The following is a 54,492-nucleotide window of genomic DNA, read 5'->3' on the forward strand; positions in this document are numbered from 1 at the left end:
AGGCAACTGCGCGGCACCTCCACCGCGCAGGTCCCCGACGCCGCCACCTGCCTGGTCACCGCGGGTGAGGCCGTGCCCACGTCCGCCCTGCTGCTGAGGAGGTGACACCCGTGGCCGAGGAGCCGTTGCTGCCGTGGGAGGACGCCGACGGCGCCCCGTTCTGGGAGTACGCCAGGCGGGGCGAGCTGCGGGTGCAGGCGTGCGACGGCTGCGGCAGGCGCCGCTTCCCGCCCCGGCCGTGCTGCCCGCACTGCCAGTCGTTCGCGAGCCACTGGCAGCGGATGAGCGGACGCGGCCGGATCTGGTCGTTCGTGATCGCCCACCCGCCGCTGCTGCCCGCCTACGCCGCGCAGGCCCCCTACCCCGTCGCCCTGGTGGAGCTCGCCGACGACCCCGGCATCCGGCTGGTCGGCAACCCGGTGCCCCACCCCGGCGCGGCCCTGGGCGCCCTCCCCGCGGAGCGGCTGCGCGTGGGCGCCCCGGTCCGGGTGTGCTTCCACGAGATCGCGGACGGCGTCACCGTGCCGCGCTGGCTGCTGGAGCGGTGAGGTGGAGACCCTGCGCTACGAGGCCGCCGACGGCGTCGCCACCGTCACCCTGCACCGGCCCGAGCGGCTCAACGCCTTCGACCTCACCATGATCGACGAGGTGCACGCCCTGTGGCGGGCGCTGCGCCACGACGACACGGTGCGCGCGGTGGTGCTCACCGGCGCCGGGGACCGGGCCTTCTGCACCGGCATCGACCGGTCCGTGCGGGTGCCGCAGCCCGCCTCCCCCTACATGCTCGACGACCCCGCCGTCCGGCTCGGCCCCAAGACCGCCGACCTGTGGAAGCCGGTCGTCGCCGCGGTCAACGGCATGGCCTGCGGCGGCGCGTTCTACCTGCTCGGCGAGTGCGAGTTCTGGCTCGCGGCCGAGCACGCCACCTTCTTCGACCCGCACACCGGCTACGGCATGGTCAGCGCCTACGAGGCCGTGCACCTGGCGCACCGCATGCCGCTCGGCGAGGTGATGCGGCTGGCGCTGCTGGGCGCGGCCGAGCGGATGAGCGCCCGGCGGGCCCACGAGATCGGCCTGGTCTCCGAGGTCGTCCCCGCCGCGGACCTGCTGCCCGCCGCCCGCGCCACCGCCGCCGTCCTCGCCTCGTACCCGCCCGAGGCGGTACAGGGCACGGTCCGCGCCGTCTGGGCAGCGAAGGAGCTGTCCCGCGCCCAGGCGCTGGCCGTCGCCCCCTACCTCGTCCGCCTCGGCAACCTGCCCGCGGAGCGGCAGGAGGAGCTGTTCACGGGGCGGGGGCGGGGGCACCGGGTGCGCTGAGTCGGCGCGCACGCCGCGCCCCGGCTCATCCCGCGGGGCGCTCGCCTCACCCCGGAGGGACCGGCTCGGCCCCGTGTGCCTCGGCGATCGCGTCGATCCTTCTCGCCAGGTCGAAGTCCGCATCGGTCAGCCTGTGCCCGGCGTCGTGCGTCGTGATCCCGAACCGCACTCGGCCCCAGCGCAGGTCGATGTCCGCGTGATGGCCGATCAGCCGCTCGACGTCCGCCACGTGCACGATCATCGCCACCGCGCCGTGATAGCGGATCCCGAACGTCCGGGTGATCTCGTCCCCGACGCGCTCCCACCCGGGAACGCCCGCCATCCGGTCCGTGATCTCCTCTTCCGAGAGCGGCACCGGTGCCTCGGCCACGTCATCCCCTCCCCATCACGGGCGCCAGGACCTCGGCGACGTCCCGGCCGACGGGCGCATCCTGCCACAGCCGCATGACCTCGCCTCGCTGTCTGGGCATCCTTTCCGCACAGCGGCGGCAAGAGCTGTTCACGGGGCGCTCCTCGCCGTCGGAGCGGCTGTCTCATGGCGCGTCACCGCGCAGCCGCTGCACGGCGTCGAGCACGAGGTGCCACGGATACGCCTCCGGCTTCCCCTGGCCGGGCTGGTTCGGCACGAACCCGCCCTCGCCGTGGAGGACGGTGACGCCCGCACGCCGGAGAGTGGCCACGCTCTGCTCGAACTGGGGATGCTGTGCGTAGGCGGCGTTGACGCACGGCATCGTCACGGTGGGGATGCGCTTGCCGATGCCCTCGGCGACGACACCGACGACGAACCGGTCCGTCAGCCCGAGCGCCCAGGCGTTGATGCTGTTGAACGTGGTCGGCGCGAAGGCGATGACGTCCGCCTTCGGCCACGCGTCCGGCTCGCCCGGCCGCTTGTACACCGACCGCACCGGGTGCCCGGTCAGAGCCTCCATCTCGGCCAGACGGCCCCCCAGCCAGTCGGCAGCGGCCGGGGTCAACCCGACGCACACCTCCCACCCGGCCGCTTGGGCACGGCGTACGACGCCGGGGAACCCGTGGACGGGCGGCGCGGCTGATCCGAACAGGTAGAGCACACGCGTGGCCATGGGCGCATCACACCATACGCAGTCACCCCCGGGCCGGGTGACCTCGGAGGCGAGACCTGTCTCGCACCACCGGGGGCGAGTACCGTTCCAAGTGGCTGCGACCACCCGCCCGCCTGTACGTCGGCCACGTCCTGCGCCGCTTCCGAAGCCGCGCGGGCTCGATGCAGCGGGAAGTCGGCGGGCTGCTGCACGTCACCGGCGCGCTGGTGCAGATGGCCGAGACGGCCGCCGCGCCATGTCCTCCCGCGAACCGGCCCGCGCCGACCGGATGCTGTGCGCGGCCGTACCGCTGCTGGAGGCCGACCGGCAGGACCGCCGCGGCTTCGGGCCCGCGCTGTGGGCCCTGGCGCCCCGGGAGTCGTCCGCCGGGCGGCGGTAGAGCCGCCGCGCAAGGGTTTTCGCGTTCGGCAGAGTGTGTGCGCCCATGGAGAAACTCCCTGTCGCTGTGCGAGGCCCGCACTGCAAGCTGCGGTTATGAAGCTTCTCGTACTGGGTGGTTCAGTTTTCCTCGGACGGCACACCGTGCAGGCCGCGCTGGCGCGCGGCTGGGAGATCACCACGTTCAACCGCGGCCGGACCGGCGCCGACGTGCCCGGCGCGCAGGCGGTGCGGGGCGACCGCACCGACGCGGAGGACCTGGCGCGGCTGGCGGCGCTGGGGCCGTGGGACGCCGTCGTGGACGTCTGCGGCTTCACCCCGCGCGACGTCGCCGCGTCGGCGCGCGCGCTGTCCCCGCGGGCCGGCGCCTATGTGTTCGTGTCCAGCATCAGCGCCATCGCCGACTGGCCCGCCAAGGCCGTGGACGAGGACGCGCCCATCCACGAGTGCGAGCCCGACGCGGGCGAGGACGCCGGGGACTACGGCGTGCTGAAGGCCGGCTGCGAGCGGGCCGCGGAGCGGTACTTCACCGGGGGCCGCACCCTCGTTCTCTCCCCAGGGCTGATCATGGGCCCGTACGACAACGTGGGGCGGGTCGAGTACTGGCTGCGGCGCGTCGCCGAGGGCGGGCGGTTCCTCGCCCCCGGCCACCCCGACCGCGCGCTCCAGCTCATCGACGCCCGCGACATCGCCGCGTTCACCCTGGACGCCGTCGAGAAGGGCCTGAGCGGCCGCTACCTGGCCAGCGGTGTGCTGGGCGTGCCCACCTGGGGGGAGTTCCTCCAGATGTGCGCCCGGGTCACCGGCTCCAGGGCCGAGCCGGTGTGGGTGGACGACAGCTTCCTGGTCCAGCAGGAGGTGAAGCTGTGGACGGAGCTGCCGCTGTGGGCGCCGCACGGCCCGGACTGGGCCGGGCTGTGGCAGCCGTCCTCGCAGAAGGCGCTGGCCGACGGCCTGGTCTGCCGCCCGGTGGAGGACTCGCTGCACGACACCTGGCAGTGGCTGAGCACCGAGGCGCCCGAGGTGCTGCCGCGCTACGCCCGGCACTCGGGCCCGAGGCCCGGCATGGACCCGGAGCGGGAGCGGGCGGTGCTGACCGCCTGGGAGTCCCGCTAGCCGCCGCGGCCGCCCCGGCCCTCGTGGGGCGGGGCGGCCGCGGGGCTGCGGCTGTGTCAGCTCGTCCGGTACTTCTTCGCGGAGTCCACCTTGCACTGGAAGTTGACGGACTCGTAGGAGAGGTACGGCCAGTCCGCGGTCAGGTTCTGGGACTGGCCCGGCCCCACCGTTGCGGTGAGGAAGTCGGTGCCCATGCTCTCCCCGGTGGCGCTGTTCTCCCACTTGAAGACCACGGAGTAGCTGAAGGTGTCCGAGGTGGACGGGTTGGTGATCACCAGGTCCGAGGTGAGCTGCTTGCTCGTCTCGTCGTAGTCGCAGCCGGTGATGCGGATGTCGTTGGCGCCGTTGGTGTCGTACATGCCCGGCGAGCTGGTGGTGCTTGAGCCGGTGGTGGTGGTGCTGGTGCCGCTGCTCGTGCCCGAGCTCGAACTGGAGCTGCTGCCGAACGTGGTGCTGGAGTCGCCTCCCGTGGTGCCGGAGTCGCCCCCGACGCTGCTGGAGTCGCCTCCGGTGGTGAAGCCGCCCGAGCTGCTGGAACTGCTGCTCGAGCCGCCGTCGTCGTCGCAGCCGCCGCCGTCGGAACGACGTGCGCCCGTCAGGGTGACGAGCACGATCGCGAACACGGCGATGGCGCGGACATGGCGACGCGTCATGGAATGGATCCCCCGAGTGAGAACTAACGTCATCGCGCGGTGCACATACCGCACTTGTGGTTGCAAGCCCGCCCGAAGCCGGAAGTATGCGGACTGATGGGTGCACGACAGGCTAGCAGCCCGCCCCCTACGACGCGCCGATCACTTGTGCGGTTCCCGTGTGGCCTGTGTGAGGGGACGGACAGGCTAGCGGACGGCGCGCGACCCCGGCGAAGCGGCCGGGCGGCTGACGCGGGCGCGACCGCGGGTGGACGGTGAGCCCGGCGCCGCTCCCCGGTCCGGCCCGGCTGTTAACGTCCCGTCGGGGCGCCCCGCGCGGCGCCCCCCGCCTTCCGCCAGCCCGACCGGAGCAGGTGTCACCGTGCCCCTCCCCGCCCTGCGCCCCGCGGCGGCCGCGGCCGCCCTGCTCTGCCTCGCCACGCCCGCCCCCGCGGCGGCGGCGGACACCCCCGCCCCGGCCCCGGTCGCCCCGGCCCCCGCCGCGCCGGACCTGGCCGCGCCCGACCTCCGGGGCGTGCGCACCGCCCTGCGGGACGCCATGGCCAAGGGCGCCCCGGGCGCCATGGCCCGCCTCGACGACTCGGGCACCGTCCACCGCCTCACCGAGGGCGTCCGCGACCGGTCCACCGGCGCCGCCATGACCACCGCCGCCCGGTTCCGCGTCGGCAGCGTCACCAAGACCTTCTCCGCGGTGGTGCTGCTCCAGTTGGTGGAGGAGGGCAGGGTGGGGCTCGACACCCCGGTGAACGTCCATCTGCCCGGGCTGCTGCCCGACGACCGGATCACCGTCCGCCACCTGCTCACCCACCGCAGCGGGCTGCACGACTACACCGACGACATGTTCGCCGCGACCGTCCCCGGCTTCGAGGCCGTGCGCGAGGCGGTGTTCACCAAGCGGGAGCTGGTCGCCCTGTCCCTGAGGAAGCCGCGGACCGGGGCGCCCGGCGCCGCCTACCGGTACTCCAACACCAACTTCGTCATCGTCGGCGCGCTCGTCGAGGAGATCACCGGCAGGCCCGTCGCCGACGCCTACCAGTCCCGGATCATCCGGCCGCTGGCCCTGACCGACACCTTCTACCTGCACCCGGGGACGGTGATCCCCGGCACCCACGTCCGCGGCTACCTCAGGCCCGACGAGGCCGGGGCCCCGCTGGTGGACGCGACCGAGCAGACCCTCTCCTGGGCGCAGGCCGCGGGCGCGATGATCTCCAGCCCGCGGGACCTCAACCGCTTCACCTCTGCCCTGCTGAAGGGCCGCCTGCTGCGGCCCGCGACGCTGGCCGCGATGCTGACGACGACGCCGACCGACGGCACCGGCACCCGCTCCTACGGCCTTGGCCTGCGCCGCTACGAGCTGTCCTGCGGCACCGAGGTCTACGGCCACACCGGCACCGTGCAGGGCTACTACACGTACGCGTTCACCACCCGGGACGGCGGGCGCAGCCTCGCCTCGACGGCGAACACCTCCAACACCGGCCCGGCCAACACCGCCCTCGGCGGCACCCTGGAGGCCGCGTTCTGCGGCAAGGCGCTGTCGGCGAGGTCCCTGAAGGCGGCGATGCGCGCCTTCACCGCGGACGACGAGGGCTGACGCGGGGCGGGCCGCCCGCCCGCCCCGCCGCCGCCTCAGCCCTCCCACTCCTCCGTCTGCTCCCGGCCCGCGGCCGCCTGCTCCACCCACCCGGACACCGTCTCCTTGCGCACCCCGAGCCCGGACAGCAGCCCCGAGCCGCCCTCCAGCTCCAGCAGCGCCAGCAGCACGTGCTCGGTGCCGACGTGCTCGTGGCCGAGCCGCAGCGCCTCCCGGAAGGCCAGCTCCAGCGCCTTGCGCGCCTCGGCGTCGAACGGCACCAGCTCGGGCGCATCGGCCGCCCGCGGCGGCAGCGCCGCGCGCGCGGCCTCCCGCGCCGCCTCCGGCCGCACCCCCTGCGCGACCAGCGCCCGCGCCCCGGCGCCCGCGGGCTGCGCGAGGAGCCCCAGCACCAGGTGGGCCGGGCCGATCAGCGCGCTCCCGGCCTCCCGGGCCTCGTTCTGCGCGGCCACCACGGCGTTGCGGGCCCGCTCGGTGAACCGCGAGAACCCCTGCCGCGGGTCCAGCGGGGGCGTCTCCCCCTTGGCGGTGAACCGCTTCTGCGCGGCCTGCTTGGTCACCCCCATGCTGCGGCCGATCTCGGTCCAGGACGCCCCCGAGCGCCGCGCCCGGTCCACGAAGTGCCCGATGAGGTGGTCGGCCACCTCCCCGAGGTGCTCGGCGGCGACGACGGCGCCGGAGAGCTGCCTGAGGGGGTCGGGGTCGGTTCTGACGACGGCCTCGATCAGCTCGTCGAGGCGGACGGCCGGGGTGACGCGGAGAGGTTCGGTCATGCGTCAACCTTAGGTTGACGATCAGAGGGCGTCAACCCTTGGTTGACGGTGGTTGTCCGCCTCCCACCGGCCCGCCCCCGTACCGCGCCGCCAGCGCCCGCGCCGTCTCCGCGAGCCGGGCCCGCAGCTCCGGCGGGGCCAGCACCTCCACGTCCGTGCCCAGGGCCAGGAACGCGCCGTGGGCGTGGTCCAGGGACTCGATGGGGACGGCCGCCCTGGTCCAGCCGTCCGGTTCGGCCACCCCCGTGCCGGCGCAGGCGCGGGCGAGCGGGCCGGGCAGGCGGGAGACGGCGCCCGGGGCGACCCGCACCACCGCCTCGCCCACGGTCAGCCGGGCGGGGAACCCGGCCTCGTACCGCCGCCAGTACCCGGGCAGGTCGAAGTCGCCGGGCGGGCCGCACTCCTCCTCGCCGACGGACACCTCCAGGATCCGGTCGACCCGGTAGGTGCGCGGCCCCGGCCCGGCCACCAGGTACCAGCGGCCCGCCTTCAGCACCAGCCCGTACGGCTCCAGGCGCCGCTCGACGTCGGTGGGCTCCCGCCACCGCCGGTAGCGCACGTCCAGCACCCGGCCCCGCCACACCGCGTCGGCGACCCGCGGCAGGTGCGGCACCTCCTCGTCGTCCGCGTACCAGCCGGGCGCCACCAGGTGGAAGCGGGCCCTGATCCGGTCCGCCTGCTCCCGCAGCGCGGGCGGCAGCGCCGCCCTCAGCTTCAGCTCGGCCGCCGCGAGCGCCGGACCAAGGCCCAGCTCCGCGGCCGGCCCCGGCACCCCGGCGAGGAACAGCGCCTCGGCCTCGGCCGCGCTGAGCCCGGTCAGCCGGGTGCGGTACCCGTCGAGCAGTCGGTAGCCGCCGCGGTGCCCGGCGTCCCCGTACAGGGGCACGCCCGCCGTGTGCAGCGCCTCCACGTCCCGGTACACCGTCCGCACCGACACCTCCAGCTCCCGGGCGAGCTCGGCGGCGGTCATCCGGCCCCGGGTCTGGAGCAGCAGCAGGATCGTCAGCAGACGGCTGGACTTCACTGACACACGATGTCAGTGGAGCGGCCGTACGGTCCAGGCATCATCGCTTCCTGCCACTCGGGAGACCCTCCGTGCACGACTTCGACTTCTTCACCGGCACCTGGAACGTCGTCAACCGCCGCCGCCTGGACTTCCTCGACCCGGACGGCGCCTGGGAGGAGTTCCCGGCCATCACCCACGCGTCCGTGCACTTCCGCGGGGGCGCGAGCTTCGACGAGATCGACTTCCCGACGCTGGGCACGACCGGGCTGACCCTGCGCCTGTTCGACCCCGAGCGCGAGGAGTGGTCCCTGTACTGGGCGAGCTCCCGCACCGGCCGGCTGTTCCCCCCGGTGACCGGCCGCTTCACCGGCGGCCGGGGCGAGTTCCACGGCGACGACACCCACGACGGCAAGGACGTCCGGGTGCGCTTCGTCTGGTCCGACATGACCGCGGACTCCGCCCGCTGGGAGCAGGCGTTCTCCCTGGACGACGGGGAGACCTGGCTGGTCAACTGGGTGATGGAGCTCAGCCGGGCGGCATGAGCCGCGGCCGCGCGGCTCAGCCCAGCACCCGCACGGGCTCCCCCGCGAGGAACGCCCGGATGTCCTCCACCGCCTGGGTGTAGTAGGTCCGGTAGTTCCCCTCGGTGACATAGCCCAGGTGCGGGGTGGCCAGCAGCCTGGGCGCCGAGCGCACGGGGTGGTCGGCGGGCAGCGGCTCGACGTCGAACACGTCCACCCCGGCGCCGGCGATCGTGCCCTCCCGCAGGGCGGCCAGCAGCGCGTCCTGGTCCACGATGGCGGCCCTGGAGGTGTTGACCAGGTAGGCGGTCGGCTTCATCAGGGCCAGCTCCCGCGCGCCGACCAGGCCGCGGGTGCGGTCGCCGAGCACCAGGTGGACGGAGACGAAGTCGCTGCCCGCGAGCAGCTCCTCCAGCGACGCGGCCCGCCTGACGCCCACCTCCGCGGCACGCTCGTCGGTCAGGTTGCGGCTCCAGGCCACCACGTCCATCCCGAACGCGAGCCCCACCTGGGCCACCCGGCCGCCGATCCGGCCCAGCCCGAGCAGCCCCAGCCGCCGACCGTGCAGGTCCGCCCCGACCGTGGACTGCCAGGGCCCGCCCTCCCGCAGCGCGGTGTTCTCGCCGACGACGCCGCGGGCGAGCCCCAGCAGCAGCGCCCAGGTCAGCTCCACCGGCGGGGTGGAGGAGCTGGCCGTGCCGCACACCGTCACCCCGTGCTCGGCCGCGGCGGCGAGGTCGATCACGGAGTTGCGCATCCCGGTGGTCACCAGCAGCCTCAGCCGGGGCAGGCGGGCCAGCAGCGAGGCGGTGAAGGGCACCCGCTCGCGCATGGTCACCACGATGTCGAAGTCCCGCAGCGCCGCGGCGAGCGCGTCCTCGTCGGCGAAGTGCCCGGTGAAGCCGGTGACCTCCACCCGGTCCAGCACCGGGCTCCAGTCGGCGAGGGAGCGGGCCACGTCCTGGTAGTCGTTGAGGACGGCGCAGCGCAGCGTCATGGGGGCGTTCTCCTTGCTCGGGTGGGCTGCCGAACAGTCTCGCAAAGGGGTCCGCCCGCGGCGCCGCGGCCCTCACCCCGCGGCGGCCCGCAGCAGGCCGAGGCCGGTGAACGTCTCCCGGCACCACGCCAGCGCGGTGTCCGCGCCCGCCCACTGCGGGTCCTCCGGCGACAGGTGCGGCAGGACGTAGGGGACGGTGATGCCCTCGGGGAGGTCCTCCGGGCGGCAGCCGTTCGGCTCCCACCCGTAGTTCGCGTCGCGCATCCGGCGGGCCACCGGCCGCGGCGCGCTGTCCCACACCGCGAACCACAGCCGCCGCAGCATCGCCGGATGCGCCATCACGAACATCAGCCGCCCCATGTCCAGCGGCTCCGCCGCCGAGACCACCCGCGCCACCGAGGCGAACCGCTCCCCCTCGCCCACATAGGTGCAGAACCCCGACCAGATCTCCACGCTGTGCCCGGCCGAGACGATCGACGAGCACAGCGCGGCCAGCGCCACCCCCCGGTGGTGCACGGCCGAGTGCGGGGTGGTGTTGACGAACCCGGCCGGGACCAGGAACGTCACCACCCGGCCCCGCGCCGAGATCCGCTGCGGCACCGCCTCCACCATGCACTCCGGCTCCCCGCTCAGGTAGACGCCGATGTCCACCTCGCTGCCGGTCACGTCCCAGGCCGGCACCAGGGCCGTGGTCAGCACCTCGTCCCCGACCCGCTCGCGCAGCTCGGCCACCTCGGCGTCCACCTGGGGCAGCACGGTGGTCCACCCGTCCTCGGCCAGCCGCAGCGCCTCCTCCCAGGTGGCGCCGCACCACTGGTCGCGGCCGTGGCGCCCGGAGCCGTCGGCGATGCTGTCGGGGGCGCGGGCCCGGTCCACGAACTCCTGCCAGGACCAGATCGGGGGCAGCGCGTGGACGGTGTCCTCCGCCCACCGGTGCTCCTGGCTCACCCCCGCTCCTCCCCGCCGTCCTCGGCGAGCCCGAGCGCCGAGCGGTGCGCCGCCGACAGCCCTCGCACCACCCGCCACCGGACGGCCTGCTCCACGCTCGCCCCCGCCTGGAGCAGCTTGGCCGCGTCGATGCCGGCCCGGGGGGAGAACATCACCGGCAGCCGCTTCTCGGCCGCGGTGGCGCGCAGCCGCCGCACCTGGGCGAGCACCCGCCGCGCGTCCGCCTGCCGCGACGGCGCGTGGGCGAGCGCCAAGCGCTCCTCCAGGTCCTCGTCCACGGGCACGTCGATGACGGTGAAGCGGTCCAGCGTCGCCGCGTCCAGCGCCTGGCGGCCCACGTACTGCCGGTCGCCGCCGGTGCCGTAGGTGTTCGCGGTGGCGATCAGGCGGAAGTCCGGGTGGGCGTCGACCATGCCGTCGGCGAAGGCGCAGGACCGGATGGACAGGGCCTGGTTCAGCTCCGCCAGCAGCCCGGGGTGGCCCGCGTCCAGCTCGTCGAGCAGCATCAGGCCGCCGTCGGCGAAGGCGCGGCGGAACGGCGTCGCGTGGTAGTGGCCGTGCGCGTCGTAGTAGCCGAAGATCTTGCTCATCGGTGTCGTCGGCCCCAGCGACAGGGCGTGGAACTCCTGCCCGAACGCCTGGGCCGCCTGCCGCGCCATCATCGACTTCCCCGTCCCGGCCGGGCCCACCAGCAGCACGTGGCAGCCCGCGCCCAGCGCGAGCAGCACATCCGGCAGCACGGCGTGGGTGTGCCCGCCGACGCGGACCGGGTCGGCGGCCTCCCCCACCCTGACCTCCACCACGGGCGGCACCGTCTCGGCGGCGACCGCGGCGACGGCGCGGGCCGCCTCCTCCCGGGCGAACCCGCCCACGGCCCGCACCACTTCCTCGCGGGCGCCCACCAGCTCCTCCCTGGCCCTGGCCCACACCTCCGCCAGCTCCGCCCGCGCCTTGTCCAGCACCTCCTCCGCCGCCCCGCGCGCCTCCCGCACCGCCTCGGCCGCGGCCTGTTCGGCCACCTCCCCGGCGACCCGCCGCGCGGTCCGGACGGCGGAGTCCCCGATCACCGCCTCGGCGGCCTTGACCACCTGCTCGGCCTCCGCGACCCGCTCCCCGGCCACCTCCCCGGCCACCTCCGCGGCCGCCTGCCGCGCCGCGGCCTCCGTGGCCTGCCGGGCGTAGGGGGATCTGGCGAGCGCGTCGGCATACCGCATGACGGTCTCACTCGCCACGTCCCCCGCGATCCGCCGCACTTCCACCCTGGTGCTCTCACGCATACCGGCGATTGTCCGCACCCCCCTCGGGACCCCTCCCGAGCGGCGGGCGGACCCGCGCCCTACCGGGGTGCCGTCGGGTCGAACTCCCCGCCGCGGGCGCCGTCCAGGAAGCAGCGCCAGACGTGGTCGGTGACGACGAAGGGTGGGTTGGCGGGGTCCTCGTTGTCGCGGAGGGCTACCCAGCCGGGGAAGAAGGCTATTTCGAGGCAGCCGCCGTTGGCGCTCGACGCCGAGGACTTGAACCACTCGGCCGCGGCCAGATCTTCGGGGGACGGTCGTCGGTGTGGGTTGGTCATGTCATCTCCGCTGCGGCTCGGGCGATCAGGGCCACTGACTCGTCGGGGTCGAGAGCAGAGGCTCGGAGCAGGTCAAAGGTGTTGGTCAGGCGTCGTACGTCGCGCGGTTTCTCGAGGTAGAGGTTCCCCGCCTGGCTGTCCACGTAGACCACGGGCGGGTCGTTCTCGAACTCCAACACCGAAAGGGCGCCGCCCAGTCCGGGGTGGCTTGCCTTCCCGAACGGGAACACCTGGATGGTGACGTTCGGCAGCTCAGCGGTCCTGAGCAATTGCTCAAGTTGCGCACGCATCACCTCCGCTCCGCCGACGGGACGGCGGATGGCAGCTTCGTCCAGCACCACCCAGAGTTCGAGGGGATCGTCCTCCCTCACCAGGAGCCGCTGCCGTTCGATGCGGAGCCGCACCAGATCCTCGATGTCCGTGGGCCGGTGGATCCGCGCGGCCTGCAACACGGCGCGTGCGTAGTCGGGAGTCTGCAACAGGCCGTGGATCAGCAGCGGCTCCCACGCGTGCTCCGCGCGGGCGTCGGTTTCAAGACCGACGTAGATCGCGAGGCCGGACGGCAGGACATCCTCGTACGCCTCCCACCAACCGCGCTTCTGCGCGCTGCTGACCATGCCCAGCAGTGTGTTGATCAGTCGCTGGTCCGTGACGCCGTAAAGCGCGCACATCTGCTGCACGTCCGTCGGTTTGGTGACAGCCGTGCCGCGGCCGGTCTCGATCCGGCTGACTCTGGCCTGCGAGCAGCCGAGTTCCCTGGCGACCTGCTCGATCTTCAGACCCGCACTCTCACGCAGCCGCCGCAGTTCGGCGCCGAGCTGTCGTCGGTTGACGGTCGGGCCACCAGGTGGCATGTGTGGCTCCCCTCCACGGCCCGCGCGGCGTCGGGTGGTTCGCCGCGCACTTGCTTGGGCCCAGTCTGGCGTACTGAACGGACTGTCAGCGGCCATCCACCCATCTCCCTCCTTCTGTCCCACGTACGAGGGAACCCTTTACTCAGCACTTGCTCATACAGTGCTGCAAGCGCACTCTGGCGAGCAACTCGCGACCGTGCGTGATGGCCCGGTGTCCCTCGGTCGGGACCGGGCCGGTGGGAGGTGTGCGATGACCGACGCCGTTGTCTGGCTCGCCGGAGCCTGTCGGAATCCGGTCAGGGTGTTGCGGGAGTGGGAGTCGGACCCGCGGGTGGTGCCGCTCGCCCGGGTGGGGGTGCGGTTCGACGTGGTGGAGGTGGGGCAGGGGCTGGGGCTCGCCGCGTTCCGGGCGCTCGGCGGGCGGGGGCCCGTCCTGCACTGCCCGGGGCGGGGCGTGGTCTGGTTCCTGGTGCCCGTCGGGGCCGCCGCGGGGTGGCGGGCCGCCGGGGTGCGGGGGCTCGCGGGCGGTGAGTGGATCCCGGTGCCGCACCCGGAGTGGGGCGGGGGCAGGGTGGCCACGTGGCTGCGGCCCCCGGGCGCGGGTGCGCCTCTGGTGCGGCCGGAGGCTCTGCGGGCGGCCGTGGGCGAGGCCGGGGATGGGGCCGAGGGGTGGCGCGAGGCGGTGTTCGAGGAGAGCGCACGGCGGTTGCTGGGGGCCGCACGGGAGCGGGCGCTGGCGGCGTGGCTGCCGGGGCGGTCGGAGCGGTCGCCCGGGGAGGCCCGGCGGTTGGTGCGGGTGGGCATGGAGGGGTGGGGGGTGGCGGACGCCTCCGCCGACGCGGTGCAGTTGGTGGTGTCGGAGCTCGTCACGAACTCCGTGCGGCACACCCGGAGCCCGTGCGTGGGGTTGTCGGTCGTGATGGTGCCCCGGTGGGTCAGGGTGGCGGTCCGCGACACCGGCCCCGGGTTCCGCGCGCGCGTGGCGAAGGCGGGGAACGCGGAGGAGGGCGGGCGCGGGCTGGAGCTGGTGGAGGGCGTGGCCGCGCGGTGGGGGTGCCGGCGGCTGGCCTCGGGGGCGGGGGCGGTGACCTGGGCGCGGGTCGCGGTGGGGAAAGAAGCGGGGCGGGGGTGATCCCGGCGGCGGGCCGCCGCCGGGGGCGGGGTCACGCCTGGTCGTTGTCCTTCAGGGTGCCCCAGCCGTGCCAGCGGTCGATCTCGACGCGGGCGCTGACGCGGCGCCGGGCGCGGTTCGGGTAGGGCTTGCCGATGTAGTGGCGGGCGAGGCGGTCGATGTCGGTCATGTCCTCGTCGTCGCGGACCTCGGTGACCCGGCCGATCAGACTGATGTGGGTGTACCAGTCGTCCGCGGCGAGGACGGTGAGGGTCACCCGCGGGTCGTCGCGCACGTGCGCGAGGCGGCGGCGGCCCTCGTCCATGTTGACCAGCACCCGGCCGTCGTCCTCCCACAGGTACCAGGTGGCGGTGGACACGGGCGTGCCGTCGGAGCGCAGCGTGGCGATCACGCACGGGTTGGGGCGGCGCAGCATGGCGACGGCCTCGGGCGGCAGCGGCGGCTTGGACACGCGGACTCCTCACGGGTGAACGGCGCGCCGGGCCGGCACGCGCGTGCTCCGGACGGTACGGCGCCCACGATACGCGGGCGGGACGCGGCGGCCCGTCAGCCGCGCGCCGCCCCGGCGCGGCCCGGGGTGCCGGTGCCCTCGGCCACGTCGAGGGCGTACACGCAGCGGTCCTTGCTGCACGCGAAGACCACGCCGTCCACGACCACGGGGGAGCCGGTGATCTCGCCGCCGGTCTCCAGCTTCCAGCGCAACTGCCCGCCGGCCGCGTCGACGGTGTACAGGCAGGAGTCCTTGGAGCCGAAGTGGACCCGGCCGTTCGCCACCACGGGCGAGCCGACCAGCTCGTCCTGGGCGGCGAAGCGCCAGCGGGCGGTGCCGGTGACCGCGTCCAGGGTGTACAGGGCCTTGCCGCTGCCGAGGTGGACGGTGCCGTCGGCGACGACGACGGGGTCCGCGCCCTGGCGGCTCTCGGTGGCGATGCGCCAGCGGTCCCGGCCGGTGGCGGCGTCGATGGCGTAGACGGTGCCGAGGTAGTCCACGACGTACACGCCGCCGCCGGAGACCGCGGGCCCCGGCACATGGGTGGGGCGGGTGAACATCACCGCGGGGGCGTCGAAGCGCCAGCGCTCGCGGCCGTCGGCGGCGGACAGGGCGAGCACGCGGGTGCCCGCGGTGACGTACACCGCGCCGTCGGCCTCGATCGGGCGGGCCGGGCAGTTCTCGCCGAGGTTGTGCGTCCACTTCTCCCGGCCGGTGCGCACGTCCACGGCGTGCAGCAGGCCCCCGCCGTAGTAGTAGACGGTGCCGCCGATGATCACGGGCCCGGAGTCCGGGGACTCGTACTCGGTCTGGGCGCCCGTCCTGCGCCAGCGCAGCTCGCCGCTCGCCGCGTCGCGCACCTGGACGCCGCCGCCGCGGACGCCCGTGCACACGGCGCCGCCGGCCACCTGGAGGGAGTACACCCAGCCGTCGGGGGTGGCGCGCCAGCGGTCGCCGCCGTCGGCGGCGTCCAGGGCGTAGAGGCTGGGGCCGTCGGACGCGAACAGGCGGCCGTCGGCGACCGCCATGGACCAGGCGACGTCGCGGGTCTTGAACTCGCGGCGGCCCGTGGCCACGTCCAGCGCGTGGACCTCGAACGACGACACGTACACCCGGCCGTCCGCGACCACCGGCGTGCCCCACAGGTCGTTGGACATGCGGAAGCGCCACGGGCGCCACGGCGCGGGCCCGGCGGCGGGGCGGGGCGCGGGCGCCGGGGGGCGGGCGGGGGCGCCGGAGTGGGACGGGGTGCCGCGCCGGACCCAGTTCATGCCGACGGCGGGGGTGGCGCCGTCGGCGGCGTCCTTGGCGCGCAGGCCGGGGCCTATCTCCACCTCGGAGCCGCGCAGCCGGACCGGGCCGTGCTCGTGGGTGAGGTCAGGGTCGGGGTCGGCGGGCGGCGGCTCCGGGGGCGGCGGCGGGACGGCGGGGCGGGCGGGCGCGCCGGGGACGCGGCGGCCCCGGCGGGACTCGATGAGGGCGATGGCGTCCTCGGGGAGCCAGGCGGACGCCTCGCTGCCGTCGTCGTCGGAGGAGAACAGGTGGGGGGCGAGCTGGGCCTGGATCTCCTGGGGGCTGGGCCGGTTCTCCGGCTGCATCTTCAGGCAGGACTCGATCAGCGGGCGCAGCTCGTCGGGCAGGCCGGTCAGGTCGGGGCCGTCGCGCAGCAGCATGAAGACCGTCTCGACCGGGTTGGCGCCGTGGTAGGGGGCGTGGCCGGTGGCGGCGAAGCAGAGGGTGGAGCCGAGGGAGAACACGTCGCTGGCGCCGGTGACGCTGCGGCTGTCGCGGGCCTGCTCGGGCGACATGTAGGCGGGGGTGCCGACGGCGACGTTGGTCATGGTCAGGCGGGTGTTGGACACGCCGCTCGCGATGCCGAAGTCGATGACGCGGGGGCCGTCCTCCACGACCAGCACGTTGGACGGCTTCATGTCGCGGTGGACCAGGCCGGCGCCGTGGATGGACTGGAGGGCCTCGGCGATGCCCGCGGCGAGCCAGCGCACGGCCTGCACCGGCAGCGGGCCGCACTTGTCGACTATCTCCTCCAGGGACGGGGCGGGCACGTACGCGGTGGCCAGCCACGGCACGGCGGCGCGCGGGTCGGCGTCGACCACGGCCGCGGTGTAGAAGCCGCTGACCGCGCGGGCCGCCTCCACCTCGCGGGTGAAGCGCACCCGGAAGAGCTGGTCCTCGGCCAGCTCGGCGCGGACCGTCTTGATGGCCACGCGCCGGCCGGACGCCGAGCGCGCGAGATAGACCAGCCCCATGCCGCCGGCGCCAAGACGCCCGAGCACCTCGAAAGGACCGATGCGTCTCGGGTCGTGCTGCGTCAGCTGCTCCACTTCTCCTGCCCACCTCCCCGTCGGGTCCCCCGGGCAGCGGCTCACCGCCCACCGGCCAGGGGTACGGCATTGATTCTTCCTGCCCGACGGGCCGGTGGCGAACCCGGGGGCGTTTCGCCGTGTCGGGCGCGTTCCGGGCGAAACGCTCCTGCGGAGGGCGGGGGCGGGGAGGGCGGCCCTCGGGTGGGTGGAGGGAGGGTGCCTCCGGCGGCCGGAGGCACCCCCGGCCCCCACCCCGCCTCAGCGTTCCGGGGCCGGTGGGGCCGGGGAGGGGCCGAGGAGGTCGGCGGCGATCGCGGCGCGGTGGTGGGCGGTGTCGCCCCAGGCCGCGGTCAGCGCCCACGCCCGGCGCAGCCACAGGTGCAGGTCGCACTCCTCGGTGTGCCCGATCGCGCCGTGCACCTGGAGGCTCGCGCGGGCCGCCGACTCGGCGGCCTCGCAGGCCAGGACCTTGGCCATGGACACGTCGCGGGGGTGGGAGGCCAGGCGGTGGTCGAGGGACCAGGCGGCGCGGAACACGGGCGGGCGGGCGAACTCGATGGCGCGCAGCACGTCCGCCAAGCGGTGCTTGACCGCCTGGAAGGAGCCGATGGGCCGCCCGAACTGGTGGCGGAGGCGGGCGTGCGCGACGGCGAGGTCGAGCATGCGCCGGGCGGCGCCCAGGGCGTGGGCGGCGGTGCCGAGCGCTCCCAGGTGGAAGGCGCGGCGCAGCGCGGAGGCGGGGGCGGTGGCCGGCGGGGCGCCGCGGCGGGGGGTGGGCAGCGGGCGGGCGGCGAGGGTGGGATCGACGGTGGCCGCGGGGCCGGGGAGGCCGCCGCGCAGGGCGTGGAGCGCGCAGGCGGCGGTGGCGTCGGAGCGGGCGGCGTCGGGGCGGGCGGCGTCGGAGAGGGTGTCGTCGGTGAACAGGACGAGGTCGGCGAACGCGGCGCCCTGGGGGTAGGGGTCGGGCGGGACGGCGAGGGTGAGGACGGCCTCGCCCGCCACCAGGCGGGGCAGCCACCGCTCCGCCGCGGCGGGGTCGGCCCCGGCCAGCGCCTCGGCGGCGGCCGCGGCGGCGGTCAGCGGCTCGGGCAGGCAGGCGTACCCGGCCTCCTCCAGGACCGGGACGAGCTCGCGGGCGCCCAGGCCCAGGCCGCCGTACCGCTCGGGCACGGTCAGCCCGGTCGCCCCGATCCGGGCCAGGGCGCGCCAGCGCCCCCGGTCGGGGCCGCGGCGCACGGCGTCCGGGGGGCACTCGGCGGCGAGCAGGTCGCGCACGGTGCGCCGGAAGTGGACCTGGTCCGGGGTGAGGGCCAGTCTCATCGCTCGCTGCTCCCCTTCCGTCCGCGGCCGTCCCTGGGCAGGCCGAGCAGGCGCTCGGCGACGATGTCGCGCTGGATCTCGTTGGTGCCCGCGTACACGGTCCCGGCGAGGGCGAAGCGGTGGCCGTCCCGCCACGGGCCCTCGGCCTGGGCGTGCGGGCCGAGCAGGCGCAGGGCGGTGGTGTGCAGGTCCAGGTCGAGCTCGGACCAGTGCAGCTTGGCGAGGCTGGCCTCGGCGCCCGCCTCGCGGCCGTCCTCGATCCCGGCGGCGGTGGCGTAGGTGTGCAGGCGGTAGGCGTCGGCGCGCATCCAGGCGTCCACGACGGCGTCGCGGTGGTCCTCGGGGCGGCCGGTGCCGGGGACGGTGCCCGCGGCGACGTCCCGGTACAGGGCGAGCAGCCGGTCGGCGGCGGCCAGGAAGCGGCCGGGGCTGCGCAGGGCGAGGCCGCGCTCGTTGCCCGCGGTGGCCATGGCGATGGCCCAGCCGTCGCCTTCGGCGCCGAGCACGTCCGCGTCGGGGACGAACACCTCGTCGAGGAAGATCTCGGCGAAGCCGGTGCGCCCGCCGAGCTGCCGGATCGGGCGGACGGTGACGCCCGGCGCGGCCAGGTCCACCATGAAGTAGGTCAGGCCCCGGTGGCGGGCCTCGCGCGGGCCGGTGCGGAACAGGCCGAACATGCGGTGGCCGAACGCGCCGCGGGAGCTCCAGGTCTTCTGGCCGGTGAGCAGCCAGCCGCCGTCGGCGCGGCGGGCGGTGGAGCGCACCGCGGCGAGGTCGGAGCCGGCCTCGGGCTCGGACCAGCCCTGCACCCACACCTGCTCGCCGCGGGCCATCGGCGGCAGGACCCGGCGGCGCTGCTCCTCGGTGCCGTGGCGCAGCACGGCGGGGCCGAACAGGAAGATCCCGTTCTGGCCGACGCGGGCGGGGGCGCCGGCCCGGTGGTACTCCTCCTCGAAGACCAGCCACTCCACGAGGGTGGCGTCCCGCCCGCCCCAGGCGCGGGGCCAGCCGACGACGGCCCAGCCGGCGTCGTACAGGGTGCCCTCCCACTCCTGGTGGCGGGCGAACCCCTCGGCGGTGTCCAGGGAGGGCAGCGGCTCGCGGGGGACGTGGGCGGCCAGCCACCGGCGGCCGGCCCGGCGGAAGGCGCGTTCGCGCGCCGTGAAGGCGAGGTCCATGCATGGCAGCGTAAACTGACATACCGTCAGATGGGGATGGCGGTGCACAATGGGACCGCCGGCTACTCATCGGTAATCGGCATCGGTAATCGGCTGGGGCGGGCGGCTGCCCCCGGCGGCCGGCGGGCTTCGCCCCCGGACCTCCACCGGGGCCGCGCGCCGTGCCCCGCCGTGGCCACGACTCGGGACTGAGGGGCGCAACATGGGTGAGGCGTACATCGTCGAAGCGGTCCGCACCCCCGTCGGACGGCGGGGCGGCTCCCTGGCGGGCGTCCACCCCGCGGACCTGGGGGCGCACGTGCTCACCGCGCTGGTCGAGCGCAGCGGCATCGACCCGGGCGCGGTGGAGGACGTGATCTTCGGCTGCATCGACCAGATCGGGGGCCAGGCCGGGGACGTGGCCCGCACCTGCTGGCTCGCCGCCGGGTACCCCGAGCACGTCCCCGGCGTGACCATCGACCGGCAGTGCGGCTCCTCGCAGCAGGCCGTGCACTTCGCGGCGCAGGCCGTGATGAGCGGCACCGCCGACCTGGTGGTGGCGGGCGGGGTGCAGAACATGTCGCAGGTGCCGATCGGCGCCGCGATGGCGGTGGGCAGGCACTTCGGGCACGACGACCCGTACTCCGGCTCCGCCGGGTGGCGCAAGCGCTACGGCGAGCAGGAGATCAGCCAGTTCCGCGGCGCCGAGCTGATCGCCGCGAAGTGGGAGCTCAGCCGCGAGGAGATGGAGCGCTGGGCGCTGCGCAGCCACCAGCGGGCCCTGCACGCCATCGACAGCGGCTGGTTCGACAAGGAGGTCGCGCCGCTGCCGGAGCTCGCGGTGGACGAGGGGCCGCGCCGCGACACCACGCCGGAGAAGATGGCCTCGCTGAAGACCCTCGCGCCCGGCGGGGCGATCACCGCCGCGCTGTCCTCGCAGATCTCCGACGGCGCCTCCGCGGTGCTGATCGCCTCGGAGCGGGCCGTGAACGCGCACGGGCTCACCCCCCGGGCCCGCGTCCACCACCTGGGCGTGCGCGGCGACGACCCGGTGTTCATGCTGACCGCGCCGATCCCGGCCACCGCGCACGCCCTGGCGAGGACGGGCATGTCGATCGACGAGTTCGACGCGATCGAGATCAACGAGGCGTTCGCGTCCATCGTGCTGGCCTGGCTGAAGGAGACCGGCGCGGACCCGGAGAAGGTCAACCCGTGCGGCGGCGCGCTGGCGCTGGGCCACCCGATCGGCGCCAGCGGCACCAAGCTGCTGACGACGCTGCTGCACCACCTGGAGCGGACCGGCGGCCGGTGGGGGTTCCAGACGATGTGCGAGGGCGGCGGGCAGGCGAACACGACGATCATCGAGCGGCTGTAGCGCCGCCCGGGGCGACGGCGGGGGCGCGGCCCCCGCCCGTCACGCCGTCGGTTCGCTCACGCTCCTCGACGGGTCGATGACGGCGAACACCGCGCCCTGCGGGTCGCGCAGCACGGACAGCCGGCCGTAGGGGCTGTCGTGCGGCTCCCACAGCACCTCGGCGCCCAGCTTGGCGGCCGTCGCCGCCGCGTCGTCGCAGTCGGGCACGCCGAAGTAGAGGCGGGTGTGCGGCGGCGCGTCGTCCGGGAAGGCCGGGCCCATCCGGCCGCGGGCGGCGCCGACCATGCGCTCGCCCAGGTGCCACACCCGGTAGTCGAACTCCTCGCCGTCGCCGATCTGCTCGCCGCGGAAGGAGAAGACGGCCTGGTAGAAGGCGTCGGCGGCCTCCGCGTCGCGCACCCACAGCTCCGCCCAGTTGTACGAGCCGGGGTCGCCGACCCGCTGGAAGCCCTCGTGGGCGCGGCCCTGCCAGACGCCGAACACCACCCCGGCCGGGTCGCGGGCGATCACCATCCGGCCGAACTCGCCGACGTCCATCGGCTCCATCAGCAGTTCCCCGCCGTTCTCCCGGATCCCGGCGGCGGTGGCGTCGGCGTCGGCCGAGGCGAAGTACAGCGTCCACGCGGCGGGGGCCTCGGGGGCGCCCTCCATGACGGGGGAGAGCCCGGCGACGTTCCGCCCGCCGACCGTGGCCTGGGTGTAGTGGCCGTAGTCCGGCCCGGTGTCGGTGTACTCCCAGCCGAGCACCTCGCCGTAGAAGGCCTTGGCGGCCGGGAGGTCGGGGAACATGGCGTCGGCCCAGCAGGGGGTGCCTTCGGGGAGGGTGGACATGGCGGTGGTCCTCTCGCGTGGGGGTCGGAGGAGATCTCGCGGGGGAAGACAACGGCATCGGTCGTGACCGCGGTCACAGCCCCGTGTCTCACACGCTAGCGAGCCCCACCGACAGCCGCCCTGCCGAGGATTCGAACCTATGGTCAATTCGGGCGGGGCGCCCCCACGGCCGACCCCGGGCACGGCGGTCGCGGGGACCACCCCGGTCACCCCCGTCGCGGGATCACCGCGGGCGCCGCTCCCCCGCCCCGGGCTCCGCCGCCCGCACCCCCGTCAGGCCGTCCAGTGCCGCCTCGGCCTCCGCGACGATCCGCGTCACCAGCCCCGCGCACGTCGGCAGGTCCTCGATCACTCCGGTGACCTGCCCGGAAGCCAGCACCCCGAGGTCCGTCCGCCCGTCGGTCATCGCGGCGCGCAGCAGCATCGGGGTGTTCGCGGCCATCAGCACCTGCGGCCAGGTCAGGGCGCGTGTGCGCCGCATCGAACGCCCCTCGCGCACCATCGCGCGCAGCGGGGTGCCGGACAGACGGGAGAAGCGCAGCGCGTTGCGCACGGCGCGGGCGTACCGCACCGGGGCGCCGCCGCGCTCCAGGGACCGCACGAAGGCGGTGTCGAGCACCCGGTGCGGCACCCCGTCCACCTCCCGGGTCACCACCGTGCCGGTGACGTCGGCGGCCAGGTACCGCTCCCGCACGGCCGCGGGCACGGGCGCCTCCCGGGTGAGCAGGAACCGGGTGCCCATGGCCACCCCGTCCGCCCCGTAGGCCAGCGCCGCCGCCAGGCCCCGCCCGTCGTGGAAACCCCCCGCCGCGAGCACGCACACCCCGCTGCCGCGCAGCGCGTCCACCACCTGCGGCAGCAGCAGCGTCGTGGGCACCGCCCCGGTGTGCCCGCCGCCCTCGGCGCCCTGCGCCACCACCGCGTCCACGCCCCACGCGGCCACCTTCTCCGCGTGCCGCCGCGCCCCGATGGACGGCATGACCAGCATGCCGTGGTCGTGGGCGCGCTCCACCAGGTCGCGGGTCGGCGCCTGGGCGAACGACAGCAGGCGCACCCCCGCGCGGCCGAGCAGGTCCACCCGCCGGGCGGCGTCCGGGGCGTCGGCGCGCACGTTCACGCCGTACGGCAGGGCGGCGCCCTCCTCCCCCAGCAGATGCCGCACCTCGGCGAGGGCCGCCGCGAGCTCCTCGTACGCCATGGGCGCCGCCGCCAGCACCCCGAGCGCCCCGGCCCGCGCGGTGGCGGCCACCAGCGGGGGCAGCGCCACGTACCCCATGCCGGTCTGCACGACGGGGTGCGCGACCCCGGCCAGGCGGGTGAACCGCGTGGTGAGGCTCACCGCCGCGGCACCGCCCGCTCGCGCCGCCCCGCCGGGTCCAGCACCTCGCGCAGCAGCCGCAACTGCTCCGGAGTGGGCCCGGGGGTGGTGGGCACCCGGGGCGGGACGGCCGGCGGGAAGCCGGTGGCCCGCAGCACCTCGTCCACGGTGACGCCGGGGTGGACGGAGGCCAGGCGCATGCCGCCGTCCTCGGCCGCGAAGTCAAGCACGGCGAGGTCGGTGACGACGCGCCGCAGGTCGTGGAAGCGCGCGGGGTGCCCGGCGGCCCTGGCCCGGTCGGTGCCCACCCCGCACACCACGTCCACCCGTGCGGTGAACACGCGCGGCGCGTGCCGGGGCACCCAGTAGCTGGTGGCGTGGTTGACGGTGTTGCCGGGGGCGCCGCGGGCGCCCAGGAGCTGGCGGGCGGGCCGCTCCCAGGGGCCGATGCAGGAGATGTTGGCGTTGCCGTGGCGGTCGAGCTGGGCGGGGCTCATCATCACGTGGCGGCGCCCGGAGGCGAGCAGGTCGAACACGGCCCGGTACGGCAGCCAGCCCTCGACCGCGCCGTCGGCGTCCTCCAGGTACGCCCGCCCGTCGGTGAGGAGCAGGCCGGGGGCGAAGGTGGCGCGGGCCAGCCGGGCGCCGAGGGTCGGGACGGGGCCCATGGGGGAGGCCAGGATCTCGCCGTCGCCGCGCCACGCCTCGGCGCAGGCGGCGACGCACACCTCGGCCCGGGTGGCGGTCGCGGCCGTCATCGGGCTCCCTCCGCGTAGGCCCGCAGCGCGGCGAGGTCGCGCGGGTAGTCGGGCAGGCACTCGGTGAAGTGGGCGCCGCGGGGGGCGTGCACCACGCCGTGGGTCATGCAGCGGTGGATGAGCAGGGTGTGCACGCACCCGGCCCGGGTGAGCAGCTCGCCGGTGGGCACGATCCGCTCGGCGGAGACGTAGGCGCGGTCCGCGGCCAGGCAGAACAGGTCGTCGAAGAACGGGTCGGGCCCGGTGAGCGCGGCGTTGCCCGCCGGGTCGGCGAGGTTGGCGTGGACCAGGGCGGCGTCCAGGCGCAGCGGCGGCACCGCGATCACCTCGTCGCCGCTGCCGTAGGGGTCGGCGACGGTGCGCAGGCCGGGGCCGAGCCGGGGCAGGTCGGAGCCGACGCCGGCGCGCACGGGCAGGAACGGCAGCCGCTGCGCCGCCGCCCGCAGCCCGGCGAGGAACATGCCCTCGTCCAGTTCGACGGCCTCCACCGCCCCGGATTCGCGGGCGGCCCGGAAGTGGGGCTCCAGCGGCACCTCGTCCAGGGAGACGAACCCGTACACCACCCGCTTGACCTGCCCGGACGCGCAGAGCATGCCGACGTCGGGCCCGCCGTAGGAGACCACCGTCAGGTCCTTGAGCGGTGAACGGAGGACGGCCCGCACCAGCTCCATGGGCTTGCGGCGCGGGCCCCAGCCGCCGATGCCGACGGTCATGCCGTCCGCCAGGGCGGCGGCGACCTCGTCGGGGCTCATGGTCTTGTCAGGCACGGGGGCCTCCCGCGGGCGGGGCGCCACCGCGCACGAAGTCGTCCCGCAGCCGGTCGGCGACGCCGGTCAGGTTGAGCTCGAAGGTGAAGCCCTGCTCGTAGCGGTAGCTGCGCTTGACGTCCACCGGGTCGATGCCGTTGAGCGACCGCTTGGCCGCGCGGACGACGACGGGGTCCTTCGCGGCGATGCGCTCGGCCACCCGAAGGGCGGCGTCCCGCAGGTCGGCGCGGTCCACCAGGCGCAGCACCGAGCCGTACCGGTGCAGCTCGGCGGCGGGGGCGCGGTCGGCCGTGTAGACCATGTGCCGCATCCGGTGCTGCGGGACGAGCCGCGCCAGGTGGGTGGCGGCCCCCAGGGCGCCCCGGTCCACCTCGGGCAGCGCGAACCAGGCGTCGTGCGAGGCCAGCAGCACGTCCGCGTTGCCGGCCAGGCCCACGCCGCCGCCGACGCAGTGGCCGTGCACGGCGGCGACCACCGGGACGGGGCAGTCGTAGACGGCGGCGAAGGCGTCGGCGCAGCCCTCGTTCACCCCGAGCAGGGCGGTGAAGCCGGGGGCGGCCTGGAGGTGTTTGATGTCCACCCCGGCGCAGAAGCCCCGCCCCTCGGCCCGCAGCAGCACGGCGCGGGCACCGGGCGCGTCCCCGGCCTCGCGCAGCTTCCGGGCGAGCAGTCGCCAGCCGTCGGCGTCCAGGGCGTTGACGGGCGGCGCGTCGATCACCACCTCGGCGACGCCTGAGCCGAGGCGCTGGACGGTCACGGCCATGGGCGCTCCTTTCCGGGGGCCGCGGGGCGGCTCGGGCGGGCCCGCGAGCCCGCGGGCGCGGCGGGCCGGTCCGCCCCTGGCGTCACACCGGCCCCGCGGGAACCGGGGCTCCCTCGGGGCCCGCGCACGCCGCGGGCCGGCGGGCCCGGGATCGCGGTGCGGGCCGGGTCCTGCCGACATCTGACGGAGCGTCAGCCCGTGATGGCACGATAGTCCACGCGCCCCGCCGGCACCAGGGAGCCGGGGCGCGGGCGGGCGGCGCGGGAGCGGGCGGCGCGGGAGCGGGGACGAGGGAGGTGGCGGCCGGTGGACGGCATGGCCGGGCGGGTGGCGCTGGTGACCGGGGGCGGGCGCGGCATCGGGCGGGCGATCGCCCGGCGGCTGCTCGCGGCCGGGGCCGAGGTGGTGGTCTGCGGGCGCGGCGAGCCACCGGAGCCGCCGACCGCGGCGGGCCGCGCCGCGGTCTTCCGGCGGGCCGATGTGCGCGACCCGGAGCAGGTGGCCGGGCTGGTCGCGTTCGTCGAGCAGGAATTCGAACGGCTGGACCTGCTGGTGAACAACGCGGGCGGCTCCCCGTACGCCGAGGCCGCCACCGCGTCCCCGCGGCTGTCCCGGGCGGTGGTCGAGCTGAACCTGCTCGGGCCGCTGTACTGCGCCCAGGCCGCGTACGCCGTGATGCGGCGCCAGCGGGAGGGTGGTGCCATCGTCAACATCGGCAGCGTCAGCGGCACCCGCCCCTCTCCCGGCACCGCCGCCTACGGCGCCGCCAAGGCGGGCCTGGCCTCCCTCACCCGCTCGCTGGCCGCCGAGTGGGCCCCTCGGGTGCGGGTGAACCTGCTGGTGGTGGGTCTGGTGGCGACCGAGCGGGCGGCGGGCCACTACGGGGACGCGGCGGCCCGCGCGGCCCTCGGCGCGGCCGTGCCCATGGGGCGTCTGGCCGATCCCGAGGACATCGCCGACCCGGTGCTCTTCCTCGCCTCCCCCGCGGCCCGCTACGTCACCGGCGCGGAGCTCGCGGTGCACGGCGGCGGAGAGCGACCTCCCCATTTGCAGGCCGCCGAATCGCGCGCTGATCACCCGCCGGTAAACTGACGGCATGACAGCCCAAGTAAGAACCGTTGACGGCCGGGTGGCCGGGCGGCGCGGACAGGCGACGCGGCAGAAGCTGCTCGACTGCCTCCGTGAAATGCTCAGCAGCTCGCCCTACCGAGACGTCAAGGTCATCGATGTCGCACGGATGGCGGGAACCTCCCCCGCCACCTTCTACCAGTACTTCCCCGATGTGGAGGGGGCGGTTCTGGAGATCGCCGAGGAAATGGCCAAGGAGGGTTCCTCCCTCACCGAGTTCGTCACCGGAAAGCCGTGGGTCGGCAAGGCGGGATGGACGTCCGCGGAACAACTCGTGGACGCCTTCCTCGGCTTCTGGCGCAAGCACGACGCCATTCTGCGGGTGATGGATCTCGGGGCCGCGGAAGGGGACAAGCGCTTCTACAAGATCCGTATGAAGATCCTCAACCCCGTCACCAACGCCCTCACGGAAGCGATCAAGGACCTCCAGGCCAAGGGCAAGGTGGACAAGTCCGTGAGCCCCGCGGCGATGGCGGGCTCGCTGGTCGCCATGCTGGCATCCGTCTCGGGCCACCAGAAGGGGTTCCAGACCTGGGGCGTGAAGCAGGCCGAGCTCAAGCCGAGCCTCGCGCTGCTGGTCCACCTCGGGGTGACCGGGAAGAAGCCGACCCGGTAGCCAGGGACGGCCCGGCACGGGGAGTCCGCCCGTCCGCCGCCGCGGGCCCCGGGCAGACCGGGCGCGAAGGCCCGGGCGAGCACGGCCGGCCGAAAGGGCCGGGCGGGAAGGACCGGGCGGAAAAGGGCCGGGCGACCGGGACGCCCCGAAGGGCCGGGACATCCCGGAGGCCGGGGACGGCCGGGAGACCGGGGAATACCCGGGGAATACCCGGGGAATACCGGGGAACAACCGGGAAACGTTCAGGAAAAGAGCAGGGCAACAGTCGGAAAACAGTGGGAAAAACACCCGGAAAGCGTCGGCAAAGCGCCCGGCGGCAGCCGGGCGGGGTCGCGGGTACGACCCCGGGTGGACCCCGGGCGACCGGAGGGCGCAACGGCGGGCCCGACCGGGAGCGAGAACCGGGAGCAGCCTCCGCGAAATGGCGGCGGCCGAACGGCCGGGGAAGGTGTCGGTCAGTCGGCCGGCGATATCGCGGGCGAGCCGCACGCCATCCGGGCCGACGACCACGGGACACCGCCCGCGGAAGTCATCAGCCGCTGAAACCGACCGCAACGGAAGTCGCCGGATCGAAGAAGATCTCGGCCTCGTAACATTTCGGCCTCATAACATTTCGGCCGCGCGACATCTCGCGGCGGAAGATCCAAGGGCGGAGGACTCCCACGGGAGAGCACCTCCGCGACACCGAACACCTCGACCCCAGGGAAGAACCCGAGCGGCACAGGCACACGAAAACCGGCGGCAGCACGGCCGGCACCGCAACCACCGCGGCACCGCACAACCGCGGCACCGGAGAAACACAGCACCGGAGAACCGCGGCAGCGCGACTCCGGCGGCGGCGAAGCCCGGCTCTTCGCGGCAGACGCCCTCCGCCACCGAGCGTCCGGTCCCCCAAGTCCCCGTCACAGAAAGAACAGGCGCCGCACGCGCCGCGCACGCCCATGACGTTATGAGGATCCGCCCCCGTCGGGGGTGAGCCGGAACAACCGGATCTCCCGGTCCACGCGCGCCTGGTACGCCGCGTACACCGGCCACAGCCTCAGCACCCGGGCCCACGCCTCCGCCCGCTCCTCCCCCGTGAGCAGCGCGGCGGTCACCGGCGTGTCCCGGCCCCGGAAGGAGACCGACGCCCGGGGGTGCCGGAGCAGGTTCCAGCTCCAGGCGGGGTGCCCCGGCCGCCCGAAGTTGCTCCCCACCACCAGGAACGAGCCGTCCTCGGCGGGCACGCAGGCCAGCGGCGCCGTCCGGGGCCGCCCGGTCCTGGCCCCCGTGGTCGTCAGCACCAGCGCGGGCAGCATGCCGCCGCTGAACAGCACCCTGCCCCGGCTCAGCCGGTGCACCGCGCGGTCCAGCGGCGGGACGACGTGCGGGGCCACCCTGGCGAATGCCCGGGTGGCGGAGACCCGCTGCACCGCCGGGGCGAGGCGCGCCACCAGGCGCCGGCCGCCGGGCCTCACGAGGCCGGCTCCGCTGCGGGCCCGGACGCGGCGAACAGGCCGGCCCGGTCGGCGGCCCGCGCCCGCAGCCGGTGGGGCGGGCCGAACAGCAGGTCGTCGGCGGTGGCCCGTTTGAGGTACAGGTGGGCGTGGTGCTCCCAGGTGAAGCCGATCCCCCCGTGCAACTGGACGGCCTCGCCCGCGGCGGCCCGCTGCGCCTCCAGGGCCCGGGCCAGGGCGAGCGGGGCGGCAGTGGGCAGCTCGTCCGGGGCGTCCCGCGCCGCCCACGCGGCGTAGCGGGCGGCGGAGCGGGCCGCCCGCACCGCCACGTGCAGGTCGGCCAGCCGGTGCTTGACGGCCTGGAAGGAGCCGACGGGCCGCCCGAACTGCTCCCGCACCCCCACGTACGCCACGGTGTCCGCGAGCGCCCGGTCCGCCGCGCCGACGGCCTCCGCGGCGAGGTGCACGGCCGCGTGGTCGCGGACCCGCTCCAGGGCGGCGGTGGCGTCGGCGCCGTCGTCCCCGCCGAGCAGCGCCGCGGGGACGTCCCGCAGCTCCACCCTGGCCTGGGGCCTGGTCTCGTCCAGGGTGGCGACGCGGGCGCGGGCCAGGCCGGGCGCGGCGCCGTCCACCAGGAACAGCAGCGTCCTGGACCGGGTGTACCCGCCGGTGTGCGCCGCGACGACCAGCAGCCCGGCGCGGTGGCCGTGCGGGACGTGGCCGGCCTCGCCGTACAGCAGCCACCCCGGACCGTCCCGCCTGGCCTGGACGCCCCCGGCCCGCCCGCCCGCCCCGGACGGCAGCACCGGCGCGGCCACCAGCTCCCCCGCGGCCAGCCGGGGCAGCACCTCCCGGCGCTGCCCCGGCGTTCCCAGCTCCGCGACCAGCGGCGCGGCCAGCACCGCGGTGGCGAGCAGCGGCGAGGGCAGCAGGGCCCGCCCCGCCTCCTCACAGGCCAGGGCGAGCTCCACGGGCCCGCACCCGGCGCCGCCGTACTCGGCGGGCAGGGCCAGGCCCGGCAGCCCCAGCTCACCGGCGAGCAGTCGCCACAGCCGCTCGTCGTAGCCGGGCCCGGTGCGCGCGACGTCCACCAGCCGGCCGACGGGACACCGCTCGGCGAGCACCGCGGCGAGGGTGCGCTGGATCTGCCGCTGCTCGGGGGTGGGGTCCGGGTTCATGGGCGTCTCCGGTTCCCGAACGTGAATTCTGATGGAGCGTCATATTAAGCGCGCGGGAGGGAAAGCGGAAGGAAGGGGAGGGAGGGGCGACCCCGGGAACCCGGGGCGGGCGCCGGCGGCGGCCCACTCCCCTCCCCCCATAACTGATGTACCGTCAGCTCCATGTCCCCCTCCCCCCGCCCGGCCGCCATCGTCGGAGTCGCCCTCGCCGACCCCGGGTGCGTGGACGGCCCCACGCCCTACGCCCTGCACGCCCAGGCCGCCCGCCGGGCCCTCGCCGACTCCGGGCTGCCCCGCTCGGCGATCGACGGGTTCGCCTCCGCGGGGCTCGGCACGCTCGCCCCCGTGGAGGTCGCCGAGTACCTCGGGCTGCGCCCCACCTGGACGGACTCCACCTCCGTCGGCGGGGCCACCTGGGAGGTCATGGCCGCGCACGCGGTGGACGCCATCGCGGCCGGGCGGGCGAACGCGGTGCTGCTCGTCTACGGCTCCACCGCGCGCAGCGACCTGAAGGCGGGGCGGCGCACCGCCAACCTGTCCTTCGGGGCGGGCGGGCCGGCGCAGTTCGAGGTGCCGTACGGCCACACCCTCGTCGCCAAGTACGCCATGGCGGCGCGCCGCCACATGCACCAGTACGGCACCACGCCGGAGCAGCTCGCCGAGGTGGCCGTGCAGGCCAGGGCGAACGCCGCGCGCAACCCCGAGGCGGAGCGGCGGGAGGCGATCACGGTGGAGGACGTGCTGGCGGGGCCGGTGATCGCCGACCCGTTCACCCGGCTGCACTGCTGTCTGCGCTCGGACGGGGGCTGCGCGGTGCTGATCGCGGCGCCGGAGTACGCGGCGGACGCGGCGGCGGCGCCGGTGTGGGTGCTGGGCAGCGGGGAGTACCTGTCGCACGCGGCGATGTCGCAGTGGCCGGACTTCACCGTCTCCCCGGCGGCGGTCTCCGGGCAACTGGCGTTCGAGCGGGCCGGGGTGCGGCCGCGGGACGTGGACTTCGCGGAGATCTACGACGCGTTCACCTACATGACGCTGGTCACGCTGGAGGACCTGGGCTTCTGCGGGAAGGGCGAGGGCGGGGCGTTCGTCTCCGGGGGGAAGCTGCGGCACGACGGCGCCCTGCCGACCAACACGGACGGCGGCGGCCTGGCGGCGTGCCACCCCGGCATGCGCGGCCTCCACCTCCTGGTCGAGGCGACCCGCCAGCTCAGAGGCACCGCGGGCCCCCACCAACTCCCCGGCTCCCCCCGCCTGGCGGTGGTCTCGGCGACGGGCGGCTGGTTCTGCTCCTCGGCCACGATGCTCCTGACCACCGAACGGCCCTAGCCGGGAACGGCCCGCCCCTTCGGCAGACCGACCACAACATAGGCACGGGCGTTCTATTTGTCACCATTTCGAGGGGTACATCTTCATACCCATTCCGTAGGCACTCGCCCCGTTCATAACGTGCGTGTTATGACTTGGGGAACGATCGAACTTGAGATGGAAGTGGAAGAATGGATCGACTCGCTCGACTCCGACGGCCTGGCGACCGCGAGCTTCTACATCGACCTGCTCGCCGCGCAGGGCGTCCACCTCGGCGAGCCCTACACCCGGCAACTCGACGGCAAGCTGCGCGAGCTGCGGTTCCACATCGACGGCAACGCCATCCGGATCACCTACTGGATCGCGCCCGGGCGGCGCATCATTCTGCTGACCGTCTTCCGCAAGCAGCGCATGCACGAGGCGAGCGAGATCACGAGAGCACGCAGAGCGATGAACGTGTGCAAGGCGGAGGAACACACCGCGGACGAGGAGTGAGCGGCATGCAGCGCAGAAGCTGGACCGAGAAGCGGGCCGAGATCATGGCTCGGCCCGGGGTGGCGGAGGCGTACGACGCGGCCCGCTTCCGCTTCGAGCTGGGCGCGGCGGTGCGTGAGCACCGCAGGGCACGCGGCCTCACCCAGGCCCAGCTCGCCGAGGCGGCCGGAATGAAGCAGCCGGCGATCGCCAGGTTCGAGGCGGGTGGCACGATGCCGACTCTGCCGATGCTCCAGCGGCTCAGCGACGCGCTCGGGCTGCGGCTCGAGGTCCGGCTCGAGCCGCTGGACAAGGCCGGATGACCTCTCCTGAGGCCGCCGTGGACCTCGGGGATCTCCTCCTCTCCGGGTCGCCGTACCGCTCGACGATCCGGTGATCGCCCGCGAGGGCGTTCCGCCGCCCGGACCCTCGCCGCCCGGGCCCTCTCACCCCCCACCCGGCCTGAACACCGGCACCGCCACCCCCTCGCCCGGTCCCTCCCGGCGGAAGCACACCTCCAGGGGCATGCCGACGCGGAGGGCGGATTCCTCGCAGGAGATCACCTCCGTCATCATGCGGGGGCCCTCGGCCAGGTCCACCACGGCGGCGGTGTAGGGGAGGCGGGAGGTGAAGGGGGGCAGGTCGTTGCGGTGGACGACCGACCAGGTGTACAGGGTGGCGCGGCCGGTGGCCTGCTCCCAGTGGACGTGGGGGCTCCAGCAGTGCGGGCAGTGCTCCCTGGGGTAGTGGTGCGGCCTGCCGCAGTCCGCGCAGCGGCGCAGCAGCAGGCGGCCCTCCGCGGCGGCCCGCCAGTAGGGGGCGCTGAAGGCGTCGGGTTCGGGGAGCGCGTGGTTGCGCATGGGTGGGTTTCTCCTCCTCGTTGTGGGCGCTCGTCCGCCAGTTCCGCCGATCGCGCCCCCTGCGGCGCCGTCCGGGGGCATGCTGGGAGGGATATGGCGGCCGGCCGTCGCGGCGACGGTGTGCGGCCGCCCCGTGTACAGGCGGGCCGGTCGGCCTCTCTCCCCCTCCACCGACCGGCCCGCCGCCGTGTCCGAGGGGCCCTTCCTCCGCCGGCCGACGCGCGAGCCCTTTTCTGACGTACTGTCAGGTAGCTAATCTGACTGTACGTCAGTTTGTGGGGCCTTATCTGCGGGAGCGGGCGAGAATCATGCTTCAGTCCACGCGAGGCATCCGCACCACCGGCAGTCGCCACAGCCCGGTGCCGTGCGCACACCCCCCGGTGCCGAGCGCCCACGGCGCTCCCGACCTGGACGTCAGCGGGCGGCCGCTGCACGCCCCCGTCCCCGACCTGGACCGCCTGTTCCGCCCCGAGGCGGTGGCCGTCGTCGGCGCCTCCGACGCCGAGGGGCGGCCGAACACCGTCGTCACCCGGCAGTTGCGGGCCTGGGCGGAGCGGGTCGGGGCGCGGCTGTACCCGGTCAACCCGGGGCGGGAGCGGGTGGGCGACCTGCCGTGCCTGCCTTCGGTGGCCGAGCTGCCCGAGCCGGTTGACCTGGCGGTGCTGCTGGTGAAGGACCCGCTGCCGGTGGTGGAGCAGTTGGGCGCGGCCAAGGTGCGGTTCGCGGTGGTGTTCGCGTCCGGGTTCGCCGAGACCGGGCCGGACGGCGCGCGGGCGCAGGACCGGCTCGCGGAGGCCGTCTCCCGCTGCGGGCTGCGGCTGCTCGGCCCGAACACCAACCTCAACGCCTTCGAGCGGTTCCGCGACGACCTGCCGGGGCCCGCCGTCGCCCTGATCACGCAGAGCGGTCACCAGGGCCGTCCCCTGTTCGCCATGCAGGAGCTCGGGGTGCGGGTCAGCCACTGGGCGCCCACCGGCAACGAGGCGGACCTGGAGGTCGCCGACTTCGTCCAGTACTTCGCCCACCGCCCCGAGGTGGGCGCGATCGCCGCCTATGTGGAGGGGCTGAAGGACGGCCGCGCGTTCACCCTCGCCGCGGACGCCGCGGCCCGCCGCAAGGTGCCCGTGGTCATGGTGAAGGTGGGCCGCACCCGGGAGGGGGCCCGCTCCGCCGCCACCCACACCGGCAAGCTCACCGGCGCCGACGACGTGGTGGACGCGGCCCTGCGGCAGTTCGGCGTGGTCCGGGTGGACGGCCTGGACGAGCTCCAGGACACCGCCGCGCTGCTCGCCCGCGCCCGCCCGCCGAAGGCCGAGGGCGTCGCCGTGTACTCGATCTCCGGCGGCACCGGCGCCCACTTCGCGGACCTGGCCGCCGCTGCCGGGCTCACCCTGCCCACGCTCGCCCCGGCCACCCGGGAGCTGCTGCACACCTGGATCCCCGGGTACCTGGACGTGGCCAACCCCGTGGACAGCGGCGGCCACCCCGTCGGCGACGAGCGGGGGCGGCGCATCATCGACGCGATCCTCGCCGACCCGTCCGTCGGGGTGCTGGTGTGCCCGATCACCGGCCCGTTCCCGCCGCTGAGCGACCGCCTGGCCCGGGACCTGGCCCAGGCCGCCGAGCGGACCGACAAGACGGTGTGCGTGGTGTGGGGGTCGCCGGTGGGCACCGAGGCCGCCTACCGGGAGACGCTGCTCGGCTCCTCGCGGGTGGCCACGTTCCGCACCTTCCGCAACTGCGTCACCGCCGTGCGGGCCTGGCTGGACCACCACCGGTTCACCGCCGGCTACCGCAGCCCGTTCCCCGACGCGCCGCGCACCCCGTCCCCGTCCGCCGGCCGGGCCCGCCCGCTGCTGCGCCCCGGGCGGCAGTTGAGCGAGCACGCCGCCAAGCAACTGCTGCGCGCCTACGGCATCCGGGTGCCCCGCGAGCAGTTGGTCGGCAGCGCGGCCGGGGCGGTGCGCGCGGCGGCGCTGGTCGGCTACCCGGTGGTGATGAAGGCCAGCGCGCCGGAGCTCGGCCACAAGACGGAGCTGGGCCTGGTGCGGCTGGGGCTGACCTCGGCCAGCCAGGTCCGGGAGGCATACCGGGAGCTGACGGAGACCGCCCAGTACCACGGGGTGGGCAGGCTGGACGGCGTCCTGGTGTGCCAGATGGTGGCGCCCGGGGTGGAGATGGCGGTGGGCCTGAGCCACGACCCGCTGTTCGGGCCGACGGTGACGGTCGCCTCCGGCGGGGTGCTGGTGGAGATCCTGCGCGACACGGCGGTGCGGGTGCCGCCGTTCCACGCGGACGAGGCCAGGACGATGCTGCGCGAGCTGCGCGGGCACGCCCTGCTCCAGGGGGCCAGGGGGCGGCCGCCCGCGGATGTGGAGGCGCTGGTGGAGGTGGTGCTGCGGGTGCAGCGCATCGCCCTTGAGCTGGGGGACGACCTGGCGGAGCTGGACGTGAACCCGCTGGTGGTGCTGGAGCGGGGCCAGGGCGCGGTGGCGCTGGACGCGCTGGCGGTGTGCCGGTGAACGGGCTGCTGCACGAGGTGGACGGCGGGGTGTGCCGGATCACCTTCGACCGGCCCGAGGTGCGCAACGCCCTGACCTGGGAGCAGCGCGAACGGCTGATCGCCCTGCTGGAGTCGGCGTCGGCGGACCCCGGGGTGCGGGCGGTGGTGCTGACCGGGCGCGGGCAGGGGTTCTGCGCGGGCGCCGACCTGCGGGCCGGGCGGGCCGGGGCGGCGGACGGGCCGCCGGTCGCCGGGGACGTGGCGCGAACCCTGCGGCGGGGGGCGCAGCGGCTGGTCGGGGCGGTGCTGGACTGCGAGAAGCCGGTGCTTGCCGCCGTCAACGGGGTCGCGGCCGGGCTCGGCGCGCACCTGGCGCTCGCCTGCGACCTGGTGATCGCGGCCCGGGAGGCGGCGTTCGTCGAGGTGTTCGCGCGGCGCGGCCTGGTGCCCGACGGCGGCGGCGCGCTGCTGCTGCCGCGCCTGGTGGGGGCGCAGCGGGCCAAGGAGCTGCTGTTCTTCGGGGACCGGCTGGCGGCGGAGGACGCGCTGCGGCTCGGCCTGGTGAACCGGGTGGTGGACGGCGACGAGCTGGCTGACGCCGCCGGGCAGTGGGCGCGGCGGCTGGCCGAGGGGCCGACCCGGGCGCTGGCCCTGAGCAAGCAGTTGGTCAACGAGGCGCTGTACCCGGACCGGGAGCGGGCGTTCGCCGCCGAGGCCGCCGCCCAGGAGATCAACATGACCACCGCGGACGCCCGCGAGGGTGTCCGCGCCTTCACCGAGCGGCGCACGCCGCGCTTCCTCGGCCGCTGAGCCGCCACTGAGCCGACGGCCCGCGAACCGACCGACCGAAAGCCACCGACCCGTTGGGAGCCCCGGCATGGGACACGAGGGAATGGCGCTCGCCGCCGTCCACTACCTGCGCGCGCTCGGCGCGCCCACGGCGGCAGCCGCGCCCGGGGCGCCGCTGCGGGCGGTGCGGCCGGACGAGCGGGCGGCGCCGGAGCCGCGGGAGTTCCGCCGGGTGCTGGGCCGCTTCGCCTCCGGGGTGACCGTGGTGGCGGCGGCGGGCGAGGACGGGCCCGCCGGGTTCGCCTGCCAGTCGTTCACGTCGCTGTCGCTCGACCCGCCGCTGGTGGCGTTCGCGGTGGGCCGCTCCTCGACCACCTGGCCCCGCATCGCCCGGGCCGGGGCGTTCTGCGTCAACGTGCTGGCGGCGGACCAGGGCGGGCTGTGCCGGGCGTTCGCGGTCAGCGGCGGCGACAAGTTCGCCGGGGTGGAGTGGAGCCCCGCCCCGGCCACCGGCTCCCCGCTGCTCGCGGGCGTGCTGGCCTGGGTGGACTGCGCCGTCCACGCCGTGCACACCGGCGGTGACCACCTCATCGTGGTGGGGAGGGTGCGGGCGCTCGGCACCCCGCCGGACGACAGTGGCGAGCCGCTGCTGTTCTTCCAGGGGCGGTTCGGCGCCTTCGCCCCGGGCGGGTGACGGCCGTCAGCGGCCGGAGCCGGCCCGCTCGCCCGCCAGGGCCCGCGCGGCCTCCTCGCCGCTGAGCACCCGCAGGCCCTCCGGCCCGGCCTCCCACTCCCGGCCGCCGCGCGGCGGCCTGAGGTACAGCCTGCCGTGGTGGCCGACGGCCATCACCTCGGCGACGCAGCCGCGCGCCGTGTCCAGTACCAGCGCGCCGCGCTCCGGCGGCGTGGCGGCCGCCCGCCGCGCCTCGTGGTCGTCCATCACCGCCGCCTTCCCCGTCCCGCCACCGCGCCCGGTGGAGCCCTGTGCCGCGCAGCGTGCCAACCGGGGCTGACCGGGCGCTGATCGGGCGCTGACCGCCCAGCTCACCGGGGGTGGCACGGCCCGGGGGCGCCGCCCGCGGGCGGGGATTGTCGGACACCGCCCGGGCCGCGCGGGCCGTTCCGCCGGGCCGGTGCGCGCGGCTCAGCGCCCGGCGCCGGGCAGCAGTACGCACCGGCCCTCGCCCGCCCGCTGCACCGCCGCGGGGAACTCCTCCAGCGGGAAGGTGGCGGTGATCAGCTCGTCCAGCAGCAGCCTGCCCCGCCGGTACAGCTCCGCGTACAGCGGGATGTCGGCCTGCGGGCGGGAGGAGCCGTAGCGGCAGCCGAGCACGGACTTGTCCAGGTACAGGGACGACACCCGGAACGACGCCTCGGCCGCGGCGGGCGGCACCCCCAGCAGCACCGCCCGGCCGCCGGGACCGAGCAGGTCGATGGCCTGGCGGACCAGGGCGGTGGCGCCGACGCACTCGAAGGCGTGGTCGGCGCCCGCGGGCAGGACCGCCCGGACCGCGGCGGCCGGGTCGGGCTCAGCGGAGGCGTCCACGAAGTGGGTGGCGCCGAAGGTCCTGGCCCGCTCCTCCTTGGCCGGGTCCGCGTCCACCGCCACGATCGTCAGCGCGCCCGCGAGCCGCGCCCCCTGCACCACGTTCAGCCCGATGCCCCCGGCGCCGAGCACCACCACCGACTCGCCGCGCCCGACCCGGGCCCGGTTCAGCGCCGCGCCCACGCCCGTCACCACGGCGCAGCCGATCAGCGCCGCGCAGGCGGGCGGCAGGTCCGCCGGCACCGGCACCGCCTGCACCGCGCGGACCACGGTCAGCTCGGCGAACGCGGCCGTGGACGCGAACGCGTACAGGGGCCGCCCCGCCCGCCGGAAGGTGCGCCCGGGGCGGCCGATGGAGGCGGGGCAGCGCACCGGGTGGCCCGCGGCGCAGGCCGGGCAGGTGCCGCAGGACGCCACGGTGGACAGCGCCACATGGTCGCCGGGCGCCACGTGCCGCACCCCGGGGCCCACCGCCTCCACCACGCCCGCGCCCTCGTGGCCGAGCACGACCGGCACCGGGAAGGGGATCGTGCCGTCGATGACGGACAGGTCGCTGTGGCACAGCCCGGCCGCGGTCACCCGCACCAGCACCTCGCCCGCCCCGGGGTCGCGCACCGTCAGGTCGTCGGCCACCAGCGCCCTGGTGCCGTCGAAGACCACGCCGCGCATCACCACACCACCGCCTGGAGCTCGCTGTAGGCGTGCAGGCCGAACGAGCCGCCGTCGCGGCCCACGCCGCTGTGCTTGAAGCCGCCGAACGGGGTCTCCGGGTGCCGGGCGACGGTGTTGATGCCCACGCTGCCGCTGCGCAGTCGCGCGGCCAGCCGCCAGGCGCGGCCCTCGTCGGCGGAGAACACGTAGTCGTACAGCCCGTACCTGGTGCCGTCGGCCAGGGCGAGCGCCTCCTCCTCGTCCCGGAAGCGCAGCACCGCCACCACCGGCCCGAAGACCTCCTCCCGGGCCACGGTCATCTCCGGGGTGACGTCGGTCAGCAGGGTCGGGGCGGCGTAGAAGCCGGGTTTGAGCGCGGGCCGCACCCCGCCGAGGCGCACCGTGGCGCCCTGCCCCCGCGCCCCCTCCACGAAGCCCTCCACGCGGTCCCGCTGCGCCGCGCTGATCAGCGGGCCGACGACGGTGTGCGGGTCCAGCGGGTCGCCGACCCGCAGCGACTCGGCGTGGCGGGCCAGGGCGGCGACGACCTCGTCGTGGCGGCTGTCGTGGACCAGCACCCGGGTCGGCGCGGTGCAGATCTGGCCGGAGTGGAACGACCAGGTGGAGCCCACGGCCGCGGTCACCGCGCGGACGTCGGCGTCCTCGAGCACCAGCGCGGCGCCCTTGCCGCCGAGCTCCAGCAGGGTGCGTTTCATGCCGCGGCCCGCCGCCTCGGCGATGCGGGTGCCGACGGCGGTGGAGCCGGTGAAGCTGACCATGTCCACGCCGGGGTGGGCGACCAGGGCCTCGCCCGCCGCCGCGCCCGAGCCCGTCACCACGTTGAACACGCCCGGCGGCAGGCCCGCCCCGGCGCAGATCTCCCCCAGCAGCAGGCAGGTCAGCGGGTCCTGCGGCGCGGGCTTGGCCACCACCGTGTTGCCCGCCGCCAGCGCCGGCGCGACCTTCCCCGCCAGGTTGGCCAGCGGGAAGTTGTACGAGGTGATGCAGGCGACCACGCCCACCGGGCGGCGCACCGCCACCGCCCCGAGCAGCCCGCCGGGGGCCAGCGCGGACGCCCGCACCGGCTGCGGGGCGAGCGGCGCCGAATCCGGCTCCAGCGCTCCCCGGGCGTATCTGCGGAACCGGTCCACGGCGGTGGGTATCTGCATCGTGGCGGTGACCCGGGCGGTGGCGCCGGTCTCGGCCTGGAGGAGCGGGGCGAGCGCACAGGCCCGTTCGGCGAGCGCGTCGGCGATGCGGTCGAGGATCGCCGCCCGTTCGCCGGGGCCGGTGCGCGACCAGGCCGGCAGGGCACGCCGGGCGGCGAGGACCGCCCGCGCCACGTCCTCCTCCGACGCCTCGGGGGCGTGGCCGGCCACCTCCTCCGTCGCCGGGTCGATCACCGGGTAGGTCCCGGCGGAGGGCTCCCGCCAGGCGCCGTCCGTCCACAGGCGCAGGGTGGGCGGCGGGCCGGGGCGCTGCCGGCCGCCGCGCGGGTGGGTGGTCATCCGGCCCCCTTTCAGGGGTGAGGGCTTGCTCGCGGGTGCCGTGCCGGGGGTGCCGTGCTCAGGGGTGCTGGCAGGAGACGGCGACGACCTCGCCGGTCATGTAGGAGCTGTAGTCGCCGGCCAGGAAGACGATCACGTCGGCCACCTCCCGCGGCTCGGCGGCCCGGCCGAACGCCTCCCGCCGCGCGAGGTCGGCCAGCAACTCCTCGCTGCTGGTCCTGGCCAGGTGCGGGTGCATGGCCAGGGACGGGGCGACGGCGTTGACGCGCACCCCGTACTCGGCGGCCTCCACGGCGGCGCAGCGGGTCAGCGCCATCACTCCCGCCTTGGCCGCGGCGTAGTGGGCCTGCCCGGCCTGGGCGCGCCAGCCGAGCACCGAGGCGTTGTTGACGATCACTCCGCGGCGCCTGGCCCGCATCAGGCGCAGGGCGGCCCGGGTGCAGCGGAAGGTGCCGGTGAGGGTGGTGTCCAGGACGCGGTGCCACTGCTCGTCGGTCATCTCGGTGAGGGCGGCGAGCCCGCCGAGGCCGGCGTTGTTGACGAGGACGTCCAGGGCGCCGAGCGCGCCGGTGGCGGCGGTGAACATCCGCTGGACCTGGTCCTCGTCGGTGACGTCGCAGGGGATGGCGGCGGGGCGGCGGCCGGTGAGGTCGGCCAGGCGGTCGGCGGCCTCGGCGAGGCGGCGCTCGTGGCGGTCGCTGATGGCCACGGCGGCGCCCTCCTCGGCGAGGCGCAGCGCGGTGGCGAACCCGATGCCGGTGCCCGCCGCCGCGGTGACCAGGGCCGTCCGGCCGGCGAGGAGGGCGTGGGAGGGGTGCGGGGCGGGAGTGGGCGGGGTGGGCGGCTGCGCCTCGCCCGGCCGGTCCTGCCCGGTCACGGGCGGGGCTCCCGCGGCAGGCCGAGGACGCGCTCCGCGATCACGTTGCGCTGGATCTCGCTGGAGCCGCCGTAGATGGTGTCGGCGCGGCTGAACAGGAACAGGTGCTGGAGCGGGTCCAGCTCGTACGGCAGGGCGCGGGCGACGGTGGCGGCGGGGCCGCGCACCTCCACGGCGAGCTCGCCCAGGCGCCGGTGCCAGGTGCTCCACAGCAGCTTGGCGACGCTGGCCGCGCCCGGGTCGGGGGTGCCCAGGGTGCACAGGGCGTTCCAGCGCAGCACCCGCAGGTCGGCCCAGAGGCGGGTGAGGCGCTCGCGGATCACCGGGTCCCGGTCGGCGCCGCTGTCGCGGGCGGCGTCCAGGACGGCGCGCAGCTCGCGGGCGAAGCCGATCTGCTGGCCGAGGGTGGCCACGCCCCGCTCGTACGCCAGCAGGGTCATCGCGACCCGCCAGCCGTCGCCCTCGGCGCCCACCCGGTGCTCGGCGCGGGCGCCGTCGAGGAACACCTCGTTGAACTCGGCGCCGCCGGTCGGTTGGCGGATGGGGCGCACCCGGACGCCGGGCTGGTCCATGGGCAGCAGCAGGAAGGAGATGCCGCGGTGGCGGCGGGAGCCGGGCTCGGTCCTGGCCAGCACGAAGCACCAGTCGGCCTCGTGGGCGAGGGAGGTCCAGACCTTCTGGCCGGTGACGAGGTAGCCGCCGCCGTCCCGGACCGCCCGGGTGCGCAGGGAGGCGAGGTCGGAGCCCGCGCCGGGCTCGCTGTAGCCCTGGCACCACAGCTCCTCGCCGCGGGCGACCGGGGGCAGGAACCGCTCCTTCAGCTCCTCGGTGCCCCAGGTCAGCAGGGTGGGCGCCAGCAGGTGCTCGCCGATGTGCCCGGCGCGGGGCGGGGCGGCGGCGCGGGCGTACTCCTCGTTGAACACCACCTGCCGGGTGAGGGTGGCGCGGCGGTTGCCGTACGCGCCGTCCCAGCCGAGCCCGATCCACCCCGCCCGGCCGAGCTCCCGCTCCCACCGCCTGCGCTCGTCCACGGACGGCGTGCGGCCGTCCGCGGCGCGCAGGTGCCGGAAGGGGCCTTCGAGCCGCTCGGTGAGCCACTGCCTGACCTCGCCGCGGAATTCCTCGTCCGCGGGCCCGAACCGGAAGTCCATCAGCCCGCCCGCTTCCGGTCCGCCGCCGCCCGCGCCATCTCCTCCAGGCGCGCCAGCATCGGCATCGGGTCCGTGCCCACCGTCCCGGGCAGGAAGTCCGCGATCCGGCGCGGGGTCCAGCCGCCCTCCGCGTAGGCGGCGCGCAGTTCGCGGGGCTGCGCCCACACCGCGATCTTGGGCCCGGCCACGGTGTAGACCTGCCCGGTGACGCCCCGGGCCAGGTCGGAGAGCAGGTACACCACCAGCGGCGCCACGTCCTCGGGCGCGCCGATCTCGGTCAGCTCCATGGGCACGTTCGCCGACATGCGGGTGCGGGCCACGGGCGCGACGCAGTTGGCGGTCACGCCGTACTTGTGCAGGCCCAGCGCCGCGCTGCGCACCAGCGAGATCACGCCGCCCTTGGCCGCGCTGTAGTTGGCCTGGCTGACGCTGCCCTGGTGGTTGCCGCTGGTGAAGCCGACCAGGGCGCCGGAGCGCTGGGCGCGGAAGCGGGCGGCCGCCGCGCGGAAGACCGTGAAGGTGCCCTTGAGGTGGGTGGCGATCACCGGGTCCCACTCCGCCTCGGACATGTTGAACAGCATCCGCTCGCGCAGGATCCCGGCCACGCACACCGCGCCGTCGATCCGCCCGAACGCCTCCACGGCGGCCTCCACCACCCGGGCGCCGCCCGCCATGGTGGACACGTCGTCGGCGACGGCCACCGCCCGCCCGCCCGCGGCCTCGATCTCCGTGACGACGGCGGTGGCGACCTCGCTGGAGGGCGCGCTGCCGTCCACGGACACCCCCAGGTCGCCGACGACCACGCGCGCGCCCTCGGCGGCGCAGGCCAGGGCGACGGCCCGGCCGATGCCGCGGCCCGCGCCGGTCACCGCGACGACCTTGCCGTCCAGGAACGCCTCGTTGCTGTCGGCCACGTCAACACCCTCCCCGCATATCTGACGGGTCGTTAGATTTGACTGCCATCGGAGTCTAGGAGCTTCGGGAGGGAAGCGCCATGCCGTTGCCTGAGCCGTTCCCCGAGATCGCCGGGCGGGTCAACAACTGGGGCCGCTGGGGACGGGACGACGAGATCGGCACGCTCAACCTGATCACCGCGGGCGCGGTGCGGGCCGCCGCCGCCTGCGTGCGCTCCGGGCGGCGCTTCCTGCTGGCCGTGCCGCTGCGGCAGGACGGCGTGCAGACCGGCCTGATGCCCGGCCGCGTCAACCCGCTGCACGCCATGACCGCGGTCAACCGGGAGCTGTTCGGCCCCGGCACCGTGGCGTGCAGCGACGACATGGTGACGATGGGCCTCCAGGCGGCCACCCACTGGGACGCGCTGCCCCACGTGTCGCACTCCGGACTGCTGTACAACGGCCGCCCGGCGGGCTCCGTCACCGCGCACGGCGGCGCCCGCCACAGCGGCATCGACACGGCGGGCCCGGTGCTCTCCCGCGGGGTGCTGCTGGACGTGGCGCGGGCCGCCGGGCTGGAGCGGCTCCCGGTGGACGCCGCGGTGGGGCCGCCGGAGCTGGAGGCGGCGCAGGAGCTGGCCGGGACCCGGGTCGGGGCGGGCGACATCGTGCTGGTGCGCACCGGCCAGATGGCCCGCTACCTGGCGGGCGACCGCGAGGGCTACGCGTACCCGAGCCCCGGCCTGTCGCTGCGCGCGCCGGAGTGGTTCCACGCGCGGGACGTGGCGGCGGTGGCCACCGACACCCTGACGTTCGAGGTCTTCCCGCCGGAGGTGGCGGGCCTGTGGCTGCCGGTGCACGCCCTGCACCTGGTGGAGATGGGCATGCCGCAGGGCCAGAACTGGAACCTGGAGGAGCTGGCCGCCGACTGCGCCGCCGACGGCAGATACGCGTTCCTGCTGTCGGCGCCGCCGGAGCCGGTGCGGGGGGCGACGGGCGGCCCGGTCGCCCCCGTCGCCGTCAAATGACCCCGGCCGTCACCCGGCCCCGACCGTCACCCCGCCCCGGCCGGTCGGCGGGACGGCGGCCCGGTCAGCTCCAGCCCGCCGCCACCCGGCCGTCCACCGCGGGGCCGCCGTGCAGCGTCGGGCTGACCCGGTCCAGCTCGCACCACACGCGCTTGCCCGCGCCCTCGCGCTGCCAGCCCCAGCGGTCGGCGAGCCCGCCGACCAGTTCGAGGCCGCGCCCGCCCGTCTCGTCGTTGCCCGCGCAACGGGGCAGCGGCGGCAGGGAGCTGGCGTCGGTGACCTCGATCCGGACCGTGCCCCGGTCCCGCCCCGGGCCCGCGCCCCGGAACAGCAGCCGCAGCACCGCCGGGCAGCCGGTGTGCACCACGGCGTTGGTGACCAGCTCGGAGATGATGAGCACCAGTGCCTCGCACAGCGGCTCGTCCGGATCCACCCCCGTCCGCGCCAGCCGGGAGCGCGCCCAGCGTCTGGCCCGGCCGACCTCGGCGGGATCCGGCTCAACCGTCAACTGCACCTGAAGCACCTGCACCGCTACACCATCCGAACCGGCGGACACACAGCCCCACGCCCTCGCAGCGCTACCCAGAGTGACTCGCGTGGAATCCAGCATGATTGACGCAGAGTCACGCCATCAAGCGTTTCGGTGATATTCCGGCGCAAGGGCCCACGCGTGCTGCATACTACGGCGCTCGCCGGGCTCACCGGGCGCCACCGGCCGGTCGCACCAGCGGCATCACCGGTGGTTTCTCGCATCAGAGCCCGTCGCATGCGACGGAGCGTACCCGAGCGCGGGGCTCCCGCCACCTCGCGCGGCATCACGGTGCGGACACAACCCGCGCCGACGGCCGGTGACCGAACGTGTTCGAATGAGTGTCAGCAAGGAAGGGCGGTGGAGGATTTATTGGCATGCCCACGCCCCTGGTCCAGACCATCCACCCGCCCTGATCCGGTCCTTCTCCGGTGAGCGCGGTTTCGCTGTTGACTCCCGACGCGGTGCCTCCGCCGTCCGTCGGCGACGCCGAGGCCGACCGCGACGGGTGCCACGACGCGGCGTCCGGCGTGGACGGCGTCCCCGGCTCCCGGGGCCCGGCACGCCGCGCGGCGGCGCCAACCGGCCGCGCGGGCCGAGAAGTTGTACCCGAACACCGAGGTGCCGTGGTCCTTCGGCGGGTGGAGCCCGCCCGGGGTGTTCTCCCGGGAGTTCGGCGGGGGCGCCCGGGGTCACAGCGCGGCCGCGAGCGTCTCCTCGTTCGCGGCGTCGTCCGCGTACGCGGTGGCGTGCACCCAGGCCCGCTTCAGATACAGGTGCACGTCCGCCTCCCAGGTGAAGCCCATCCCGCCGTGCACCTGGACGCAGTCCCGCGTGCCGAGCACCGCGGCCTCGTCGGCCAGCAGCTTGGCGGCGGCCACGTCCGCGGCGGAACCGGTCAGGGACGCGGCGTACACGGCGGCCCTGGCCACCTCCACCCGCGCCAGCATGTCGGCGCACAGGTGCTGCACGGCCTGGAACGAGCCGATCGGGCGGCCGAACTGCTCGCGGGTCCTGGCGTGCGCCACGGCCAGGTCCACGGCGCGGCCCGCGATGCCCGACTGGAGCGCGGCGGTGAGCAGCGCCGCGTCACGGCGCAGCCGGAAGGCGTCGGCGGGCAGCGGGTCGCCGCCGGGCAGCGCGCGGACCTCGGCCAGCGGGGTGAGCGGGTCCACGGACGCCACGGGCTCGGCGCGCAGCTTCGCGGGGTCGGCCCGCAGCACCCGGCCCCGCTCCAGGACCAGGACCGCGTCCGCCGCGTCCAGGTGCGCCACCAGCAGCGGGCGCCGGGTGGTGTCGGCGACCGCGACGACCTCGCCGCGGACCAGGCCCGCCGCCAGGTGCGTGCCCACCAGCGGCCCCGGCACCAGGGCCCGGCCCGCCTCCTCGAAGGCGAGCACCGCCTCGGGGGTGCCGAGACCCGCCCCGCCCCGGCTCTCGGGCAGTCGCAGCGCGAACAGGCCCGCCTCGGTGAGGTCCGCCCACACGGCGCGGTCGAAGCCCGGCCCGGCCGCGGCGGCCCGCAGCCGCTCCCGGGGGAAACGCCCGGCCAGCAGCGCCCGGGTGGCCGCCACCAGGTCCCGCTGGTCCTCGGTGAGCCGGAAGTCCACCGCCGCTCACCCGCCCCGGCCCGGCGCCGCCGCCCGGGGCGCGCGCGGCAGCCCGAGCAGCCGCTCGGCGACGATGGTGCGCTGGATCTGCGAGGTCCCGGCGGCGATGGTGTACGACAGGGCGGACAGCCGGGACCGCGCCAGCGGGTCGTCGGCGCGCAGGGCGCCGCGGCCCAGCACCGCCGCGGCGGCGTCGAACAGCTCCTGGCGGGCGTGCGAGTACCGCAGCTTGAACACCGATCCGGACACGCCCGGCACACCGTCGCCCGCCTGGGAGGCGTTCCACCGCACCAGCGACCACAGCGCGGAGAACTCCCCGGCCAGCCTTCCGAGCCGCCGCCTGACAACCGGGTCCTCCCAGCGACCGTTGGCGCGGGCCAGCGCGGCCAGCTCCCGCAGGGTGCGGCGGCACGCCACGACCTCGCCGGCGAACGCGGTGCCGCGCTCGAAGGACAGCGTCACCATGGTGACCCGCCACCCGTCGTTCTCGGCGCCCACCCGGTTGGCCACCGGCACCCGCACCCCGTCCAGGAACACCTCGGCGAACTCGGCGGTCCCGGCCAGGGTGCGCAGCGGCCGGACGGTCACGCCCGGGGCGCGCATCGGCAGCGCGAGCCAGGTGACGCCCCGGTGGCCGGGCGCGCGCGGGTCGGTGCGCACCAGCAGCTCGCACCAGTCGGCGACCTGGGCGTGCGAGGTCCAGATCTTGTGTCCGGTCACCACGTAGGCGTCCCCGTCCCGCACCGCCCTGGTGCGCAGCGACGCCAGGTCCGAGCCCGCGTCCGGCTCGCTGAAACCCTGGCACCACACCTCGTCGCCGCGCAGGATCGGCGGCAGCCAGCGGGCGCGCTGCTCGGCGGTGCCCTCGGCGGCGACGGTGGGCCCGGCGTGCAGCAGCCCGACGAAGTTGGCGCCGACGTAAGGGGCCCCGGCCAGTTCCGTCTCCTCCAGGAAGACCAACTGCTCGGCCGGGCCCATGCCCTGCCCGCCGGCGTCCTTCGGCCAGGTCAGGCCCGCGTACCCGGCGTCGTGCACGGCGCGCTGCCAGGCGCTGTCGCGGGCGCGGCGGGCCGGCCAGTCGGCGGGGTCGGGCTCGGGCGGCAGTTGCGGCAGGGCCCGGGCGAGCCAGCAGCGCAGCCGGGCACGGAACGCGGCCTGCCCGGGCGTGTCGGCGAGATCCATCCGCGTCAGCTCCCGTACACCGGCTCGGGCGCGGGCGCCCGCGCCAGCAGCCCCGCCACCACCGGGCCGAGCTCCCCCGGCGCCCAGCGGCGGCCCGCGTCCACGGCCGGGCCCGGCCGCCAGCCGGTGGCCACCGCGACCCGGCCGCCCGCCACCTCGAAGACCCGTCCGGTGACGGCGCCGGAGTGCGCCGAGCCGAGCCACACCACCAGCGGGGAGACGTTGGCCGGGTGGTAGGTGTCGAAGCCGGTCGCGGGCGCGGCCACCTTCGCCGGCATGGCCCGCTCGGTCATCCGGGTGCGGGCGGCCGGGGCGACGGCGTTGACGGTGGCGCCGTAGCGGGCCAGCTCCACGGCGGCGACCTGGGTGAGCGCGACGATCCCGGCCTTGGCTGCGGCGTAGTTGGCCTGCCCGACGCTGCCGAGCAGCCCAGCGCCGGAGGTGGTGTTGACCACCCGGGCGGCGACGGGCCGCCCGGCCTTGGCCCGCTCCCGCCAGTGCGCGGCGGCGTGCCGCAGGGTCGCGGCGTGGCCCTTGAGGTGGACGCGCAGCACCGTGTCCCAGTCGTCCTCGGTGAGCGAGACCACCATCCGGTCCCGCAGCACCCCGGCGTTGTTGACCAGGGTGTCCAGGCGGCCGAACGCGGCCAGCGCCGTCCCGACGAGCTCCCGCGCGCCGTCCCAGGAGCCCACGTCGTGGCCGGAGGCGACCGCGCGGCCCCCCTCGGCGCGGATCTCCTCCACCACAGGACCGGCCGCGTCCCCGAGGTCGTTGACGACGACGGCCGCCCCGGCGCGGGCGAACGCCAGGGCGTGCTCGCGCCCGATGCCCCGCCCGGCGCCGGTGACGATCACGGCCCGCCCGGCGCACAGGTCCGCGTCCCGCGCCTCACCGGTCAAGGCCCAGCTCCAGCATCCGGATGGCGTTGCCGCGCATCAGCTTCCAGACGGTCTCCGCGTCCAGGCCCCGCACGTGGTCCAGCGCGACCTGCTTGGTGTGCGGGAACGTGGAGTCCACGTGCGGGTAGTCCGTCTCGAAGGTGGCGTTGTCCACGCCGACGGTGTCCAGCGACGCCACCCCGTGCCGGTCGCGGAAGAAGCAGCAGAAGATCTGCCGGTAGTAGTAGGTGGACGGCGGCTCCGGCACCAGGTCCCGCACCCCGCCCCAGGCCCGGTGCTCCTCCCACACGTCGTCCGCCCGCTCCAGCGCGTAGGGGATCCAGCCCATCTGGCCCTCGCTGTAGGCGAGCTTCAGGCGCGGGAAGCGCACCAGGACGCCGGAGAAGAGGAAGTCCATCATCGACGCCATGGCGTTGTTGAAGCTCAGCGACGCCTGCACGGCCGGCGGCGCGTCCGGGGAGGCGGCGGGCATCTGCGACGACGACCCGATGTGCATGTTCACCACCGTGCCGGTGTCCTCGCAGGCGGCGAAGAACGGGTCCCAGTGGCCGCTGTGGATGCTGGGCAGGCCCAGGTGGGTGGGGATCTCGCTGAAGGTGACGGCGCGCACCCCGCGGGCGGCGTTGCGCCGGATCTCGGCGACGGCCAGGGCGACGTCCCACAGCGGGATCAGGCACAGCGGGATCAGCCGGCCGCCGCTGTCGCCGCACCACTCCTCGACCATCCAGTCGTTGTAGGCGCGCACGCAGGCGAGCGCGACCTCCTTGTCCCTGGCCTCGGCGAAGGTCTGGCCGCAGAAGCGGGGGAAGGTCGGGAAGCACAGGGAGGCCTCGACGTGGTTGAGGTCCATGTCGGCCAGCCGCGCCACCGGGTCCCAGCAGCCGCGCCGCATCTCGTCGCGGGTGATGCCCTCCAGCGTCATCTCGTCGCGGCTGAACCCGACGGCGGCGATGTTCCGCTTGTACGGGAACCGCAGGTCCTCGTAGATCCACCAGTCGGCGGGCGGCCCGTCCGGGTCCATGGTGATCCGGTACCTCCCGCCGACGTACGCCAGCTCGCCGATGCCGGTCCGCAGCGGCTGGGGGCCGGCGTCGCGGTACTTGGCCGGCAGCCAGGTGCGGAAGAGGTGCTCGGGTTCGATGACGTGGTCGTCGACGCTGACGATCCGCGGCAGATCGCCGTCCGGCACGGACTCGGCGCGCACTCCGGCTGCGGTGGCTCCCGATGTGGTCATCGCGGTCTCCCGACGGGACGCGTTATCTGATGGTCCGTCAGACAGGACCCGCAAACAAGCTAGCCCCACCACGAACCCGAGGCAAGCAACCCACGGGGGCGCACTGGGGGTGGGGGGGTTGGGGCGGGGCTCGAAGGCGGGGGCCGGTCGGCGGCCCCGAGTCGGGCCCGCGGGCGGGGGCCCGGAGCGCGACCTCCGGCGGACGAGGGCAGGCCGCCCGGGCTCCGAGGGCGGCGAAGCCACGGGAACTCGCGGACGGCGGCCCTCCCAACGGGGGTCCGGGGGGGCGGGACCATCCGGCCTCCCGAGGAACACCCCCGCCCCCCCACCCACGAGGGGGTGACGGGCGGGCGGGGAGGCCGTACGCTCCGGAGACAGCGAACTGACATGTCGTCAGATGGGATGCCAAGCCATGCCCGCTCGCCCCGTCCCGGAGGCCGCTCTCGCCGACTCGGCCACCCTCTGGCAGTTGGTGGCGCGCCGCGCCGCCCTCACCCCGGACGCCCCCATGCTGCTGGACCCGGACGGCCGCCGCCTGACCTTCGCCGGGTTCGCCGCCGCCGCGGAGCGCGCCGCCGCCGGCCTCCTCGCGCTCGGCGCCGGACCCGGCGCCCGGGTCGCCTGGCAGTTGCCCACCCGGATCGAGACCGTGGTCGCCTCGGCCGCCCTGGCCAGGCTCGGCGCCGTCCAGGTCCCGCTCATCGCGGCGCACCGGGACCGCGAGGTCGGCTTCGCGCTCGACCGGGCCGACCCCGACCTCGTCCTCACCCCGGGCCGGTGGCGCGGCTTCGACCACACCGCGATGGCCGAGCGGCTCGGCGCCCGGCGGGTCGCGGAGGCGTACGCCGCGCTGCCCGGCGCCGACCCGGCCGCCCTGCCGCCCCCGCCCCCGCCCGCGGACGGCGACGAGGTGCGCTGGATCTTCTACACCTCGGGCACCACCGCCGACCCGAAGGGCGTGCTGCACACCGACCGCTCGCTGCTCACCGCGGGCGCCTGCCTGGCCGGGGCGATCGAGGCGGGCCCGCACGACGTGGGCTCCGTGGCGTTCCCGTACGCGCACATCGGCGGCGCCGACTACCTGGTGACGATGCTGCTGCGCGGCTTCCCCGCGCTGCTGCTGGAACGGTTCGCGCTGCCCGAGGCGCTGCCCGCCTACCGCGCGCACCGCGTCACCCTCGCCGGCGGCAGCACCGCGTTCTACACCGCCTTCCTCGACCAGCAGCGCAGGCTCCCCCCGGACACCCGGCTGCTGCCCTCGCTGCGGCTGCTGGCCGGCGGCGGCGCGCCCCGGCCGCCCGGGCTGTACCACGCGGTGCGGCGCGAGCTGGGCTGCGAGCTGGCCCACGGCTACGGCATGACCGAGGCCCCGATGATCACCATGGGCTCGCCGCGGGACACCGAGGAGCAGCTCGCCCACACCGAGGGCCGCCCGCCGGAGTCAATGGAGATCCGGGTGGCGGCGCCGGACGGACGGCCCGCCGCGCCGGGCGAGGACGGCGAGATCCTGCTGCGCGGCCCCGCGGTGTGCCGCGGCTACACCGACCCCGAGCTGACCCGCGCCGCGTTCGACGCCGAGGGGTTCCTGCGCACCGGGGACGTCGGGCACCTGCGCGCCGACGGGCACCTGGTGCTCACCGGGCGGCTGAAGGACATCATCATCCGCAAGGGCGAGAACGTCTCCGCGCGCGAGGTGGAGGAGCTGCTGCACCGGCACCCCGCGGTGCGGGACGTGGCCGTGATCGGCCTGCCGGACCCGGTGCGCGGCGAGCGCGTCTGCGCCGTGGTGGAGCCGGCCGAAGGGGCGGCCCCGCCGACCCTGGCCGCGCTGGCGGAGTTCCTGCGCGCCGCGGGGCTGATGCCGCAGAAAATCCCGGAGCAACTGGAGCTGGTGGACCGGCTGCCCCGCAACGCCACCCTGGGCAAGGTCGTCAAGCAGGCCCTGCGGGAGCGGTTCTCCGGCCGTCCCCGGCCGTGACCGCGGGCGGGCTCAGGCCGGCAGCCGCAGCGGCTCGGCGTCGTCGTCCACCGCGCTGTCCAGCTCCGGGTAGATGTCGAACAGGGTCCGCACCCCCAGGGCCGCGAACACCCGGTTGACGTGCGCGCCCTCCTGCGGCATCACCAGGCGCAGCCCGCCGTTGCAGGACCGCAGCAGCCGCCGCGAGGCGATCAGCACGTTGATGCCGCTGGAGTCGCAGAACGTCAGCCCGCTCAGGTCGAGCACGACCCGCCGTTCCCCGTCGGCCACCGCCGAGTGCACACGCCGCCGGACCGCGGGGGAGGACACCAGGTCCAGCTCGCCCTCGACCCGCAGGACCGTCCACCCTCGCCGCTCGCCATTCGTCACCTTAAGCGCCACGCGGTCGCTTTCCCTTCTTCATGGCTCTCCACGGCGGCTACCGCCCGAGTACCCGGCGCGCCCCTCGCGCAACCCCCGCTCCGGACGAGTGGAAGCGACCTTACGCTCTGCGCGCCCCGGGTGACAGGGCGCACCCCCCTCAACCGCTCCCCGCGCCGGTCGCGTTCGGCCGGGAAGATCGCCCCAACCATGCGAACCCGGACACCCCTCCTCGGACAAAAGCGTATACAAGGCGTGAAACCGCGGCCTTCTCCCAGTTCCTCCCCCGGGGTTCCGGCAAAGGAGCGCACGCCGTCGCCCAACGCCGATACATTCGAGCAAGCCGCACACACGCCAACCGACGGGCACGGCCCGCTCGAGCAGGAGGACCAGCAGACCGGGAACGGTGGCATCCATGGCAAGCCCAGCACCGCTTCAATGGGACCGGCAGATGCAGCAGCGCCTCGCCCGCGGCGAGGAGTCGGCGCTCGGTGAGCTGTACGACCGTTTCGCCTCGCTGGTGCACCACCTGGCCAACAGAATCACCGACGACCCCGAGGCCGCGGAGCGGATCACCGCCGAGGTCTTCGCCCTCATCTGGGAGAACCCGGGCGCCTACGACCCCGGGCAGGGCTCGATGCGCTCCTGGGTGGCCTCCCTCACCCACCGGCAGGCCGTCCACCGGCTGCGGCAGTCCGCGTACGCCTCCGGCGGCGGGCCGGACGAGGTCGAGGCCGAGGTGCGCGCCGCCTCCGCCGCGGCCCGCGCCGACTACATCGTCTCCGCCATGCCCCGGCCGCTGCGCCGCGCCCTGGAGCTGACCTACCACCGGGAGCGCGACTACCGGCAGACCGCGCGGGAGCTCGGCGTCTCCCCGGCCGAGGCCAGGCGCAGGCTGCGGCTCGGTCTGCAACTGCTGTCCACCGCGGCGGAGCCCATGGAGGAACGGCCGTGAGTCCCCGTCCCCTGCCCCTCCCGGAGAACCCGCCCGCCCGGACGGCGGACGGTCGGCCTCCGGCCGGGACGCCCCCGGACGAGGCGCCCGCGGACGGCAGACGCCGGGAGCGGGCCCCGCGCCCGCCCGCGGACGACGCCGCCGAGCCGCTGCCGCCCGACGACCACGGCGCGCTGCGCTCCCTGCTCGGCGCGTGGGCGCTGCACGCCTGCCCGCCCGCCGAGCACGCCGCGGTGGAGCGGCACCTCGCGGGCTGCCCGTCCTGCCGCGCCGAGGGCGCGCGGCTGCGCGAGGCCGTGCGCTGGCTCACCCCCGCCGACCCGCTCGACCTGGACCCGCTGCTGCGCGCCCGGGTGCTCGACGGCTGCCTCGGCCGCCGCCCGGCCCGGGTGCCCGTCCCCGACTGGGTGGCGCCCTACACCGCCGAGACCGCCAGGCTGGACGCGCTGCTGGCCTCGCTGAACTCCGGCGAGTGGGACACCGTCGTGCACCTGGTGTGGACCGGCGGCTCCCGGGCCTTCACCGTCGCGGGCGTCCTCGGCCACCTCACCGCCGTGGACGGCCTGGTCTGCCCGGCGCTCGGCCTGGACGACCCGCTGGGCCCGGGCGCGCCGCTCGACCCGCTGGAGCGCACCGAGGTGTTCGAGCGGCTGCACTGCTCCCGCGGCCCCGGCGAGCTGCGGGCGCTGTGGCGGGCGCAGACCCACGCGGTGGTGCGCCACGCCGCGTTCGCCGGCGACGACGCCGGGCGGCGGGAGGTCGACTACGGCGGCCCCGCGCTCACCGTCCCCGACTCGTTCCTCGACCGGGCCTTCGAGTGCTGGATGCACGCCGACGACATAGCCCGGGCCGTGGACTACCCGTACGACCCGCCCGCTCCCGAGCACCTGGGCGCGATGATCCGCATGGCCGCCCGGCAGCTCCCGCACGCCGTCGCCGGCCGCCGCAGGCAGGGCCTCGCCAACTCCAGGGCCCGCCTGGTGGAGGCGGGCACCCCGGGGCGCTGCGTGCTGCTGGAGATCGAGGGCCCGGGCGGCGGGGAGTTCCCCGTCGCGCTGGACTCGCCCGCGGCCGTGCCGGTGCGGGAGCGCAGCGTGGCCTGCATCGCGCTGGACGGCATCGAGTTCTGCCACCTCACCGCGGGCCGCCGCGACCCGGAGGGCATCGCCGCGGGCGTCGAGGGCGACCCGGACGCGGTCCGCGACGTGCTGTACGCGGCGGCTTCGCTGTCGAGGCTATGACGGGCCCCTGGTGACGGCCCTCCCACGACGGCCTCCCGCGACGGCCCTCGTGTGCAGGCGCTCAGGCGAAGACCACGGTACGGGTGCCGTTCAGCAGCACCCGGTGCTCGCTGTGCCACTTCACGGCGCGGGCCAGGGCCTGGCACTCCACGTCACGGCCGACCGCGACGAGCTGGTCGGGGGTGGCCCAGTGCCCGACCCGCTCGACCTCCTGCTCGATGATCGGGCCCTCGTCGAGGTCCGCCGTCACATAGTGCGCGGTGGCGCCGATCAGCTTGACGCCGCGGGCGTGCGCCTGGTGGTAGGGCTTGGCGCCCTTGAAGCTCGGCAGGAACGAGTGGTGGATGTTGATGATCCGGCCCGCCAGCGCCCGGCACAGCCCGTCGGAGAGGACCTGCATGTAGCGGGCCAGCACGACCAGCTCCACGCCCTCGTTCTCGACGATCTTCAGCAGCTCCGCCTCGGCCTCGGCCTTGTTGTCCTTGGTCACCGGGAGGTGGTGGAACGGCACCCCGTGGGAGGCGGCGAGCTCGCGGAAGTCGGTGTGGTTGGAGACGACGGCGGCGACCTCCACGGGCAGGGCGCCGATGCTGGTGCGGAACAGCAGGTCGTTCAGGCAGTGCCCGAACCTGCTGACCATGAGCAGCACCCGCATCTTGCGGTTCGCGTCGTGCAACTGCCAGTCCATCCGGAAGGACTCGGCGACGGCGGTGAAGCTGGCCCGCAGCTTCTCCAGCGTGACGTGCGGCTCCGCGGAGAAGTGCACCCGCATGAAGAACAGCTCCGAGTCCCGGTCCTTGAACTGCTGGCTGTCCTCGATGTTGCAGCCGGTCATGAACAGGTAGCTGGACACGGCGTGCACGATGCCCTGCCGGTCCGGGCAGGCCAGGGTGAGCACGAACTGCTGCTCGGGCTGCGACGACTCGCTCACGGACAATTCCTCTCGCTCCGGATGGACCGCTCTCCAGCGTCCCATACCGGCGCGACGGGTTCCGCCGCCTTCCACAGGGTGGTCGCCGCCCCTCCGGGGGACGCCCCCGGCGCCCGGAGGGGCGGGCTCAGCGGGCGCCGGTGAGGATCCGCAGCACGTCCAGCGACTTCGGCGGCGCGGCCGGGTCCTCCCCGTCGGCGGCGGCCATGCGGACGTGGGCGTCCCGGGCCGCCCGCACGGCCTCGGGCCAGTCGGGGTGGTCCAGGTACGCCTGGGCGGGCGCGTCGGCGCCGACCTGGTGGAGGATGCGCAGCACCCGCAGCACGGCGACGTCCACCAGCGCGGCCTCCTCGGCGTCGCGGAAGATCGTCCCCACGTACTTGTCCGCCGACCAACTGTCCAGCCAGGTGTCCTCCACCAGCCGGTACACGGCGTCGGTCACGTCCCCGTACCCCGGCTGCCCCGCCAACCAGCACTCACGCTGGAAGGCCGGGTCACCGAGCATGTGCAGGGCGGATCGGACGTTGGCGCGCCAGCGCCACCAGGGCATGTCCTTCAGCGGCATACCGGTCATGGTGGAGGAGCG

At 75.6% G+C, this 54,492-nt stretch carries 57 protein-coding genes (2 of these 57 only partly in view); 21 read left to right on the top strand and 36 right to left on the bottom strand.

Annotated elements, in window-relative coordinates; all coding sequences use genetic code 11:
- The 3 genes in view from ACYVO2_RS03645 to ACYVO2_RS03655 are tightly spaced (at most 5 nt apart) and all read left to right on the top strand, a layout consistent with a single transcriptional unit that may run on beyond the window.
- Positions 1-105: the 3' portion of a lipid-transfer protein gene (locus ACYVO2_RS03645; protein WP_461006082.1), read on the top strand. The gene continues 1,047 nt to the left of window position 1, outside the view; 105 of the gene's 1,152 nt are visible here — the last part of the coding sequence; its start codon lies off the left edge, out of view; it ends in the stop codon at positions 103-105.
- A 5-nt stretch (positions 106-110) separates the two neighbouring features.
- Positions 111-548 (top strand): Zn-ribbon domain-containing OB-fold protein, encoded by a 438-nt coding sequence (locus ACYVO2_RS03650; protein WP_461006083.1) that lies wholly within the window; start codon positions 111-113, stop codon positions 546-548.
- 1 nt (position 549) lies between these two features.
- Positions 550-1,317: an enoyl-CoA hydratase/isomerase family protein gene (locus tag ACYVO2_RS03655; protein ID WP_461006084.1), complete on the top strand. Its 768-nt coding sequence runs from the start codon at positions 550-552 to the stop codon at positions 1,315-1,317.
- A gap of 46 nt (positions 1,318-1,363) precedes the next feature.
- Here ACYVO2_RS03655 and ACYVO2_RS03660 read toward each other — a convergent pair whose 3' ends face one another.
- Both ACYVO2_RS03660 and ACYVO2_RS03665 read right to left on the bottom strand, forming a co-directional pair.
- Positions 1,364-1,687, bottom strand: coding sequence for a 4a-hydroxytetrahydrobiopterin dehydratase (locus tag ACYVO2_RS03660; RefSeq protein WP_461006085.1), 324 nt, complete (start codon positions 1,685-1,687; stop codon positions 1,364-1,366).
- Positions 1,688-1,850: 163 nt separating this feature from the next.
- The gene (locus ACYVO2_RS03665) at positions 1,851-2,399 is read right to left on the bottom strand and encodes a flavoprotein (RefSeq protein WP_461006086.1); all 549 of its coding nucleotides are present in this window, start codon (positions 2,397-2,399) and stop codon (positions 1,851-1,853) included.
- 235 nt (positions 2,400-2,634) lie between these two features.
- Between ACYVO2_RS03665 and ACYVO2_RS03670 the strand changes: the two genes are divergently transcribed.
- Both ACYVO2_RS03670 and ACYVO2_RS03675 read left to right on the top strand, forming a co-directional pair.
- The gene (locus tag ACYVO2_RS03670; protein WP_461006087.1) at positions 2,635-2,778 is read left to right on the top strand and encodes a hypothetical protein; all 144 of its coding nucleotides are present in this window, start codon (positions 2,635-2,637) and stop codon (positions 2,776-2,778) included.
- A gap of 95 nt (positions 2,779-2,873) precedes the next feature.
- Positions 2,874-3,893: an NAD-dependent epimerase/dehydratase family protein gene (locus ACYVO2_RS03675; RefSeq protein WP_461006088.1), complete on the top strand. Its 1,020-nt coding sequence runs from the start codon at positions 2,874-2,876 to the stop codon at positions 3,891-3,893.
- A 56-nt stretch (positions 3,894-3,949) separates the two neighbouring features.
- Here the strand turns inward: ACYVO2_RS03675 and ACYVO2_RS03680 are convergent, their stop codons facing one another.
- A complete protein-coding gene (locus tag ACYVO2_RS03680; RefSeq protein ID WP_461006089.1) occupies positions 3,950-4,546 on the bottom strand; it encodes a hypothetical protein in 597 nt (198 codons plus the stop codon).
- A 361-nt stretch (positions 4,547-4,907) separates the two neighbouring features.
- Between ACYVO2_RS03680 and ACYVO2_RS03685 the strand changes: the two genes are divergently transcribed.
- Positions 4,908-6,137 (top strand): serine hydrolase domain-containing protein, encoded by a 1,230-nt coding sequence (locus tag ACYVO2_RS03685; RefSeq protein ID WP_461006090.1) that lies wholly within the window; start codon positions 4,908-4,910, stop codon positions 6,135-6,137.
- A 35-nt stretch (positions 6,138-6,172) separates the two neighbouring features.
- On the opposite strand, the gene ACYVO2_RS03690 is transcribed toward ACYVO2_RS03685, so the two are convergent.
- Positions 6,173-6,910 (bottom strand): Clp protease N-terminal domain-containing protein, encoded by a 738-nt coding sequence (locus ACYVO2_RS03690; protein ID WP_461006091.1) that lies wholly within the window; start codon positions 6,908-6,910, stop codon positions 6,173-6,175.
- A gap of 31 nt (positions 6,911-6,941) precedes the next feature.
- A complete protein-coding gene (locus tag ACYVO2_RS03695) occupies positions 6,942-7,934 on the bottom strand; it encodes a helix-turn-helix transcriptional regulator (RefSeq protein ID WP_461006092.1) in 993 nt (330 codons plus the stop codon).
- A 71-nt stretch (positions 7,935-8,005) separates the two neighbouring features.
- On the opposite strand from ACYVO2_RS03695, the gene ACYVO2_RS03700 reads away from it, so the two are divergent.
- Positions 8,006-8,458, top strand: coding sequence for a hypothetical protein (locus ACYVO2_RS03700; protein ID WP_461006093.1), 453 nt, complete (start codon positions 8,006-8,008; stop codon positions 8,456-8,458).
- 16 nt (positions 8,459-8,474) lie between these two features.
- Here ACYVO2_RS03700 and ACYVO2_RS03705 read toward each other — a convergent pair whose 3' ends face one another.
- The 5 genes from ACYVO2_RS03705 to ACYVO2_RS03725 all read right to left on the bottom strand — a co-directional run bounded on the left by ACYVO2_RS03705 (position 8,475) and on the right by ACYVO2_RS03725 (position 12,809).
- Complete coding sequence (locus ACYVO2_RS03705; protein ID WP_461006094.1) at positions 8,475-9,434, bottom strand: D-2-hydroxyacid dehydrogenase family protein; 960 nt, start codon at positions 9,432-9,434, stop codon at positions 8,475-8,477.
- A gap of 72 nt (positions 9,435-9,506) precedes the next feature.
- Positions 9,507-10,382, bottom strand: coding sequence for a DUF7192 family protein (locus tag ACYVO2_RS03710; RefSeq protein ID WP_461006095.1), 876 nt, complete (start codon positions 10,380-10,382; stop codon positions 9,507-9,509).
- Positions 10,379-11,659 (bottom strand): AAA family ATPase, encoded by a 1,281-nt coding sequence (locus tag ACYVO2_RS03715; RefSeq protein WP_461006096.1) that lies wholly within the window; start codon positions 11,657-11,659, stop codon positions 10,379-10,381. Before ACYVO2_RS03715 ends, ACYVO2_RS03710 begins: the two co-directional genes overlap by 4 nt.
- A 59-nt stretch (positions 11,660-11,718) precedes the next feature.
- Positions 11,719-11,955 (bottom strand): DUF397 domain-containing protein, encoded by a 237-nt coding sequence (locus ACYVO2_RS03720; RefSeq protein WP_461006097.1) that lies wholly within the window; start codon positions 11,953-11,955, stop codon positions 11,719-11,721.
- On the bottom strand, positions 11,952-12,809 hold the full coding sequence (locus ACYVO2_RS03725; RefSeq protein WP_461006098.1) for a helix-turn-helix domain-containing protein: 858 nt from the start codon (positions 12,807-12,809) through the stop codon (positions 11,952-11,954). Before ACYVO2_RS03725 ends, ACYVO2_RS03720 begins: the two co-directional genes overlap by 4 nt.
- Before the next feature lie 250 nt (positions 12,810-13,059).
- Between ACYVO2_RS03725 and ACYVO2_RS03730 the strand changes: the two genes are divergently transcribed.
- On the top strand, positions 13,060-13,941 hold the full coding sequence (locus ACYVO2_RS03730; protein WP_461006099.1) for an ATP-binding protein: 882 nt from the start codon (positions 13,060-13,062) through the stop codon (positions 13,939-13,941).
- 31 nt (positions 13,942-13,972) lie between these two features.
- Here the strand turns inward: ACYVO2_RS03730 and ACYVO2_RS03735 are convergent, their stop codons facing one another.
- The 4 genes from ACYVO2_RS03735 to ACYVO2_RS03750 all read right to left on the bottom strand — a co-directional run bounded on the left by ACYVO2_RS03735 (position 13,973) and on the right by ACYVO2_RS03750 (position 19,253).
- Positions 13,973-14,392, bottom strand: a complete 420-nt coding sequence (locus tag ACYVO2_RS03735) for a TIGR03618 family F420-dependent PPOX class oxidoreductase (RefSeq protein WP_461006100.1) — start codon at positions 14,390-14,392, stop codon at positions 13,973-13,975.
- A 95-nt stretch (positions 14,393-14,487) separates the two neighbouring features.
- Positions 14,488-16,773: a serine/threonine-protein kinase gene (locus ACYVO2_RS03740; RefSeq protein WP_461006101.1), complete on the bottom strand. Its 2,286-nt coding sequence runs from the start codon at positions 16,771-16,773 to the stop codon at positions 14,488-14,490.
- Between the two features lie 240 nt (positions 16,774-17,013).
- Complete coding sequence (locus ACYVO2_RS03745) at positions 17,014-18,075, bottom strand: acyl-CoA dehydrogenase family protein (protein WP_461006102.1); 1,062 nt, start codon at positions 18,073-18,075, stop codon at positions 17,014-17,016.
- Positions 18,072-19,253: an acyl-CoA dehydrogenase family protein gene (locus ACYVO2_RS03750; protein WP_461006103.1), complete on the bottom strand. Its 1,182-nt coding sequence runs from the start codon at positions 19,251-19,253 to the stop codon at positions 18,072-18,074. Before ACYVO2_RS03750 ends, ACYVO2_RS03745 begins: the two co-directional genes overlap by 4 nt.
- Positions 19,254-19,455: 202 nt before the next feature.
- On the opposite strand from ACYVO2_RS03750, the gene ACYVO2_RS03755 reads away from it, so the two are divergent.
- Positions 19,456-20,607 carry an acetyl-CoA C-acetyltransferase gene (locus ACYVO2_RS03755; protein WP_461006104.1) on the top strand — a complete coding sequence of 384 codons (1,152 nt, stop codon included), beginning with the start codon at positions 19,456-19,458 and terminating at the stop codon, positions 20,605-20,607.
- 39 nt (positions 20,608-20,646) lie between these two features.
- On the opposite strand, the gene ACYVO2_RS03760 is transcribed toward ACYVO2_RS03755, so the two are convergent.
- From ACYVO2_RS03760 to ACYVO2_RS03780, 5 genes are all read right to left on the bottom strand, one after another.
- Positions 20,647-21,438, bottom strand: coding sequence for a VOC family protein (locus ACYVO2_RS03760; protein ID WP_461006105.1), 792 nt, complete (start codon positions 21,436-21,438; stop codon positions 20,647-20,649).
- 223 nt (positions 21,439-21,661) lie between these two features.
- Positions 21,662-22,777 (bottom strand): NAD(P)H-dependent flavin oxidoreductase, encoded by a 1,116-nt coding sequence (locus tag ACYVO2_RS03765; RefSeq protein WP_461006106.1) that lies wholly within the window; start codon positions 22,775-22,777, stop codon positions 21,662-21,664.
- Positions 22,774-23,514, bottom strand: a complete 741-nt coding sequence (locus tag ACYVO2_RS03770; RefSeq protein ID WP_461006107.1) for a CoA-transferase subunit beta — start codon at positions 23,512-23,514, stop codon at positions 22,774-22,776. Before ACYVO2_RS03770 ends, ACYVO2_RS03765 begins: the two co-directional genes overlap by 4 nt.
- Positions 23,511-24,281, bottom strand: coding sequence for a CoA transferase subunit A (locus ACYVO2_RS03775; RefSeq protein ID WP_461006108.1), 771 nt, complete (start codon positions 24,279-24,281; stop codon positions 23,511-23,513). Before ACYVO2_RS03775 ends, ACYVO2_RS03770 begins: the two co-directional genes overlap by 4 nt.
- The gene (locus ACYVO2_RS03780; protein WP_461006109.1) at positions 24,274-25,044 is read right to left on the bottom strand and encodes an enoyl-CoA hydratase family protein; all 771 of its coding nucleotides are present in this window, start codon (positions 25,042-25,044) and stop codon (positions 24,274-24,276) included. The genes ACYVO2_RS03775 and ACYVO2_RS03780 overlap by 8 nt, the downstream gene beginning before the upstream one ends.
- 315 nt (positions 25,045-25,359) lie before the next feature.
- Between ACYVO2_RS03780 and ACYVO2_RS03785 the strand changes: the two genes are divergently transcribed.
- Complete coding sequence (locus ACYVO2_RS03785; RefSeq protein ID WP_461006291.1) at positions 25,360-26,136, top strand: SDR family oxidoreductase; 777 nt, start codon at positions 25,360-25,362, stop codon at positions 26,134-26,136.
- Positions 26,137-26,140: 4 nt separating this feature from the next.
- Positions 26,141-26,788: a TetR family transcriptional regulator gene (locus ACYVO2_RS03790; protein ID WP_461006110.1), complete on the top strand. Its 648-nt coding sequence runs from the start codon at positions 26,141-26,143 to the stop codon at positions 26,786-26,788.
- Between the two features lie 947 nt (positions 26,789-27,735).
- On the opposite strand, the gene ACYVO2_RS03795 is transcribed toward ACYVO2_RS03790, so the two are convergent.
- Complete coding sequence (locus ACYVO2_RS03795; RefSeq protein WP_461006111.1) at positions 27,736-28,245, bottom strand: nitroreductase family deazaflavin-dependent oxidoreductase; 510 nt, start codon at positions 28,243-28,245, stop codon at positions 27,736-27,738.
- Complete coding sequence (locus ACYVO2_RS03800; RefSeq protein ID WP_461006112.1) at positions 28,242-29,402, bottom strand: acyl-CoA dehydrogenase family protein; 1,161 nt, start codon at positions 29,400-29,402, stop codon at positions 28,242-28,244. The genes ACYVO2_RS03795 and ACYVO2_RS03800 overlap by 4 nt, the downstream gene beginning before the upstream one ends.
- Positions 29,403-29,564: 162 nt before the next feature.
- Here ACYVO2_RS03800 and ACYVO2_RS03805 point away from each other — a divergent pair, with 162 nt between their 5' ends.
- The 3 genes from ACYVO2_RS03805 (at position 29,565) to ACYVO2_RS03815 (ending at position 31,504) form a co-directional block, all read left to right on the top strand.
- A complete protein-coding gene (locus ACYVO2_RS03805; protein ID WP_461006113.1) occupies positions 29,565-30,728 on the top strand; it encodes a thiolase C-terminal domain-containing protein in 1,164 nt (387 codons plus the stop codon).
- Positions 30,729-30,884: 156 nt separating this feature from the next.
- Positions 30,885-31,202, top strand: a complete 318-nt coding sequence (locus tag ACYVO2_RS03810) for a type II toxin-antitoxin system RelE/ParE family toxin (protein ID WP_461006114.1) — start codon at positions 30,885-30,887, stop codon at positions 31,200-31,202.
- A 5-nt stretch (positions 31,203-31,207) separates the two neighbouring features.
- Positions 31,208-31,504 (top strand): helix-turn-helix domain-containing protein, encoded by a 297-nt coding sequence (locus ACYVO2_RS03815; protein WP_461006115.1) that lies wholly within the window; start codon positions 31,208-31,210, stop codon positions 31,502-31,504.
- A gap of 123 nt (positions 31,505-31,627) precedes the next feature.
- Here ACYVO2_RS03815 and ACYVO2_RS03820 read toward each other — a convergent pair whose 3' ends face one another.
- Positions 31,628-32,041 carry a Zn-ribbon domain-containing OB-fold protein gene (locus tag ACYVO2_RS03820; protein ID WP_461006116.1) on the bottom strand — a complete coding sequence of 138 codons (414 nt, stop codon included), beginning with the start codon at positions 32,039-32,041 and terminating at the stop codon, positions 31,628-31,630.
- Between the two features lie 308 nt (positions 32,042-32,349).
- Between ACYVO2_RS03820 and ACYVO2_RS03825 the strand changes: the two genes are divergently transcribed.
- The 3 genes from ACYVO2_RS03825 (at position 32,350) to ACYVO2_RS03835 (ending at position 36,027) form a co-directional block, all read left to right on the top strand.
- A complete protein-coding gene (locus ACYVO2_RS03825) occupies positions 32,350-34,563 on the top strand; it encodes an acetate--CoA ligase family protein (protein WP_461006117.1) in 2,214 nt (737 codons plus the stop codon).
- On the top strand, positions 34,554-35,354 hold the full coding sequence (locus ACYVO2_RS03830; RefSeq protein ID WP_461006118.1) for an enoyl-CoA hydratase/isomerase family protein: 801 nt from the start codon (positions 34,554-34,556) through the stop codon (positions 35,352-35,354). The genes ACYVO2_RS03825 and ACYVO2_RS03830 overlap by 10 nt, the downstream gene beginning before the upstream one ends.
- A 67-nt stretch (positions 35,355-35,421) precedes the next feature.
- Positions 35,422-36,027, top strand: coding sequence for a flavin reductase family protein (locus tag ACYVO2_RS03835; RefSeq protein ID WP_461006119.1), 606 nt, complete (start codon positions 35,422-35,424; stop codon positions 36,025-36,027).
- Positions 36,028-36,033: 6 nt separating this feature from the next.
- Here ACYVO2_RS03835 and ACYVO2_RS03840 read toward each other — a convergent pair whose 3' ends face one another.
- The 6 genes from ACYVO2_RS03840 to ACYVO2_RS03865 form a co-directional block, all read right to left on the bottom strand.
- The gene (locus ACYVO2_RS03840; protein WP_461006120.1) at positions 36,034-36,273 is read right to left on the bottom strand and encodes a hypothetical protein; all 240 of its coding nucleotides are present in this window, start codon (positions 36,271-36,273) and stop codon (positions 36,034-36,036) included.
- Positions 36,274-36,477: 204 nt separating this feature from the next.
- Complete coding sequence (locus ACYVO2_RS03845) at positions 36,478-37,548, bottom strand: Zn-dependent alcohol dehydrogenase (RefSeq protein ID WP_461006121.1); 1,071 nt, start codon at positions 37,546-37,548, stop codon at positions 36,478-36,480.
- A complete protein-coding gene (locus ACYVO2_RS03850; protein WP_461006122.1) occupies positions 37,548-39,038 on the bottom strand; it encodes an aldehyde dehydrogenase family protein in 1,491 nt (496 codons plus the stop codon). The genes ACYVO2_RS03845 and ACYVO2_RS03850 overlap by 1 nt, the downstream gene beginning before the upstream one ends.
- 58 nt (positions 39,039-39,096) lie before the next feature.
- Complete coding sequence (locus ACYVO2_RS03855) at positions 39,097-39,915, bottom strand: SDR family oxidoreductase (RefSeq protein ID WP_461006123.1); 819 nt, start codon at positions 39,913-39,915, stop codon at positions 39,097-39,099.
- Positions 39,912-41,066: an acyl-CoA dehydrogenase family protein gene (locus tag ACYVO2_RS03860; protein WP_461006124.1), complete on the bottom strand. Its 1,155-nt coding sequence runs from the start codon at positions 41,064-41,066 to the stop codon at positions 39,912-39,914. The genes ACYVO2_RS03855 and ACYVO2_RS03860 overlap by 4 nt, the downstream gene beginning before the upstream one ends.
- On the bottom strand, positions 41,066-41,980 hold the full coding sequence (locus ACYVO2_RS03865) for an SDR family oxidoreductase (protein WP_461006125.1): 915 nt from the start codon (positions 41,978-41,980) through the stop codon (positions 41,066-41,068). Before ACYVO2_RS03865 ends, ACYVO2_RS03860 begins: the two co-directional genes overlap by 1 nt.
- An 80-nt stretch (positions 41,981-42,060) precedes the next feature.
- Between ACYVO2_RS03865 and ACYVO2_RS03870 the strand changes: the two genes are divergently transcribed.
- Complete coding sequence (locus ACYVO2_RS03870; protein WP_461006126.1) at positions 42,061-42,987, top strand: cyclase family protein; 927 nt, start codon at positions 42,061-42,063, stop codon at positions 42,985-42,987.
- A gap of 64 nt (positions 42,988-43,051) precedes the next feature.
- Here ACYVO2_RS03870 and ACYVO2_RS03875 read toward each other — a convergent pair whose 3' ends face one another.
- The 5 genes from ACYVO2_RS03875 to ACYVO2_RS03895 all read right to left on the bottom strand — a co-directional run bounded on the left by ACYVO2_RS03875 (position 43,052) and on the right by ACYVO2_RS03895 (position 48,441).
- Positions 43,052-43,516, bottom strand: a complete 465-nt coding sequence (locus ACYVO2_RS03875; protein ID WP_461006127.1) for an ATP-binding protein — start codon at positions 43,514-43,516, stop codon at positions 43,052-43,054.
- 692 nt (positions 43,517-44,208) lie between these two features.
- Positions 44,209-45,126: an acyl-CoA dehydrogenase family protein gene (locus ACYVO2_RS03880; protein ID WP_461006128.1), complete on the bottom strand. Its 918-nt coding sequence runs from the start codon at positions 45,124-45,126 to the stop codon at positions 44,209-44,211.
- Between the two features lie 6 nt (positions 45,127-45,132).
- A complete protein-coding gene (locus ACYVO2_RS03885) occupies positions 45,133-46,308 on the bottom strand; it encodes an acyl-CoA dehydrogenase family protein (protein ID WP_461006129.1) in 1,176 nt (391 codons plus the stop codon).
- A 5-nt stretch (positions 46,309-46,313) separates the two neighbouring features.
- Positions 46,314-47,207 (bottom strand): SDR family oxidoreductase, encoded by an 894-nt coding sequence (locus ACYVO2_RS03890; RefSeq protein ID WP_461006130.1) that lies wholly within the window; start codon positions 47,205-47,207, stop codon positions 46,314-46,316.
- Complete coding sequence (locus tag ACYVO2_RS03895; protein WP_461006131.1) at positions 47,197-48,441, bottom strand: amidohydrolase family protein; 1,245 nt, start codon at positions 48,439-48,441, stop codon at positions 47,197-47,199. Before ACYVO2_RS03895 ends, ACYVO2_RS03890 begins: the two co-directional genes overlap by 11 nt.
- A 412-nt stretch (positions 48,442-48,853) precedes the next feature.
- On the opposite strand from ACYVO2_RS03895, the gene ACYVO2_RS03900 reads away from it, so the two are divergent.
- Entirely contained in the window at positions 48,854-50,419 is a 1,566-nt protein-coding gene (locus ACYVO2_RS03900) for a class I adenylate-forming enzyme family protein (protein WP_461006132.1), read from the top strand.
- A gap of 12 nt (positions 50,420-50,431) precedes the next feature.
- Here ACYVO2_RS03900 and ACYVO2_RS03905 read toward each other — a convergent pair whose 3' ends face one another.
- Positions 50,432-50,800, bottom strand: coding sequence for an STAS domain-containing protein (locus tag ACYVO2_RS03905; protein WP_461006133.1), 369 nt, complete (start codon positions 50,798-50,800; stop codon positions 50,432-50,434).
- A 394-nt stretch (positions 50,801-51,194) separates the two neighbouring features.
- Between ACYVO2_RS03905 and ACYVO2_RS03910 the strand changes: the two genes are divergently transcribed.
- Together ACYVO2_RS03910 and ACYVO2_RS03915 are read left to right on the top strand one after the other, a co-directional pair.
- Positions 51,195-51,734, top strand: a complete 540-nt coding sequence (locus tag ACYVO2_RS03910; RefSeq protein WP_461006134.1) for a sigma-70 family RNA polymerase sigma factor — start codon at positions 51,195-51,197, stop codon at positions 51,732-51,734.
- Positions 51,731-52,975 carry a maleylpyruvate isomerase N-terminal domain-containing protein gene (locus ACYVO2_RS03915; RefSeq protein WP_461006135.1) on the top strand — a complete coding sequence of 415 codons (1,245 nt, stop codon included), beginning with the start codon at positions 51,731-51,733 and terminating at the stop codon, positions 52,973-52,975. Before ACYVO2_RS03910 ends, ACYVO2_RS03915 begins: the two co-directional genes overlap by 4 nt.
- Positions 52,976-53,036: 61 nt before the next feature.
- Here the strand turns inward: ACYVO2_RS03915 and purU are convergent, their stop codons facing one another.
- Both purU and ACYVO2_RS03925 read right to left on the bottom strand, forming a co-directional pair.
- Positions 53,037-53,906, bottom strand: a complete 870-nt coding sequence (purU, locus tag ACYVO2_RS03920; RefSeq protein ID WP_461006136.1) for a formyltetrahydrofolate deformylase — start codon at positions 53,904-53,906, stop codon at positions 53,037-53,039.
- A gap of 127 nt (positions 53,907-54,033) precedes the next feature.
- Positions 54,034-54,492 carry the 3' portion of an SCO4402 family protein gene (locus tag ACYVO2_RS03925; RefSeq protein ID WP_461006292.1) on the bottom strand. The gene runs 42 nt beyond the window's last position, so 459 of the gene's 501 nt are visible here — the last part of the coding sequence; its start codon lies off the right edge, out of view; the stop codon is at positions 54,034-54,036.

Source organism: Streptomyces capparidis, assembly GCF_054782095.1.

Coding starts and splice junctions, on each gene's coding strand:
- ACYVO2_RS03800 (WP_461006112.1), bottom strand. CDS start 29,402: ATGAACCCGGACCCCACCCCCGAGCAGCGGCAGATCCAGCGCACCCTC.
- ACYVO2_RS03760 (WP_461006105.1), bottom strand. CDS start 21,438: ATGTCCACCCTCCCCGAAGGCACCCCCTGCTGGGCCGACGCCATGTTC.
- ACYVO2_RS03670 (WP_461006087.1), top strand. CDS start 2,635: ATGTCCTCCCGCGAACCGGCCCGCGCCGACCGGATGCTGTGCGCGGCC.
- ACYVO2_RS03870 (WP_461006126.1), top strand. CDS start 42,061: ATGCCGTTGCCTGAGCCGTTCCCCGAGATCGCCGGGCGGGTCAACAAC.
- ACYVO2_RS03820 (WP_461006116.1), bottom strand. CDS start 32,041: ATGCGCAACCACGCGCTCCCCGAACCCGACGCCTTCAGCGCCCCCTAC.
- ACYVO2_RS03845 (WP_461006121.1), bottom strand. CDS start 37,548: ATGCGCGGCGTGGTCTTCGACGGCACCAGGGCGCTGGTGGCCGACGAC.
- ACYVO2_RS03805 (WP_461006113.1), top strand. CDS start 29,565: ATGTCCCCCTCCCCCCGCCCGGCCGCCATCGTCGGAGTCGCCCTCGCC.
- ACYVO2_RS03850 (WP_461006122.1), bottom strand. CDS start 39,038: ATGACCACCCACCCGCGCGGCGGCCGGCAGCGCCCCGGCCCGCCGCCC.
- ACYVO2_RS03680 (WP_461006089.1), bottom strand. CDS start 4,546: ATGACGCGTCGCCATGTCCGCGCCATCGCCGTGTTCGCGATCGTGCTC.
- ACYVO2_RS03690 (WP_461006091.1), bottom strand. CDS start 6,910: ATGACCGAACCTCTCCGCGTCACCCCGGCCGTCCGCCTCGACGAGCTG.
- ACYVO2_RS03835 (WP_461006119.1), top strand. CDS start 35,422: ATGGGACACGAGGGAATGGCGCTCGCCGCCGTCCACTACCTGCGCGCG.
- ACYVO2_RS03665 (WP_461006086.1), bottom strand. CDS start 2,399: ATGGCCACGCGTGTGCTCTACCTGTTCGGATCAGCCGCGCCGCCCGTC.
- ACYVO2_RS03840 (WP_461006120.1), bottom strand. CDS start 36,273: ATGGACGACCACGAGGCGCGGCGGGCGGCCGCCACGCCGCCGGAGCGC.
- ACYVO2_RS03725 (WP_461006098.1), bottom strand. CDS start 12,809: ATGCCACCTGGTGGCCCGACCGTCAACCGACGACAGCTCGGCGCCGAA.
- ACYVO2_RS03780 (WP_461006109.1), bottom strand. CDS start 25,044: ATGGCCGTGACCGTCCAGCGCCTCGGCTCAGGCGTCGCCGAGGTGGTG.
- ACYVO2_RS03770 (WP_461006107.1), bottom strand. CDS start 23,514: ATGACGGCCGCGACCGCCACCCGGGCCGAGGTGTGCGTCGCCGCCTGC.
- ACYVO2_RS03910 (WP_461006134.1), top strand. CDS start 51,195: ATGGCAAGCCCAGCACCGCTTCAATGGGACCGGCAGATGCAGCAGCGC.
- ACYVO2_RS03705 (WP_461006094.1), bottom strand. CDS start 9,434: ATGACGCTGCGCTGCGCCGTCCTCAACGACTACCAGGACGTGGCCCGC.
- ACYVO2_RS03750 (WP_461006103.1), bottom strand. CDS start 19,253: ATGGACCTCGCCTTCACGGCGCGCGAACGCGCCTTCCGCCGGGCCGGC.
- ACYVO2_RS03895 (WP_461006131.1), bottom strand. CDS start 48,441: ATGACCACATCGGGAGCCACCGCAGCCGGAGTGCGCGCCGAGTCCGTG.
- ACYVO2_RS03815 (WP_461006115.1), top strand. CDS start 31,208: ATGCAGCGCAGAAGCTGGACCGAGAAGCGGGCCGAGATCATGGCTCGG.
- ACYVO2_RS03790 (WP_461006110.1), top strand. CDS start 26,141: ATGACAGCCCAAGTAAGAACCGTTGACGGCCGGGTGGCCGGGCGGCGC.
- ACYVO2_RS03885 (WP_461006129.1), bottom strand. CDS start 46,308: ATGGATCTCGCCGACACGCCCGGGCAGGCCGCGTTCCGTGCCCGGCTG.
- ACYVO2_RS03755 (WP_461006104.1), top strand. CDS start 19,456: ATGGGTGAGGCGTACATCGTCGAAGCGGTCCGCACCCCCGTCGGACGG.
- ACYVO2_RS03825 (WP_461006117.1), top strand. CDS start 32,350: ATGCTTCAGTCCACGCGAGGCATCCGCACCACCGGCAGTCGCCACAGC.
- ACYVO2_RS03745 (WP_461006102.1), bottom strand. CDS start 18,075: ATGAGACTGGCCCTCACCCCGGACCAGGTCCACTTCCGGCGCACCGTG.
- ACYVO2_RS03715 (WP_461006096.1), bottom strand. CDS start 11,659: ATGCGTGAGAGCACCAGGGTGGAAGTGCGGCGGATCGCGGGGGACGTG.
- ACYVO2_RS03720 (WP_461006097.1), bottom strand. CDS start 11,955: ATGACCAACCCACACCGACGACCGTCCCCCGAAGATCTGGCCGCGGCC.
- ACYVO2_RS03860 (WP_461006124.1), bottom strand. CDS start 41,066: ATGGACTTCCGGTTCGGGCCCGCGGACGAGGAATTCCGCGGCGAGGTC.
- ACYVO2_RS03730 (WP_461006099.1), top strand. CDS start 13,060: ATGACCGACGCCGTTGTCTGGCTCGCCGGAGCCTGTCGGAATCCGGTC.
- ACYVO2_RS03675 (WP_461006088.1), top strand. CDS start 2,874: ATGAAGCTTCTCGTACTGGGTGGTTCAGTTTTCCTCGGACGGCACACC.
- ACYVO2_RS03900 (WP_461006132.1), top strand. CDS start 48,854: ATGCCCGCTCGCCCCGTCCCGGAGGCCGCTCTCGCCGACTCGGCCACC.
- ACYVO2_RS03810 (WP_461006114.1), top strand. CDS start 30,885: ATGGAAGTGGAAGAATGGATCGACTCGCTCGACTCCGACGGCCTGGCG.
- ACYVO2_RS03785 (WP_461006291.1), top strand. CDS start 25,360: ATGGCCGGGCGGGTGGCGCTGGTGACCGGGGGCGGGCGCGGCATCGGG.